The sequence below is a fragment of the Candidatus Tenderia electrophaga genome (assembly GCA_001447805.1).
Lineage (GTDB): Bacteria > Pseudomonadota > Gammaproteobacteria > Tenderiales > Tenderiaceae > Tenderia > Tenderia electrophaga.
In genome coordinates, this window is record CP013099.1 from 1,610,125 (window position 1) to 1,667,795 (window position 57,671).

The following is a 57,671-nucleotide window of genomic DNA, read 5'->3' on the forward strand; positions in this document are numbered from 1 at the left end:
CCGATTTCGTGTTGATGGACAATTCCCTCTCACGCCTGTTGTTCGGTGTCGATCTGGCGCGCCGCAGCCTGACCATTATTCGCCAGAATATCAGCCTGTCCCTGGGCTATAACCTGATCCTGGTGCCCCTGGCCATGGCCGCCATGGTCACCCCGGTCGTCGCCGCCATCGCCATGCCCTTGAGTTCGCTGGCGGTGATCGGCAATGCCCTGCGTATCCGCCGGCTGAGCCATTTTGAAACGAGAGGAGAATCCGCCTATGGAAACCATTTACGCCCTGGTACCCGCCATGATCCTGTTGGCCCTGGTGAGCGTGGTGGTCTTCTTCTGGGCCGCGCGCAGCGGTCAGTACGATGACATGGAGGGGCCGGCCCATCGTATCCTGGACGACGACGATGATCCGCGCCTGCCCCAGAACAGGCCTGAGGAAAAAAGACCCGAGTCCGATGAGAAGCGGCCCTGATGCTGTTTGGAGGGAGCTGAGGTAACGATGTCGAATGACCATCCCTATACCCACCAAGAGGTGCGATTGGCGCAGCTGCCGCATCAGCTGTTCCTGTTCAACAGCATCGGTAACCATGTCCTGCTCACCGTGATTACCATCAGCGTGGCCATGTCCAATCCGTTACTGATTCTATTGATTCCGGGCATCTCCGCGGTCATCATCGCCTATACCTACGTTCGCGGCAGGCTCTTGGTGAGGCATCCCTGTCTGCTGGTGCGGGCCCATTGGGGCATCGTCATGCGCCGCACCCGGGTCTTCCTGGTGGGCTACATAGCCTTGGCGACGGCGGCCACCGCGGCCTGGCTGCTCTATACCTACGCCGATGCCATGAAGGAGTTGATGTTCGCCCTGGTGGGCGGATTGGGCTTATTGCCCATGATGGTCCTCATTCTGGCCCTGACCATCATTGAATCAGAGACCCTGAGCCACGCCGGGCACGGCTTCGTACCGCCCTGGGCCTGGCGCCGGTTCGGTACCGAGGCAGAGGTGCGGGCATTGGAGGAACGCTTAAACGACACGGCGGATGCGGCGTCATAAGTGCCGGACATCGGTAGTGAAATCCGGGGGCTCTATATATCTTTGCTGCGCAAATGAACGCAAATAATGGCTCGCAACCCGTAGGGTGCGTTCACGCACCAGCGAGCTTCCGACCCCGAACGGCGTGCCTTGCGCCCCCGCCGTACACTTTTGATTCACCTTCATTTGCGGACAGTATTCATACCCCTTTACCCTAACCCTCTTTCCCAGGGACGAGCGGGGATATGGAGGTATTCAGGACACGGGGCTGACTTGATTCCACAGGCCTGATGATCCAATATCCATGGGTCGGGACGCCGAGGGCGGCGCCCTCCAGTGTGAGGAATTCGACAGTGCTAACTCGATCATCCCATCTTGATGACAAGGCCGAGCATCGCCCGGTGGCTGCGGCCCTGAGCGACCCGACGCGCCGTTTGTCCGCACAGGGCTTGGCGGATCGCCGCCCCCAGGGCGTGGCGCAGCGGGTGTTGCAACGCCACAGCGGTATCATCCAGCGCAAGAAGGAGTACTATGCCTACGGCGCCGCCAACACCACGCCCCATATTCATGTCTATAGCGGCGGCGACTGTCATCTAAAAATCTTGGATCGCGGCCGCGTCAGGCGCTATAACATCATCCAGGGCGGCAGGCGTCATGCCCAAGCCGAGGATGCCTTGGCGGCCGCTGCAGGTGTTCAGGCATTGGTCGATGCCATCAATGACCTACTTCAAGCCGTGTAACCCAGTGCCATGTAACCCAGTCTAGCGCTCTTCGTCGCGGGACTTGCCGGGCCTTTTGCGTATGGCCCACACAACCACGGCCACGATGATCACCAGCACAGCCAGTTCCACCAATGCCATTGTCCACATGGTTCAGACCTCGAGCCGGTCTTTGGCGAAATTTAACACCCGTTCGGCACCGCTGTGTTCAATGCGATGTTGAAAGGGTTCCAACTCCCGACGTGACCCGATAAGTAGCACTACGTATTTATGGGCCTTGATGGCCTGTTCCAATACTTCGATCTGCTCCTCGGGGATGCCCATGCGATGCAGCATGGAGGCGACGTGGGAGAAGGCGGCCGCTGCCGCCATGAGGGCGCCTACCAGGGCGCTGTAGGTCATGGTCCAGAGGAAGGTCTCGAACAGCAATGCTTGATCGGTGCCTTCCAGGGAGGCCACGGTGCTGATCAGGCTGGCCACCAATCCCCACAGGGCGCCGATGATGGCGCCCCATTGGGCCCATTTTTTCATGCGCACCTTGGGGGAGGGATAGTAAATGCCGAGAAAATCGTCGCCCTTGGACAGGCGCGGACCGAGGAGGGAGATGCGGTCCATGAGGAAATCGTGTTCGATCAGATATTCGATGGTGCGGATGGCCTGGTTTTCGTGCACAAACACGGCGGCCAGGATGTGTTCCTGAAAGGGACGCCATGGCGTTTTGTTGATCTGTTCTTCGCTCATCTGAGCCCCTTGCGTCGGTGTTCTCCCGATTTTATTGGGTGTTCGCTTGCGCAGTGGCGAGTACCGCCTGTGGCGGGCTGATGCAGTCACGATCGGGATCGAGGGCCGAGATCTGCTCCATGGGCATCTGATGTGGCATGTCGTCATGGGCCTCATGATCATGCCGCCCCAAGGGCGTGCCGCGCAGCAGCGTCACCAGGCCGATGCCGATCAGCAGTATGGCCCCCAGCTTGAGGACCCTGCCGCGCGTGGCCGGGGTGACGCTGCGCAGCAAGGCCGGCGCCGCCAGCATGGCCGGGACCGTGCCCAGGCCGAAGCTGAACATGATCAGGGCGCCCTGCCAACTGGCGGCGGCGCTGAGGCTCAGGCTCAGGCCGGCATAAACCAAGCCGCAGGGCAGCAGGCCGTTTAACACGCCCACGGTGTACCAAGGTCCGGTATTGTCGTGGCCTGCCGCGACCGGTAGCCAACGGCTCAGGCCGGTGATGTCGGCCAGCCGTGCGCTGAACCGGGCAAAGGGATCGGGCAGCCAACCGCCGATATGCAGGGCCAGGAGGATAATCACCAGGCCGGCGAAGATGCTGAGCATATGCTGGACACTGCCCAGCCCGCCCGCCGCAGTGCCGTGGGCGACCACACCGCCGATGAGGCCGGCCACCAGACCCAGGGCGGTGTAAGTGGTGAGCCGGCCCAGTTGGTAGCTGATCAGTCCCGGCCACCAGGTCTGGGGGCGGCTCATGCCCATGGCCGCGACCAGGCCGCCGCACATGCCGATGCAGTGCAGACTGCCGAGAAAGCCGATGGCGAATCCGGCGGCCAAGAGTTCGGTCATTGACCCCCCGTGATGTCGGACGCCTCGTCCAGCAGGCTCAACAAACGATCGAATTGGTCTGGCGGCACAAACTGCAGCAAGGGCTTGTCCTGCGGCGGCACCACCACATCCAATCCCAGTCTTGGATAGAGTAGATGCAGGTTGCCGTCGGCGTCACGGCGACGTTCGCCGGGCTGACCGAACTGCCTTTCGATCAGCGCCGGCGCGAGGGAGATGGGTGGGATATAGGTGAGCGACTTGACGATACTGGCGTCCACGGCGCCCCGGTGCTCAGGCGCGATCTGCATCTTGATATTGCCCGAGGGGAAGGCCATGGGCCGGTGTGCCTGCGCCTTGATGCGGTCGATGAGCTCGGGGGCGGCGTCCAGTTCGATCACGATCTTGGCGCGATCGGGTGAGGTGGGGAAGAAGGCCTCCAGGGTCTCCTGGGCACCGGCGGGACGTTCGACCTGCACGAACAGGGCGCGTTCGCTCTGGCTGTGCAGTGCCGCTTCTGCCTGCTTCAGGGTGGACTGCCCCAGCACGACGCCGAGAACATGGAGCCGGCCCTGGGCGTCCAAGTGAGCGTTCCACACGCGCATGGACGAAGAGGATTGATCGGCCTCACCCCCCGGCCAGAGGGTGAAGATCGCCAGGCCGATCAAGACCGCAGTCAGCAGCTTCAGTTTCGTGCTCATCGTATAGGTCTATAAATAAATACTCTCAGCGACCGGGTCAACGCGGCGGGCGAATGATCACACTTTCTCGTGTGAACACCCGGTCTGGATGGTTTATATCCTTTAATACAAAGGTGATGGGTGTATGCTCATGCGGCAGTTGCGCCGGCCTGGCACGGACATCGACATTGAAGGGCACCAGTTTATCCGCCTTCAGGGTCATGAGCTCATCGATACCGGAGACCTCGAGCCCTTCGACCCCTGCGGTGCTTATGCGCACCTGCATGGCCTGTTCGGTCTTGTTGAGTATCTTGAAGGTATAACGGTTTTGCACCGAACCATCGGACATGACCGTGTAGAGCGGTTGACGCTGATGCAGGATGTGCCAATCGATGGGCGCAATATTGGTCAAGCCATAGAGGATGCCGCCAAAGGCGAACAGCATAATGGCGGCATAGACCAGCACGCGCGGCCGCTTCAAGGGCGATTTGACCACCTCGCCGGCCATCTCGCGCAGCGAGGCATAACGGATCAGGCCCTTGTTGCGGCCCACCTTGTCCATGATGCTGTCGCAGGCATCGATACACAGGCCACAGGTGATGCAGCCCTCCTGCTGACCGTTGCGGATATCCACCCCGGTGGGGCAGACGGCGACACACATGCGGCAATCGATACAATCCCCCAACTCTTTGTTGTCGGCCTTGAGCTTGCCGCGCGGTTCGCCGCGCTCGACATCGTAGGTGGGCAGGAGGGTGTCCTTGTCGTACATCACGCCTTGGATGCGGGCATAGGGGCAGAGCCAAAAGCACACTTGTTCGCGCAGATAGCCGGCCAGAAAATAGGTGCCCAGGGTGAACATCAACAATACGATGTAGGCGATGATATGGGCGTTCAGGGTGAAGACATCGCGCCATAACTGGAATGCATCGGTGAAGTAGGCCGCGAAGGTCATGCCGGTGAGGACGGCGATCGCCAGCCAGAGACTGTGTTTGAGCAACTTCTTGCGCGCCTTGACAAGGCTCAGCGGCGCCTTTTCAAGCTTGCGCCGCTGTGCCGGGGGTCCTTCGATCTTTTCTTCAATCAGGGTAAAGACATCGGTCCAGATGGTCTGGAAGCAGAAATAGCCGCAGAATACCCGTCCCGCGATGGCTGTGACGCCAAACAGGATCATGGCCATCAGGATCAGCACCAGGGAGAGCATCCAGACGTCCTGAGGATGCACGGTGATGGCGAACAGGTGGAACTGACGATCGGGGATGTCGAACAGGATGGCCTGTTGACCGCCCCAACGCAGATAGGGGCCGATGAAGAAGATCAACCAAAGACTGGCGCTGAACCATTTGAGTTTGCGGAACCGACCGGGCATACGTTTGGCGTGTATGGTTTCGTCGCCGAGATTGACATGCCAATGTACGGTCTCGTCATAGATCTCTTGCACATTGTCTGCACTGATTTGAGGTTTTTGCGCGTCCATAGCCATTGCTGCGTCGTGGTTGAGGTTGGAAGACAAAAAACAAAGCCTGGTGGGTTACTTCCTTGGACACCCGAGGTCGGGGCTTTGCTGCACCGAGCGGGCGGGAAGTTCACGGCTTTAAAAATATATTAGTCATTGATAATATTCTATACGATGTGCGCGTCATGGGGCAGGTAAAATTTCGGGGGCGCAAGGCCCCCGTGTCGGCGAAAATGCCCCCTAATCTTTGTCGTCCGGTTTTTGATTCATCAAATTGCGCAGCCGAATGGCAAGAAAGACAAAGACGATGACGGCGCCAAGTACTGATAGGATGGAACCGATCACTACGCTATCCATAATGGCCTCCTAAATTGTTTGTCTGGGTGGCGAAAGAGAAAGCCCGCAAGGGCGGGCTCCCAAGTTTGATGACCGTTACTGTTGACCGCCACCGAAGGACCAGACGCGCACCGTAAGCAGTTTAATATCGTTGTCTGACAAGCGTTCATCGAAGGCGGGCATGACGGCACTGCGGCTGCCTTCCACATCTTCCTGATTGACACCCTTGCTGATGGTGCGAATCACCTCGTCACGGGAATCGCCGAAACGCCAGACACTGTCGGTCAGATTGGCCGAACCGAAATCGGGCACGCCTTTGGCATCTTCGCCGTGGCACAGACCGCAACCGCTTTCTTCATACAAAGACCAGCCGGCTTGGGTGGCCTGTCCCTGGGGCAGGGCGATGACAAAGTCGGCCAACTGCTCGATCTCGGCCTGACCGAGGTCCGCCTGGAAGGCCGGCATCATACCTTCGCGGCCGTTGGTGATGGTCTCTTTGATGGCGTCCACCGAACCGCCGTAGAGCCAGTTGTCGTCGCGCAGATTGGGGAAACGCCCTTCCACACCCTGACCGCCGGCACCGTGACAGGCGGAGCAATAGTCACCGAACAAGGCATTGGTATAGGAGTTGGCGAAGTTGAGCATCTCCTGGTCGGCCAGGATCTGCTCGGCGCTCATAGTTTCCAGCTGATCCATATAGGGCTCGCGGATCTCCTGGTACTTGGCCACCGCCTGTTTGTATTCCTTGATGGAGCTCCAGTTCAACAGCCCCTCATTCGGCCCATTGATCAACGGTATAGAGGGGTAAAGGATGAAATAGACGACACACCAGAGCAGACTCAGGTAAAAACAGATGGTCCACCACTTGGGCGGCGCGTTGGTCAGTTCACGAATGCCGTCCCACTCGTGCCCCGTGTCAGGCGCTTGGCCTGGATTATTATGATTGCTCATGGCTTACTTCTCCCAATGCTCAGAATCTTCTCTCAGGACAAAGTCACGATGCTGCTCCAGCTTAGTCTTGCTGCTCGGTTTGAATACCAGGTAGTAAAGTCCGATCATGCAGAAAAAGATCGCAACCGTGACGAACAGCCCCCACCAGTCGGTAGCGGTCATCGCCGCCCAGTCTGTGTGCAAGTAATCGCTAATCATTGTCGGTAATCCTTGCCTTCCTGAAAGTCCACCATCGTGCCCAAGACCTGGAGATAGGCGACCATGGCGTCCATCTCGGTCTTGCCCTTGACCGCCTGCTCTGCACCGGCAAAGTCCGCGTCTGTATAGGGCACCCCTACCGCCGCCATGGCGCGCAGCTTGGTTTCGGTCATGGAGGCGTCGATCTTGTTCTCGGCCAACCACGGATAACGCGGCATGACGGACTCGGGCACCAGCGAACGCGGATCCATCAGGTGCTGACGCTGCCACTCGTCGGAGTACTTACCGCCGACGCGGGCCAGGTCGGGACCGGTGCGCTTGGAACCCCACTGGAAGGGATGGTCATACTTCGATTCCACCGCCAGGGAGTAGTGGCCGTAACGCTCCTTTTCGTCGCGGAAGGGGCGAATCATCTGTGAGTGGCACAGGTAACAGCCTTCACGGATGTAGATATCGCGGCCTTCCAGCTCCAGGGCCGTGTAGGGACGGATGTTGTCCTCCTCTTCCGTCAAATCTTCCATGGTGTTTGGCAGATAATAGAGCGGGACGATCTCCACTACCCCGGCGACCAGTAGCGTGATGGCCAGTACGCCGGACAACAGCCAAACATTCTTTTCATTTTTCTCTTGAAATGATGACATCGTTTTCTCCTCCCTCAAGCTTTGGAGGTGGCCGTGGCGCCGGCACCTGCAGGTTGACGTAGTGTCATGACGATGTTGTAGAGCATCACGCAGGCACCGAGGAAGAAGATCAATCCGCCCACGGCACGCAGTACATAGTAGGGATGCATGGCGGCGACCGATTCCACGAAGGTATACATCAGGTTGCCGTAATCGTCGGTGGCGCGCCACATCAGGCCCTGCATGATGCCCGAGACCCACATGGCGCAGATGTAGATCACGGCACCGATGGTGGACATCCAGAAGTGCAGGCTGACCAGGGAAGTGGAATACAATTCACGGCCCCACAGACGCGTAACCATATGATAGATGGCGCCGATGGAGACCATGGCGACCCAACCCAGGGCACCGGAGTGTACGTGGCCAATGGTCCAGTCCGTGTAGTGAGACAGGGCGTTGACCGTCTTCAAGGACATGACCGGCCCCTCGAAGGTGGACATGGCGTAGAAGGCCAAAGACACGATCAGGAAACGCAGGACATAGTCTTCACGCAGTTTGTGCCAGGCCCCGGACAGGGTCATCATGCCGTTGATGGCGCCCCCCCATGAAGGAATGATCATGGCGATGGAGACCGCGGCACCCAGCGAGCCGGTCCAGTCGGGCAGGGCGGTGTAATGCAGATGGTGTGCACCCAGCCAGGCATAACCGAACATCAGCGCCCAGAAGTGCAGTACCGACAGCCGATAGGAGAAGATGGGCAGTTCGGCCTGTTTGGGCACGAAGTAATACATGATGCCGAGAAAGCCGGCGGTCAGAAAGTAACCGACGGCATTGTGCCCCCACCACCACTGCACCATGGCATCCTGCACGCCCGAATACATGGAGTAGGACTTCATCAAGCTCACCGGAATGGCCATGGAGTTGCCAACATGCAGATAGGTGATCATGATCATCATGCCGAGAAAAAACCAGTTAGCCACATAAATATGTGAATTCTTGCGTGTGGCCAGGGTCATGATGAAGTTGAACATGAAGGCCACCCACACCACGGCGATCAGGATATCGATGGGCCACTCCAGCTCGGCGTACTCCTTGCCCTGGGTCAGCCCCAGGGGCAACGTGATCACTGCCAGGACGATAATCAGATTCCAGCCCCAGAAGGTGAACCAGGCCATCTTGTCGCTCCATACCCGCACACCGCAGGTGCGTTGCACCACGTAATAGGCCGTGGCCATGAGGACGCTGCCGCCGAAGGCGAAGATGACGGCATTGGTGTGCAGCGGTCTGAGTCGACCGAAGGTGAGATAGGGATTGTCGAAATTGAGGTCGGGGAATGCCAGTTGGGATGCGATAAATGTTCCCACCAGTGTGCCGACGACCAGATAGATGACCGACATGATGGTGAACCATTTCACCACCTCGAAATTATATGTCGGCTGGTCGAGTGTAGTAGTGGACATAGTACCTCCATACGTAACTATTGTTATCTGTTACACCGCCCGTCGTCGGGTTATAACTGGATCACAGCCGCGTTTGTGATAGTTGTCGCTGTGTCTCGACGATCAGGGGTATGTCCGAAACCGTTGCGCGCGCCCTTTGCCTTGAATTTGTTCTGTATTTCATTTTTTCTATCGCCTGCGCATGCCGGCCATGCTTGGCCGGCATGCGGGTCACAGACGGGGTGTTCATTGCGACCCTTAATCCAAAGTGTCAGGCAGCAATCCTTATTTGGATTGCGCAACCATGTAGTCAACGGCGGCCTTGACCTCTTCATCGGTCAAAGACTTCTTGCCGCCTTTGGGCTTCATCTTGCCGATGCCGTTAATGGCGTTGTGATACAGAGTCTCTTCGCCCTTGGCGATACGGTCAGCCCAAGCAGCGCTATCACCGGTTTTTGGCGCACCCATCATGCCGGACCCGTGACACATCTTGCAGGTTTTGTTGTACACAGCTTCACCATCGGCGGCATTGGCCGGGAGTGCGATCAACAGCGCGGCGGCGGGGGCGGCAAGTTTCATGAGTCGCTTGAAGTTCATATCGATATCTCCTCTTGTTGTTCCAAGGTTGCTGGTAAAAGTGAGACAGGGGTGAGGTGTTCTTGCCTGATTGGCGGCCACGCGCCTGACTCAGCTTCATTAAAGTCGAACATTCTTAACTGTCAATGTCCTTACAAACGGTTGGATTATAAGACCACTCAAACGTTACGTGTATAGAGCATACACGTTTGTTAAAAAAAATCATACATGTTTTATGTGGGCAAATAGCAATTTGTTTTGTATGGACTCTTCGGGGCGCGGCGGCACAGGGTGAGCTGCGCCGACGCGCTGCGGCCGAGTGTGGGGAGGCAAGAAAAAAACCAGCTTAAAATCAATCGGCCAGACATTGGTTTCGGCGGCTGAGGAGCCCGAAAAACGCTGGCCTGAATGTTGCACCATCTTCGGCTGAGGGACGAAAATCGACCCATGGCGTGGTTTTCGTCAAAAAAACGTCAGTCAAATATGGAGGACACAGCGTGACTACACCCATTTCCAACAATAATCCAGGTGGTGTTGCCAATAAACAGGCGGGGCGCCCGGAAGAGCGCGAATCCCGGGGCCAGGCTCCGGCGGCGCAAACTCAGCAGGTGCACGGCCGCCAGGACGATGCGCTTACCGTCAGTCGCGCCGCGGAGATGCTGAGCCAGGGGTCGGCTCCGCGCGCTCAGGGCGTGATCCAGTCAGCCGAGCAGGCGGCGCACGTGGCGCAGCAGCTCAAGGCCCATATCCAGGCCGATCCCGGTGCGGCGCTTGCCGGTCAGGCGCAGGGATTGTCCAGCGAAATGTTGGAGCTATTGAAGGCGGGCTAAGCCCGTCGGGCGCCGCGAGTGGCGCCTGACACCCGGTAGGCATAGGGACGTGCCTGATCCCCCCATCGCAGCGGCTGGCCATGCCGGAGCCGAAGCTCTATTATATGGAGCGAATTTCATCTCCCCCGGCAGGTCATGCAGCAACGACACATCACACTCTTCATCCCCGGCCTGTTGGGCGCCGACGTGCTGCGCGAGCGGCGCTATTTTGAGGGCCTGGCGGTTGCGCAGCTGGAATTGATGTTGTCGCGCGCGCGGCGAAAGCGCCATCAGTCGCAAGGCTCGGACGCCGCTCTGTTTAACTTGTTCGGCTATCCCGCCACTCAGAGGCATCCGCCGGTGGCCGCTGTGACTCATGTCGTCGATCAGGGTTGTGCGCCGCCGCGTGACTGCCTGCGCGCCGATCCGGTGCACCTGCAGCCAGATCGGGACCGCATCGTCATGCTCGGTAATCGGCCGCTGGCGGTGACCCCGGCCGAGGCGCAGCAGCTGGCGGCGGAATTCAACCGCCTGTTCGCCGAAGACGGTCTGACACTGGAAACCCCGGTGGCCGAGCGCTGGTATCTCACCTGCGATCATGCCCCGGACATTCGCACCCGGCCGCTGCAGGACGTCATCGGCCAGGATATCCATCAACACCTGCCGGCCGGCGGTGCCGCCATGCACTGGCACAAGATTCTCAACGAGGTACAGATGTTGTTTTACGCCAGTCCGGTGAACCAGGCCCGGCGCCAGCGCGGCCTGCCCGAGATCAACAGCATCTGGCTGTGGGGCGAGGGTGAGCTGCCCCGGCTAGCCACGCAGACCTGGCAGCAGGTGTGGAGCAACGACACCCTCAGCGCGGCCTTGGCGCAGGTGAGCCAAACCGAGCGTAACACCCTGCCCGCCAGCGGCGAAGAGTGGCTGGAACAGGCCACGGCAATGGGCCGCCACCTGGTGGTGATCGAGGCGCTGGCCGAGGCGCTGCAGCAACAGGATTTGCAGCGTTGGCGCGACATGATCGAAGCGGTAAACGATGAGTGGTTGCGCGCCTTGATGGCGGCGCTAAGCAGCAAGCGCCTGGCCAGCATCCGCCTGCTCAGCGACAACGCCGAATTTGAACTGGACGCCAAGCGCCTCAAACACTGGTGGCGTCGTCGCCGTTCCCTGACCAAGCTGCAATTGGGCGCCTGATGACAGTCGAGATCCTGCGCCGCGCCGTGCCCGACAACTGGCATACGCTGTTTCCCGATCTGCATCCGGTCCTGGCGCGCGTCTACGCCGGCCGCCAAGTGGCATCCGAGCGGGAACTGGAAACCGGTCTGGACAGGTTACCACCGCCGCAGCTCATGAAGGGGATGGCACAGGCGGTGGCAGTATTGGCGCGTGCGGTGGAGGACGGGCGCCGCATTCTCGTGGTGGGCGATTTCGACGCCGACGGTGCCACCAGCACGGCGCTGGCCTTGCGCGCCCTGCGCCTGCTGGGGGCGGCCGATGTCCAGTTTCTGGTGCCCAACCGTTTCGAATACGGTTATGGCCTGACGCCGGAGATCGTCGCCGTTGCCGCTGCGCGCGCGCCCGACGTCATCGTCACCGTGGACAACGGCATCGCCAGCCTGGACGGTGTGCGCGCGGCGCGGGCGCACGGCATGCAGGTGGTGGTGACCGACCACCACCTGCCGGGCGCGACCCTGCCCGAGGCCGAGGCCATCGTCAATCCCAATCAACCCGGTTGCCAGTTCCCGAGTAAGTCTCTGGCTGGGGTTGGGGTGATCTTCTACGTCATGCTGGCCTTGCGCGCTGCCCTGCGCGACAACGGTTGGTTCCAACGCCGCAGTTTGGAGTCGCCCAATCTGGCGCAATTGCTGGACATCGTCGCCCTCGGCACCGTCGCCGATGTGGTGCCCCTGGATCACATCAACCGCATCCTGGTGGCTCAGGGATTGGCGCGCATCCGCAGCGGCCGCTGTTGTCCCGGTATTCAGGCCTTGCTTGAAGTCGCCGGGCGACGCGGCGACACCGTGGTCGCCGCCGACATGGGTTTTGCCGTCGGCCCGCGTCTCAATGCCGCCGGGCGCTTGCAGGATATGAGTCTTGGCATTCAGTGTCTGCTGACGGACGATCCACAGCAGGCGCGTGCACTGGCCGCTGAGTTGGACGGCCTCAATCGCCGGCGCCGCGCCATCGAAGATGAGATGCGTGACCAGGCCCTGCACCATCTACAAGCACTGCAGCTGGAAGAGACCGCCGCGCTGCCGGCGGGACTGTGCCTGTTCCACGAAGAATGGCACCAGGGCGTGATCGGCATCCTGGCTGCGCGCATCAAAGAGCGCTACCATCGCCCGGTGATCGCCTTCGCCGCCGCCGATGATGATCATATTAAGGGCTCGGCGCGCTCGGTGGCCGGTTTTCATATCCGCGACGGCCTGGAGGCGGTGGCCACTCGCTGCCCGGGTCTGGTACAAAAATTCGGCGGTCACGCCATGGCGGCGGGCCTGACCGTGAAGCGCACCGACTTCGAAGACTTTGTCTGCGCCTTCGATGCGGAGGTGCGCCGCCACTTGGCCGAGGACGATCTGCGCGGCCGGGTCTGGAGCGATGGCGCCTTGAATGGCGCGGATTTGAACCTGGGCCTGGCCGAATCCCTGCGCCAAGCCGGCCCCTGGGGGCAGGGCTTTCCCGAGCCGGTGTTCGATGGCGAATTCCGACTGCTCAAGCGCCGCATTGTCGGCGAGCGGCATTTGAAACTGACCCTGCAAACCGATGGCGCCGGTCAGGTGCTTGACGCCATCGCCTTCAATGTCGTGGACGACGCATGGCCTGCGGATGTTGCCATGGTGAAAATGGCCTATAAGTTGGATGTCAATCATTACCGCGACAGCCGCACTCTGCAGCTCATGGTGGAGCATATCGAGCCGCTCGCCGCGACAACGCCATCCTAGCCGCGCCGAGCAGGCCGCCTGAATAAGCGCGCGCTTATTTCCGCTGCAATACTAAAGTATCTGCAGCGAGCCTCGATATATCCAATGTGGGGCTGGACGCTAGAGGTGGGTCGTGCGGTGGATATTTGTCTCCGTCGCTTGAAGATTCAGAGCGTTGTACAGCAGTGGTAATCGAGTTGACACTAAGGCCAAGGAACAGACTTTGTTTGCCAAACTGCGCAACATTTTCGGGTTTAAGCGACATATTCTGCCGCCATTCGTGTTGTTGAGTGCCGGGATAGGTTTGGTATGGCTGTTGCCGCATCCGGTTCTGCTTTCTGTCTTCATTGCGGTCATGTCCTTTCTGTGGATGTGGCAGGGCAAGCGCGCCGCATGGCTGCCCGCATCCTCTAAGGTGTCCGCAGGCCAAGCCAACGCCGCCGTCGATCAGGAGATCAATCGCACCCTCGATGGCGTGCGTGCGGATATGCATGAGCAATTCGAACGCGCCAAAAACGAACTGGGCCAGGTGCGCGGTTTGCAGGGCACTGCCATCGAAGGTCTGGTGAACAGTTTTACCGGTTTGGAGCAGCAGTCTCAGCAACAGCTGGGGCTGGTGGTTGATTTGATCCAACGCATTTCAAGCCAGTTTTCCGATGAATCGGGGCAGCACCAAATGGCGCAAGAGGCGGCAGAGATTGTGACGATATTCGTCGACAATATCAGGGCCATGGGTAAGGGCAGTATGGACCTGGTCAATGCCATGAATGACATCAGCGAACAATTGACCGCGGCCGACAAGCTGTTATCCGAGATCGACGGCATCAGTGGCCAGACCAACCTGCTGGCATTGAATGCCGCCATCGAGGCCGCCCGTGCCGGTGAAGCGGGCCGCGGCTTTGCCGTGGTGGCTGATGAAGTCCGTCACCTGTCACAGCGTAGCAGCCAATTCAGCGAACAGATCCGTGAAAACTATAATGTCACCCGCCAGACCATGCGGCGCGCCGGCGAGATCGTCGGTGACATGGCCTCGCGCGATATCGATATGGCGCTGACCTACCAGGACCGGATCTCGGAAATGATGAATGAGGTCGCCGATACCAACAAAATGCTGTCGCAAGAATTGAACAATGTCTCCGGACTGGCGGAAAACATCAGTGAAAATGTCGGTGTGGCGGTGCGCTCGCTGCAGTTTGAGGACATGACGCGTCAGTTGATCGAGGGCTTGGAGGTGCGCGGCGACACGCTGCACTTGTTGACCGAAAAGCTGATCGACTTGAGCCGGGTGGAGGCGGGCCACACGCTGGAGCACACCAATTTGTTGCAGAGAATTCAGCAGCTCAAGGCGGATGTCGAGCGGGAATTGGAAATCCTGGCGCATCGCTCCATTCAGCAACAGGATATGGGTTCCGGCGAAGCCGAGTTGTTCTAAGACAGACCAAGGAAGGCACAGAGGCAATGGCAAACATACTGATAGTTGATGACGAGGCGCCCATCCGTACCCTGTTGGGTAAAATCGTCAACAAGGACGGGCATGAAGTCATGGAGGCGGAGGACGGCGTGCATGCCTGTGAGACCTATCGAGATGCCGAGATCGACCTGATTATCACCGACCTGGTGATGCCGCGCAAAAACGGTATCGAAATGATCATGGAACTGAAAAAGGACCGTCCCGGGATCAAGGTGATCGCCATTTCGGGCGGCTCGGGATTTTCGGGGCAGATCGACCTGTTGTCAGTGGCCCGCTTGCTGGGCGCCAAACACATCATCAAGAAACCGTTTACCGTGGATGAAATCCGCGCCGCGGTGAACGATATACTGGCTTAGGGCAGCCTGAATTTCCTCCCCTGCTCGTGGAGTCACGCATCAGGCGGGGTTGATAGTCGCCGCTCCGCCAGGGGACGGATCCCCATGCTGCTTCATTGAGTGCCCCGCTTCCTCCCCTCGGGGAAAGATAAGTTGTCATTCTTGCGTTGGTTGCTGGTGAGAGGGTGCGTGGGTGTAGCGAGTAGCCGCCCCGCCGGGGGTCAGATCCCCATGCTTCGCCCCATGCTGCTTCATTGAGTGCCCCGCTTCCTCCCCTCGGGCAAAGATAAGTTGTAATTCTTGCGTTGGTTGCTGGTGAGAGGGTGCGTGGGTGTAGCGAGTAGCCGCCCCGCCGGGGGTCAGATCCCCATGCTCCGCATGGGGCCCCGCTTCCTCCCCTCGGCAAAGATAAGTTGTCATTCTTGCGTTGGTTGCTGGTGAGAGGGTGCGTGGGTGTAGCGAGTAGCCGCCCCGCCGGGGGTCAGATCCCCATGCTCCGCATGGGGCCCCGCTTCCTCCCCTCGGGGCGGCTGTAGTAGAATCGCCGTTTTTCGGACGAATTCACTATGTTGGAAATCAATCCTATCGTACGTCAGGTCAAGGATATGCAAGAGCGCAGCGCTGCGCTGAGGGGGTATCTTTGACTTTGAAAGCAAGCAGGAGCGCCTGATCGAGGTCGAGCGCGAGCTAGAAGCCCCGGATGTCTGGAGCGACCAGGAGCGGGCTCAGTCGCTGGGTAAGGAGCGCGCCCAGCTGGAGCAGGTGGTCAAGACCATCACCGATCTCGACAGCAGTCTGGGGGATGCCGAGGCGCTGCTGGAAATCGCCGCTGAAGAAAATGACACCGATACGGTGGCTTCAGTCGAGGGCGATCTGGCCGAACTGGAAAAACGGCTCGAAACCTTGGAATTCCGACGCATGTTCTCCGGCGAAATGGATGCCAAGCATGCCTTCGTCGACATCCAGGCCGGTTCCGGCGGCACCGAGGCCCAGGACTGGGCCAATATGCTACTGCGCATGTATCTGCGCTGGGGCGAGCGCAGCGGCTTTAAGACCGAGTTGATCGAGGTCTCGGAAGGGGAGGTGGCGGGCATCAAGAGTGCCACCCTCCACGTCGAGGGTGAGTACGCCTTCGGTTGGCTGCGCACCGAGACCGGCGTGCACCGGCTGGTGCGCAAGTCGCCCTTCGATTCCGGCAACCGCCGTCACACCTCCTTCGCCTCAGTGTTCGTGTCGCCCGAGATCGACGAAGATATCGATATCGACATCAATCCGGCCGACCTGCGCATCGATGTTTATCGCGCCTCGGGTGCCGGCGGACAGCACGTCAACCGCACCGAGTCGGCGGTGCGTATCACCCATAACCCAACCGGCATCGTGGTACAGTGCCAGAACGACCGCTCCCAGCACAAAAACAAGGCCACCGCCATGAAACAGCTCAAGGCCAAGCTCTATGAGCTGGAGATGATGAAACGCGCCGGCGACCAACAGGCGGTGGAGGACAGCAAGGCCGACATCGGCTGGGGCAGCCAGATCCGTTCTTACGTATTGGACCAATCGCGCATCAAGGACCTGCGTACCGGGGTGGAGACCGGCAACACCCAGGCGGTGCTGGACGGTGACTTGGATCAGTTTATCGAGGCCAGCCTGAAAAGCGGCCTCTAGTAGTTATTCACAAAAAGAGTTGTAGCCATGACAGAAGAACAACAGACTCAAGACGAACACCGCCTCATCGCCGAACGGCGCGCCAAGCTCAAAGAGATACGCGAAAAGCGCATTGCCTTTCCCAGCGACTTCCGCCGCAATGTCATGGCCGGCGAGCTGCACGCCGAGTACGGCGAGAAGGACAATGAGGCCTTGGAGGCCAATGCGCTGCGCGTCAGCATCGCCGGGCGTCTGATGGCCAAGCGCGTCATGGGCAAGGCCAGCTTCGCCCAGCTATTGGACGAGTCGGGCCGCATGCAGATCTTCGTGCAGCGCGATGCGGTGGGGCAAGAGATCTATCAAGAGTTCAAGGGCTGGGACGTGGGCGACATCATTGGCGCTGAGGGTACCCTTTTCCGCACCAAGACCGGCGAGCTTTCGGTCAAGGCCGATTCCATTCGTCTGCTGACCAAGTCGCTGCGGCCGCTGCCGGACAAGTTTCACGGCCTGGAAGACCAGGAGACCCGTTATCGTCAGCGCTATCTGGATCTGATTATGAATCAGGCCGCGCGCGAGACCTTTCGGGTGCGCACCCGCATTATTCAGCATATCCGTCATTACCTCGACAGCAAGGGCTTTTTGGAGGTCGAGACGCCGATGATGCATGCCATCCCCGGCGGCGCCACGGCGCGGCCCTTTATCACCCATCACAACGCCCTGGATTTGCAGATGTTCCTGCGCGTGGCCCCCGAGCTGTATCTGAAACGGCTCATCGTCGGCGGTTTCGAGCGGGTGTATGAGATCAACCGCAACTTCCGCAACGAGGGTGTCTCCACGCGCCACAATCCCGAGTTCACCATGCTCGAGTTCTACGAAGCCTATGCCGATTACCACGACCTGATGGACCACACCGAGGAGATGCTGCGCGGTATGGCGCTGGAGATTCTGGGCGACACCAAGCTTTCCTATCAAGGTGAGGTCTACGATTTCGGCAAACCCTTTGCCCGTCTTACCGTGAAGCAATCCATTCTGTTCTACAACCCGGATATCAGCGAGGATGAGCTGGATGATCTGGACAGGGCCCGCGCCGTGGCCGAGCGCCTGGGCATTCCCCTCAAGGACAGCTACGGCCTGGGCAAGGTGCAGATCGAGATCTTCGAAAAGACGGTGGAGCATCGCCTCAAGGAACCGACCTTTATCACCGCCTATCCCACCGAGGTGTCACCCCTGGCGCGGCGCAATGACGCCGATCCCTACGTTACCGACCGCTTCGAATTTTTCGTCGGCGGCCGCGAGCTCGCCAACGGCTTTACCGAGCTCAACGATGCCGAAGACCAGGCCGAGCGCTTCCGCAAACAGGTGGAGGAGAAGGAGGCCGGCGATGACGAGGCCATGCATTTCGATGCCGATTATGTGCGCGCCTTGGAGCACGGCATGCCGCCAACGGCGGGTGAGGGCATTGGTATCGACCGTCTGGTGATGTTGTTCACCGACGCAGCGTCGATTCGTGATGTGCTGTTGTTTCCTTACATGCGGCCTGAAATGATATAAGCAGAGGCCGCTTAAAATGTGCGCATAGCGGCTTGCGCTTAGGCGCTGAACATTTTCTGAATCAGCGCCACCTCTTCCTGCGCCTCTTCCATGATGGCAATGCTCTGCTCCGGTGTGAGCCCGAGCTTTTTGAAGGCCGGGATTTGCATCCACTCGGTTTTGGTGTGAGGGTGGGCGGTGCCGACGTAACTGAGAATATTGGCGACAGTGACGATATCCACGTAGTCCACTTCTTCGCCGGAGTCGTAACGCAGGTCTTCGTGGTTAGAGACCACGTCAATCAGCTCTTGCGGAAAGTCCCATTCGTCCAGGATGGTGGTGCCGATCAGGTTGTGGATCTTGTCGACAATGCGTTGCAGCAGTGCCTCGTCTTGCAGCTCCGGGATGTTGACCGCTTCGGTGTAAACCGGGATGGCGCCGATGTCGTGGATCAGACCGGCCAGCATGGCCTGGTCGGGTTTGAGCCTGGTGAACTTGCGCGCCAGCACGTGACTGATGGCGGCTACCCGGGTGCTGTGCAGCCAGAGTTCCTTTAGGTGCTTTTCCACACTCGGATTGGCGCCTTTTTGATAAAGCTGTTCCATGACCATGCCGGTGATGATGTTGCGCACCACGGTCTGCCCCAGCCGGGTGATGGCGTTCTGTAGGTTTTCGATGGGCATGGCGCCGCGATACAGCGGGCTGTTGGCGATATGCAGCAGCCGGGCGGTGAGCACCGGGTCCGAGCCGATGGTGACGGCGATCTTGGCGGCGGAGGAACTCGGATCCTGGACGACGTCACGCACCTTCAGCGCCACTTCCGGCAGGGTGGGCAGGTTGATGCGATTATGGTTGATGTCATCAAGAAATTTCGCTAGCAGTTTGCTTTCCAGACTCACGCGTAAACCTCGATAATCGATTTGAAACTCATTGCGCTCCGCTCATCCCGAAATCACTTTTTGTATTTCGGCGATGTCGGCTTGGGCCTCCGCCATGGCCCGTACGCTCTGTTCGGGTGTCAACTCCAGTTTTTCGAAGGCCGGAATGCCGTTCCAGTCGATGCTGTTGGCCTTGTGTTTGGGCTGGCCCATATAGCTGTGCAGATTGGCGACCAGCACCACGTCGGTATAATCCGGTTCCGGGCCGGGGTTGCGATGATAGTCTTCGTGCTCGGCGGCCACCTGAACCAGTTGTGGCGGAAAATGCCATTCCTCCAGAATCAATTGGCCGATCTCCTGATGCATCCTGTCGATGACGCGATAGAGAATGGATTTGTTTTCCATGACTTCGGGGAATTTCGTCGCCCGCTTCAGGATGGGCAGGATGCCGATGTCGTGGATCAGTCCGGCCAGCATGGCCTCGTCGGGGTTGAGGCGGGTAAAGCGTCGCGCCAACACATGACTGATGGCCGCCACTCGGGCACCGTGGACCCAGAGGTTGAGCATGTCCTGTTTGATCGGGCCCATCTTCTCGGCCTGGTAGAGCTGGCGCATCACCAGGCTGGCCACCACGTTACGCACACAGACGCCGCCCAGCCGCACCACCGCCGTGCGCACGTTGTCGACGGAATTCAGACCGCGGAAGAAGACACTGTTGGCAACCTGCAGCAGCCGCGCCGAGAGGGCGGCGTCCGTGCCCACCAGCTTGGCGATCTTGTCGGCCGAGACCATCGGGTCGTCGACCAGTTTACGCACCTTGATGGCGACTTCCGGTAGCGTGGGCAACTCAAGCTGACCCGTGCTGACATCCTCCATCAAGGCGGCGATGAATTTGTCTTCGGCATTCACGCGTGACGTTCCCTGTTGTTATAAAGAGACTGCACTAAGTATCGGCGCGCCTCTCGGGAACTCAAGTGTTAGAAGGAGTAGGGTAACTCCTTGAGCTGGAGGGCAGATGCGTCGCTCTGCGAAAGATAGAGCGGGCCGTTTTCCGCCGCCTCGATTTCGGCCACCATGAGCAAATCCGAGCCGCCGCCGGGATGGGGTTGGGCGATGAGCACGTTGCCGGCCTTGCGGGCCTCGCCGTCATGACGGTAGACCACATCACCGGGAGCGGGTGCTTCGCTGTCGCTGTGGGCCAGATACATGCGCCGTTTGAGCTTGCCCAAGTACTCCATGCGCGCGACGATCTCCTGGCCGGGAAAACAGCCCTTTTTGAAGCTCAGGCCGCCGACGGTCTTGAGATTGGTCATTTGCGGTACAAAGGCCTCGACATTGGCCTGGCGCAGGACGGGGATCCCGGCCTGGATATCGAGCATTTCCCAGGCCCGGGGCGAGACCTCGGCCATGAAGGTGGAGAGGCGGTTATAGGCCTGTTTCATGTCCTCCGGCGGTCCGAACAACTGATAACGGGGAAAGGGGCCGGGGATGCGGATAATGGTGATGTTGCCGTGGCTGGACACGCCGTTGATCTGTTCCGGCAACTCGCCGACGACCGCCATCAGTTTTTGGTCGATATTCGGGCCGGAAACGCCTACCTGAGTGATGCTGTCGCTGACGTCCTCCAGTTTTACCTTGGACATGAGCACGAACATAGCGAGCCGTTTGTGAGTAGCCTCGATGAGTTCCCTGGGCATGGCTAGGTAGTAGGCGCCATCGGCTTTAAAGACACGGAATAAGGCCAGCATGCGTCCCTTGGGATTGCAATAGGCGCTGAGTTGGCTTTGCTCCTCGGTCACGCCCTGCTTCAGGTCATTGGTGAACTGGTTGTGCAGAAACTCGGCGGCGTCATCGCCTTCGGCCTTAACAAGACCATAGTCCGACAGCTCGGTGACGGCATCGCGATTCAATACGGCTTCGAATTCATTCATAGTGGTTTCTTCTTTGTAAGATTAAGATTGAGTCTAAATGGAGGGGATGATAACGCAGTATTGGCGAAGAAGTAATACTAGACTAATATCATCACTCCGATACACTAAGGGCTTGTATGAAGAATAATAAACCCGACACCCGACCGGTTTATCTCGATCTGCGGCATATCCGCCAGCCTGTCACGGCGATCGCCTCCATCGGCCACCGTATTTCCGGTGTGTTGCTGTTTCTGTCCATCCCCTTTTTTATCTGGTTGTTGGAACGCTCTCTGCACAGCCCGCAGGGCTATCAGCAGGTGATGGCGCTCTTCGATAACGGCTTGGTCAAACTGTTGACCGTGCTGGTCGCCTGGTCCGCGGCGCATCATTTTTTCGCCGGTGTGCGCTTTCTATTGCTGGACGTGGAAATCGGTGTGGCGTTGCCGGCGGCGCGGCGTAGCGCCATGACGGTGAATATTTTAGGCGTCGTGGCGGTCGTGATCGCGGTGGTGATGGTGCTATGAGCTGGCAGATGACGGGCTTGAAGGCTTGGTTGTTGCAGCGCGTCAGCGCGGTCTATATGGCCGTATTTCTAGCCTATTTTCTCGTGTCACTGGTGGTGGCCCCGCCGCGTGACTATGGCGAGTGGCAGGCCTGGATGCATGCGGGCCCCATGGCGCTGGCCAGCGCCGTGTTTTTTATTGCATTGCTGGCCCATGCCTGGGTCGGTATCCGTGATGTCATGCTGGATTACATTAAGCCTTTCGCCCTGCGCGTGACGCTGCTGATCGTGTTGGCGCTCGGCCTGCTGGTTATGGCATTGTGGGCCATCAGGATTTTACTAACCGCAGGAGGCGCAGCCGCGTGAGCAGTTCCATACCCGTCCGCAGATTCGATACGCTTGTGATCGGCGCCGGCGGCGGCGGCCTGAGGGCGGCGCTGCAATTGGCCCAGGCCGAGGCCCATGTGGCGGTGGTCTCCAAGGTCTTTCCCACCCGTTCCCATACCGTGGCCGCGCAGGGCGGCATGAACGCCGCTCTGGCCAATGTCTTGCCGGACAACTGGCATTGGCACATGTTCGATACCATCAAGGGCAGTGATTACTTGGCCGACCAAGACGCGGTGGAATACATGTGCCGCGCGGCGCCGCGCCTGGTAGTGGAGTTGGAGCACGCCGGGGTGCCGTTCTCGCGCCTGGATGACGGCAAGATCTATCAGCGACCCTTCGGTGGGCAGAGCCAGAACTTCGGCGGCGAGCAGGCCGCCCGCACCTGCGCCGCGGCCGACCGCACCGGCCACGCCATTCTTCACTCTTTATATCAACAGAATATTCGCGCCAAGACCCATTTCTTCGATGAATACCTGGCCCTGGATTTGGTCCGCGACGATGACGGCTATATCCTCGGTGCGGTGGTGATGGAGATCGAGACCGGCGAACCCATGATCATCGAGGCCAAGGCCACCCTGCTGGCCACCGGCGGCGCGGGGCAGATCTTCCGCACCAACACCAACGCCCACATCAATACCGGCGACGGCATGGGCATGGCCTTGCGCGCCGGCATCCCGCTGCAGGACATGGAGTTCTTCCAGTTTCACCCCACCGGCGTGGCCGGCAAGGGCATGCTGATCACCGAGGGCGCGCGCGGCGAGGGGGGGTATCTCTTGAACAAGGACGGCGAACGCTTTATGGAGCGCTATGCCCCTAACGCCAAAGACCTGGCCAGTCGCGACGTGGTCAGTCGCGCCATCTACACCGAGGTCAAGGAGGGGCGCGGCTGCGGCCCGAAGGGCGATCACGTCATGCTCAAGCTCGATCATTTGGGTGTGGACGTGGTGCAAAAGCGCCTGCCCGGTATCCGCGCCACGGTGCAGACCTTTCTCCACCTCGATCCGGCTCACGAGCCCATCCCGGTCTATCCGACCGCGCACTACACCATGGGCGGCATCCCCACCAATCGTCATGGCCAGGTGGTGGCGCCACTGGGCAATACGGCGGAGGAAACGGTCCCCGGCCTGTATGCCGCCGGTGAATGTGCCTGCGTTTCGGTGCACGGCGCCAACCGTCTGGGCGGCAACTCCCTGTTGGACATCGTGGTCTTCGGCCGCGCCGCCGGCAATCATATCATCGACCACCTACAGGAAAACCGTTATCACCGCCCGCTGAGCGGCGACAGCGTTGATCAGGCCATGGCGCGGCTGGCGCGCTGGGATCAAACCGGCGAAGGCGAGTCGGTGAAGCAACTCAAGGACGAGCTGAAGAAGACCATGGAAGAGTATTGCGGCGTGTTCCGCAGCGACGAGATCCTGAACCAGGGCGTGGACAAGGTGGTCCAATTGGAGGCGCGTCTCAAGGATGCGCGCCTGCAGGACCATAGCAAGGTCTTCAACACCGCCCGTGTCGAGGCCTTGGAGCTGGAGAACCTCATGGACATCGCCTTGGCGACCGTGGTGTCGGCCTGCGCGCGCAAGGAGAGTCGCGGCGCCCATTCGCGCATCGACTATCCCGAGCGCGACGACGAGCATTGGCTCAAGCATTCCTTGTTTTTTAAGGAGGGTCGCAAAATCGATTACAAACCGGTGCGCATGAAACCCTTGTCGGTGGATTCTTTTCCGCCCAAAGCGCGTGTCTATTAGAGGTGCCGTGATGCGTTTTTCCATCTATCGCTACAACCCCGAGACCGACGACAAACCTTACATGCAGGTCTTCGAAGTGGAAACCCACCCCGGTATGATGCTGCGCGACGCCCTGATCGAGATCAAGGCGCAGGACGAAAGCTTTACCTTTCGTCATTCCTGCGGCGAGGGGGTGTGCGGTTCCGACGGGCTCAACATCAACGGCAGCAACGGTCTAGCCTGTATCACGCCGCTGGCCCAGTTGAAGGAGCCGGTGGCGGTGCGCCCGCTCCCCGGGCTTCCGGTGATCCGTGATCTGGTGGTGGATATGAGCCAGTTCTATCATCAGTACCGCTCGGTCAAACCCTATCTCACCGTGCATGATCCCGAACCGGAAGTCGAATACCGCCAGTCGCCCGAGGAACGGGAGAAGCTGGACGGCCTGTACGAATGTATTTTGTGCGCCTGCTGCTCCACCGCCTGTCCCTCGTTCTGGTGGAATCCGGACAAATTCCGCGGACCGGCCGCCTTGTTGCAGGCCTATCGCTTCATCGCCGACAGCCGCGACCAGGCCACCGCCCAACGGCTGGAGGAACTGGAAGGCCCGTATCGTCTGTTCCGCTGCCACAGCATTATGAACTGCACCAACGTCTGCCCCAAGGGACTCAACCCCACCCAGGCCATCGGCGAGATCAAAAACATCATGCTCAAAAACAACAGCTGATGAGCGCCGAACCCGATTTAAACCAGGCAACCAAGTCCCGACTGCAATGGCGTTGCCGCCGCGGCATGTTGGAGCTTGATCTGCTGTTGCAGCCTTTCGTGGAAAGGCGCTACGACCATCTCAGCGCAGAAGAAAAACAACAGTTTCACGCGCTGCTCGACTTCCAGGACCAGGAATTGCTGGAATGTCTCATGCTACAAAAACCCCCGGAGGACGAGACACTCAATGACATCATCAGAAAAGTTCGCAATACCGTTTAGAATCAATCTTAAGACTTCGTTTATCCTCAATGGCGCGCTGTTGCTGATGTATCTCGGCGCGTTTTATTGGCTTTGGGCCTTTGACCTGAACCTGCTTGTTAAACTGGTCCTGTTGGCCGCCCTCATGGTCGGATTTATCAACCATACCCGCCACTATTTGCTCAAAAAAGGCAGGCGCGCTGTTGCCAATCTGGTATGGCAGGATCAGGAGCGTTGGCAACTGGAAACCGTGCGCGGTGAAACCCTGGATGTGAAACTGTTGGGTAGCAGCTTCGTCAATCCCTGGTTGATCGTGCTCAACTTCAAGCCCGAGACGGGCGGACGCCTGTGGCCCGTGGTGATCATGCCGGACAGCGTTGACAGCACCACCTTCAGGCGCTTAAGTGTAAAACTGCGTTTGTACGGCGGCGAAGCGGCGGGCCAGACCGTTTAGGTCTGGCGCAATTCCGGTATCCCGCTATATCTTTAGGAGTGATGAATCAAGCTGAAGGGAGGACATCATGACTGAACTCAGTACACAACACTGCCAAGCCTGCCGCGCCGGGGCGCCGCACGCCACGGCACAGCAGCGCGAGGAATTCATGGCCCAGCTGCCAGACTGGGAGATCGTCAGCGTCGCGGGCGTTGATCGCCTGCGCCGGGAATTCGGCTTCGAGAACTTCGTCCAGGCCTTGGCCTTTACCAACAAGGTGGGCGAGATCGCGGAACAGGAGGGCCATCACCCCGCGCTTTTGACGCAGTGGGGCACGGTCACGGTGGAATGGTGGAGCCACAAAATCAAGGGCTTGCACGTCAATGACTTCGTCATGGCGGCCAAGACCGATGACCTGTACAGATGACGGGGTTATATATCGATATAAACGATCGCCCAGACTATATTAATCAATTTCACAAATATACTACCCCCGCCTAAGCTGATCTCCAGACGATTGATTAATCGCCTTTAGATATCCCCATAACACTACGGATAGGAGTTCAGCATGAGCAAGACCCGTTTGACCACCTCCAGCGGCGCCCCCGTGGCCGAGGACAACAACAGCATCAGCGTCGGCGAGCGAGGCCCGCTGACCTTCGACAATCATTACCTGTTCGAAAAGCTGGCCCACTTCAACCGCGAGCGTATCCCGGAGCGCGTGGTGCATGCCCGCGGGACCGGCGCGTACGGCAGCTTCACCCTCAGCAAGCGTCTTAGCGAACACACCATCGCCAGCTTCCTGCAGCAGGAAGGTCAGCAGACCGAAGTCTTTGTGCGCTTCTCCACAGTCGGCGGCGGTCAGGACTCCAGCGATTACGCCCGCGACCCGCGTGGTTTCGCCATCAAGTTCTATACGGAGCAGGGCAACTTCGATCTGGTGGGCAACAATACGCCGGTGTTCTTTTTAAACGATCCGATCAAGTTTCCCGATTTCATTCATTCGCAGAAGAAGGATCCGCGCACCAACCTGCCCAACCCGGCCAACATGTTCGAGTTCTGGGCCAACCATCCGCAGTCCCTGCACCAGATGACGATTTTAATGTCGGACCGGGGCATTCCCTGTTCCTATCGTCATATGCATGGCTTCAGTTCCCATACCCTGAGCTTTTGGAACGATAAGGGCAAGCGTGTCTGGGTCAAGTGGCACATCAAAAGCAACCAGGGCATCAAAACCGTCAGCAACGAAGAGGCCGCCACGATGCCCGCGTTCGGCGCGCAGCAGGATTTGGTCGAGGCCATTGACCGCGGCGAGTTCCCCAGCTGGACGGTGAAGCTGCAGATTATGAGCGAAGAAGAGGCCAGGCACTATCACATCAACCCCTTCGATCTGACCAAGATCTGGCCGCACAGTGATTTCCCGCTGATAGAGGTTGGCCAGCTGGAGCTGAACCGCAACGTCGGCAACTACTTCGCCGAGACCGAGCAGGCCGCCTTCGCCCCCAGCCATCTGGTGCCCGGCATCGGCGCATCACCCGACCGTATGTTGCAGGCGCGGCTGATGGCCTATCAGGACGCCCATCGTTATCGCGTCGGTGCCAACGCCAACCAGATTCCGGTGAACGCGGCCCGGTGCCCGGTGCACCATTACCAGCGTGACGGCGCCATGGCGGGCATGTGCCCGGCGCACGGCGGTGGTGATAATCAAGGTGGCGGGGTGAATTTTTATCCCAATGACCGTGGCGATCAAGGCGCTCCGATGCCGGATTCTCAGCTGACCGCACCGCCCATGCCGGTGGAGGGCGATGCCTGGATCAAAAGCTACGATACCGCAGAAGACGACTACTATACCCAGCCCGGCAATCTGTTTCGCCTCATGCATGATGATCAGAAACAGCAGCTCACCAGCAACATTGCCGATGGATTGGTGCATGCCACGACGGCGGTACAGGAACGTATGTTGGCCCAATTCGCCAAGGCAGATCCCGACTACGCCGCGCGCGTGAAACAGGCCATGACTCGGATCGCTTGATTTATCTGGCCGTGTAAAAAGGCCGGGCCCGTGCGCAAGGGTCCGGCTCTTTTAATGTTTTGCCGCAAGCGGGCGATTACTTATTGCCGGGACGGAAATGACGAATACCCGAGTTGCGAAATACGCCGTGCGCTGTGAATACATTTCTGTACGCTCGATGGCCGCTTTCATGCGTCCAACGGTTCCGCAACATGGGTGTTCATCATTAGAAACTTGTCAGTATGTTGCGGTTGCATAAGACCCGCCCGTGACATGGCGGCCTTAAACGTGTACAATGGCCGGCCTTAGCACTATATAAGTTTCACAGACTCTCATCTCATCGTGGTATTGATCGCCACGTCTTTCTGACTGGACGCGGTTCAGTCACTCTTGCGGCCGGTAAGCAATGGTAGCCGGCGGTCTGAACAGAAAAATCCAATTTGATGATTGCGCTAATAAATTCTTTTCAACGCACAGGAGTACGTATGGCTAAAGAAGAACTGATCGAATTTGAAGGCACGGTTGTGGATGTGATGCGCAACCAGAAATACATGGTCGAGCTGGAAAACGGCATGCAGGTTCAGGCCTATACGTCCGGCAAGATGCGCCGTTACCGTATCCGCGTCGTCAACGGTGACAAGGTCACACTTGAGCTGTCCCCCTATGATCTGAGCAAGGGCCGGATCAGTTTCCGACACAAGCATTAATCCTGTCCAGGCGCGGTTTAACGTTCGAGCCGCAGCATCGGATCAGAGGTGGAATGGGCACGCAATGTGTCCACGCACTGCCCCCAACACATTGATCAATAGAACTGCCTGACATTGCTGTAGAGCGGTTGTTGAGCAACGGGCACAGCGTCCCCACCGCAGCGTTTCTGGAATCCTCATAATCGAACATCATGCGATCGAAGGCGGGGTTGAGATGATGTCCTGCCGTGTCGGTCCAAGCCATCGCTGAGGGTGAATCCCTGTGTTTGGTCGCTGAAGGTGTGGGTATAGACGCCGGCACAGATTTGGGCATAGCAGCGATAGCGCAGATCCAAGATCCATCACCGCGATAACCAGGCCGCCAGGCGTGAATACCGACAGCTAGGCTATTTCTATCCGCCCCACGCGCGTACTGCCGAGGCCGCTTATCGCGCCATCCTGGCCTATCAGCATGGCGTGGATGACAGGAGATGTCGCCCAATGGCGGGCGTTTTATCACCACCTTTGCTGATGGGCGGGTGGCCATGTGCGCGGCGGATGCGCGCCACTGAGTGGAATAGGGACGGCTGCGAAGGGCGCTCAGCTAATCCCGTTACCCCGTTCAAGGGTATCCACCACCCAGAACGCAACGGTTAAAACCAATAATCAACGCATAGGATAGGCAGCGCGCGCGTTCATTCACCGCGGCGGATAAGGTCGTCGCGTCCTTTGCGCTAGAACATCCATCCAGCCCTATTCCGGGCGCTCCCTATCGGCTTCATGTCTCCTTGTCCCCGAAGACCTCGTCACGCCAATTCGGCCCCAGAGAGTGCTCCAGATAGTCGCGAATGAATTTGCGTACCATCTGGGACGGGGTGACGTCTTCTCGGGCGCAGAGTTGCTCGAAGACCGACTTCTTTTTCGGGTCGATTAGCAGGGTGAGGCGCGCGGTTCTGTTCTCCATGAGTCTCTCTTCGTTCAACAAGCATGTTAATCATATTAACATTGATGATTAACTGGGCAACCATCTAATATATGCCGGTTGTAACAAATATCATCCTGGAGTTCCACCGGCATGCCCCACCGTAGTCACCTGTTTTCCCTGCGCATCGCCCATGCCCTGCGCGAGAGTTGCCTCAAGGTGCCTTATACGCCGCGGCGTCTGGCCAAGGATGTGGGGGCTGGCATCACGGTCGGGATTATCGCCATTCCCCTGGCCATGGCCCTGGCCATCGCCAGCGGGGTGGCGCCCCAGCACGGTCTCTATACCGCCATGATCGCCGGTTTTGTCATCGCGCTCACCGGCGGGTCGCGCTACAGCGTCTCCGGTCCGACGGCGGCCTTCGTGGTGATCCTGTTTCCGGTGGCGCAGCAGTTCGGTCTGGGCGGTCTGCTGGTGGCCACCCTGATGGCGGGGCTGATGCTGGTGGGATTTGCCGTAGGGCGCTTGGGCCGTTTGATCGAATACGTGCCCGAGCCGGTGACGCTGGGCTTTACCGGCGGCATCGCCATCGTCATCGCCACCCTGCAGGTGAGGGACTTATTCGGTCTGTCGCTGGCCGAGTATCCGGACAACTGGTTGGGCAAGATCGCCGCGCTGGGGATGGCCCTGCCCAGCGTCGATTGGGCCACCACCTTGGTCGGCACGGCCACCTTGGCGGTCTTGCTGTACTGGCCGCGGCTGCGCCTGCCCCTGCCGGGCCATTTGGCCGCGCTGCTGGTGGGCGTGCTGGTCGCGCTGTTGCTGGCCCAGGCGGGGCATCCGGTGGAGACCATCGGCACGCGCTTCAGTTTCAGTCTGGCGGACGGCACGACGGGTCAAGGGATTCCGGCCATCCTACCCGAATGGGTCTGGCCTTGGCAGCAGCCGGGCCCGGATGGCCAGCCCATTGACTGGTCTTTGGCCACCTGGCAGGCGCTGCTGTCCGCCGCCTTTTCCATCGCCGTGCTGGGGGCCATCGAATCGCTGCTCTGCGCCGTGGTCCTGGACGGCATGACGGGGACGCGTCACAGCGCCAATAGCGAGTTGCTGGGCCAGGGCATCGGTAATCTGGTGGTGCCCTTTTTCGGCGGTATCACCGCCACCGCCGCCATTGCCCGTTCGGCCGCCAATGTGCGCGCCGGGGCTGAGTCACCGGTGGCGGCGCTGGTCCATGCCCTGGTGGTGATGGCGGCCCTATTGGCCTTGGCGGGGGTGCTCTCCTATCTGCCCATGGCCAGCCTGGCGGCGCTGTTGCTGATGGTGGCCTGGAACATGAGCGAGGCTCCCAAGGCGGCAGCGATCGTACGCAAGGCGCCGCTGGGCGATGTGCTGGTGCTGGGGGTGTGCCTGTCGCTGACGGTACTGTTCGACATGGTCATCGCCATCACCGCCGGCATCGTGCTGGCGGCGCTGCTGTTCATGCGCGAGATCTCGCACATGACCAAGGTCACGGATACCACCGCCAGCACACGTCTCGGCCTGATCCGCGCTCAGTGGCTGCCGCTGCAGGACTTGGCGGTCTTTAAAGTCAACGGTCCGCTGTTTTTCGCTGCGGCGGAACGCATCTTCGCCGAGTTACTGGCACAGCTGGCGGACAAACGGGTGGTGGTGCTCAACCTGGAGGCGGTCACTGTGCTGGATGCGGGCGGCTTGTCGGCGCTGAGCAAGTTCATCGATGCTTGCGGCAAACGGGGGATCAAGCTGATCATCGCCAATCTCCAGTTCCAGCCGCTGCGGACCCTGGCCAAGGCCAAGATGGGGCCGGTTCGGGAGCGCCTGTTGTTCGCACCCACCCTGGACGAGGCGATCTGGTTCGTCCAGTCCGAGGCGGCCCTGCGCCAGGGCACGGCGCGTGCGTCAACGGAGTGATTTGATTTCCGGTACTAAGATGGTGTTGTGCAGGTTACTGTCGTCCGGCGCGGGGTGGTCGCGGGTATAGTGCAGGCCGCGACTCTCCTTTCTATTGATGGCAGAGCGTACGATCAGCTCGGCCACCAATACCAAATTACGCAGTTCCAGTGAGTCGTTGTTGACCGTGTGGCTGGCGTAGTATTCGTCGATCTCTTTTTGCAGGATGCGGATACGTGCCAAGGCGCGCTGCAGACGTTTGTCGGTGCGCACGATGCCGACGTAGTCCCACATCACGCGCCGCAGTTCGTCCCAGTCGTGGGCGATGACGATCTCTTCCGGGGACTGGGTAACCCGACTGGCGTCCCACAGCGGCAGGGCCGGAGGTTGGTACGGTTGCTGCAGCCGTGCGGCGATGTCTTCGGCGGCCGCCTTGGCGAAGACCAGACACTCCAGCAGTGAGTTGCTGGCCATGCGGTTGGCGCCGTGCAGGCCGGTGAAGGCGGTTTCGCCGATACCGTAGAGACCAGCAAGGTCGGTCTGGCCGCACATGTCGGTCACGACGCCGCCGCAGGTATAATGGGCGGCGGGGACCACCGGGATAGGTTCGCGGGTGATGTCGATGCCGAATTCCAGACAACGTGTGTAGACTGTCGGAAAATGGTTGCGGATGAAATCGGCCGGCTGGTGACTGATGTCCAAATAGACGCAGTCCAGGCCGAGACGTTTCATCTCGTGGTCGATGGCGCGGGCGACGATGTCGCGCGGTGCCAGTTCGGCCTGCGCATGAAACTTGGGCATGAAGCGCGTGCCGTCCGGTAATTTCAGCAGCGCGCCTTCGCCACGCAGCGCTTCGGTAATCAGGAATGACTTGGCCTTGGGGTGATACAGGCAGGTCGGGTGAAACTGCACAAACTCCATGTTGGCGACGCGGCAGCCGGCGCGCCAGGCCATGGCGATGCCGTCGCCGGTGGAAACGTCCGGGTTGCTGGTGTAGAGATACACCTTGCCGGCACCGCCGGTGGCCAGTACGGTGAAACGGCTGGACAGGGTGAGTACCTGTTGCTTTACTTTATCCAGGACGTAGCAGCCCAGGCAAGTATGATCGGGCTGGCCCAACTTGGCGGATGTAATCAGATCGATGGCGATGTGGTTTTCCAAAACGTCGACGTTGGGATGACGTTTGAGTTGCGCCACCAGGGTATTCTGAATCGCCTTGCCGGTGGCGTCGGCGGCATGGAGTACACGGCGGTGGCTGTGGCCGCCTTCGCGGGTTAAATGAAAATCGGTGCTACCGTCGGGCCGGGTTTCGCGGGTAAAATCAACGCCGCATTGCACCAGCCAATCGATGGCTTCACGACCGTGTTCGACGGTGTAGCGCACCACCTGGGGATCGCATAGGCCGGCACCGGCGCGGCGCGTGTCCTCGATGTGAGATTCGATGGAGTCTTTGGCGTCGAGCACTGCCGAGATGCCGCCCTGGGCGTAATAGGTCGCCCCCTCACGCAGTCGGTCCTTAGTGATGACGGCGATACTGGCGTTTTCGGCCAGGTGGAGGGCCAGGCTGAGACCGGCTGCTCCCCCGCCGATGATGACGGCGTCGTATTGTGACTGATTCATATTCGGGTTAATGTGATAAGGGAAATAGTTTCAATTACTTATCATATAATACCGGTTTTTTGAAGTTGTACTGAACCCTGGAGAGACGAGACGGTCTATTCGTTGACTAAATGAAGACTAACAATAACAACATGGATGGTCCGCATGGGTGATCACAAAGCGGACCAGGCGCTGGTCGAGCGTGTGCAGGGAGGGGATAAGGCCGCCTTCGATTTGCTGGTTCTCAAGTATCAGCATAAGGTGGTGAATTTAATTTCACGCTATGTGCATGATTCGGCGGAGGTTTACGATGTGGCGCAGGAAGCCTTTATCAAGGCCTACCGGGCCTTGCCGAACTTTAGAGGTGATAGTGCTTTCTATACATGGTTATATAGAATAGCCATCAATACGGCCAAGAATCATCTGGTGGCCCAGGGTCGGCGTCCACCGAAGACCGATATCGATGTGGAAGACGCGGAACAATACGGCAGCAACGATGATCTAAGGGAGTACGAAACGCCCGAGGGTATGATGCAGAAGAGCGAAATCGAGCGGGTGGTGGTGGACACCATTGAGAACCTGCCAGAAGATCTGCGTACCGCCATCACCTTGCGTGAACTCGAAGGTTTGAGTTACGAAGAGATCGCCCAAGCCATGGGATGTCCAGTCGGGACGGTTCGCTCAAGGATTTTTCGGGCGCGTGAGGCGATCCAGAAACAATTGAAACCACTGTTGTAGTATACATACATTAAGCGGACGGGTTATATGGCGAAGGACAATATGAACGAAGAAATTTCGGCATTAATGGATGGCGAAGTCGACCACCAAAGGATGCAGCAACTGATACGCGAACTGCGTAACCAATCCGATGGTCGCGATTGTTGGGCCCAATATCATCTCATCGGTGATGCCCTGCGCAACAACCTCCCGCCCCATATCGATCGAAGTTTTGTCAACAATATTAGTCAAGCCATCGCCAGCGAAGATTTGCCCGCTCCCGTCGCTCCCCGGCCTGCGCCGCAAACTAAACCCAAACGCCCCGCCGTCGCCGGTCCCTGGGGTGGTTTCGCCCTGGCCGCGTCCGTTGCCGCGGTGGCCTATTTAGGCGTCGGGCTGATTACCCAGGAAGATCAAGGCGCCGCTCCCCGCGTGGCTGTCACCGCCCCGGCGGCGCCGGTGGCCCCTCTGGCTCAGACCCTGCCCGCCGACGATATCAGGACCGTGCAAGGGCAGCAGTGGAACGTGGCCCAGCCGGCTGTTGAATCGAGGCTGAACAATTACCTTTACAGTCATCGGAATGTGGCCGGTTCGACGGCGATGAGCCCCGTGGTGTTGCCGAATGCCCGCCTTGTCGTTACTCAGCCGCCTCGTGGTGAGTAACGAACAGTATGTTGTTTAATCGCAGTGCCAAGCCACCCCGCCCGCGCAGTGCGACTCCAAACTTAACCCCGGGCCCGCGTCGCAGCGCCGCCGTAGCGCTGATGTCAGCCATCTTGTTTGGCATCGGGCTTGTGTTTGGCGCTCAGACCGTCTCAGCCGGCCAGCAATCCCCCCAACAGTGGCTGGAAAAGATGTCTGCGGCCATGCAGGAGCTGAGCTACCAGGGCGTGTTTGTGTATCGTCGCGACGCCGAGCTGGCGGCCATGAAAGTGACCCACATCGTCGACCAGCACGGTGCGCGGGAACTATTGGAAACCTTGACGGGCGAGCCGCGTCGGGAAGTGCGGAGCGCCCCCCTGGCCGGTGACGACAAGGCCGCCATACCGCAGCTGGGTAAAATCGATCGCTATTACACGCTTGAGTTGATGGGAGAGGATCGCACTGCCGGCCTAGACACCAAGGTGGTGTCGGTGGTGCCCAAGGATGAGTACCGTTACGGTTACCGATTGTGGCTGGATCAAACGACCGGTTTGCTGTTGAAATCGGATTTGTTGGCCCGGGACGGTTCTATTTTGGAGCAGGTGATGTTCACCTCGCTGGAAGTGATTGAGCCGGAGGCGCTGGAAAACGTATCGCCCCCGCACGAAAGAGAACACTCCGGTCACACCTCGAACAAGCCGCAGAGCGAGTTGCCGTGGACTGTGGAAAAGCTGCCCAGCGGTTTCGAGTTGCTGGAATCACAGCCGGTCGTCAATCACGGCGATGTGTTGCACCTGGTGTACAGTGACGGTCTCGCGTCTGTTTCAGTATTCGTCGAGAGCGCCAAGTCGGAAGGTGAGGCGTTTGTAGGTGTGTCGCGCATGGGCGCCGTCAACGCCTATGGCGCGGTGCAGAACGGTTACCAGCTCACCGTGGTCGGCGAAGTGCCTGAAATTACGGTCAAGACCATGGGGCGCTCACTTAAACACAAAGGATCGGCGCAATGATCGAGGAAAGCGGCCAAGTCATTTCCCGCGAGGGTGATTATGCCTGGGTGGAAACGGAACGCAAGAGTACGTGTTCCAGTTGCGCGGCCAACAAGGGTTGCGGCACCGGCGTGATTTCAAAATTCTACAGCGGTCGTTTCAGCCGCGTGAAGGCCTTGAACACGGTGAACGCATCTGTCGGCGATCGGGTGGTGCTGGGGTTGGCGGAAGACGCCTTGGTGCGCGGCTCGCTGGCCGTTTACGGTTTGCCCCTGTTAAGCTTGATGGTGATGGCCCTGCTCGGCAGTGCCGTCGCCGATGAAGTGGGCCTGCAGCAGGCCGACGGCCTGACCGCCGTATTCGGACTCGCTGGTTTGTTATTCGGCTTTTATCTGGTCCGGTCGTTCAGTCACAGGATTGCCGCCGATACTCGTTATCAGCCGGTGATTTTGCGGCACTGTAATGAATTTCCCACCGAGACGCTTGTCAATATTCCACGCTAAGCAACAAATCAAGCATTAAGGCTTCAATACAAGGAGAGAGGCATTGAACGTAAGAACGAAATCGGTCGCCGTGATCTACGCATTGGTATTGATCCTGGTTGGCGTCATGCCCGGTATCAGCAACGCCGCCCAGCTGCCTGATTTTACCTCGGTGGTGGAAGACAGCAGCGCCGCCGTGGTCAACATCAGCACCACGCAAAAGGTCAAACATGAGCGCCGCGGCTTTCCTCATGGCATGCCCAATTTTCCCGAGGGTACGCCATTTGATGAATTCTTCCGCCGCTTTTTCGATGAAGAGCAGCGTGGTCCGGGCGGTCAAATACCGCGCGAGTATGACGCACACTCGCTCGGCTCCGGTTTTATCATTTCCAAGGACGGCTATATTCTCACCAATTATCATGTCATTCGTGACGCTGATGAGATCATTGTGCGGCTCAGCGATCGCCGTGAGCTGGAAGCGGAAGTGATCGGCAGCGACCCGCGCAGCGACGTGGCCGTGCTCAAGGTCGAGGCCGAAGACCTGCCCGTGGTGAAGATCGGCGACTCCGGCAAACTTAAAGTGGGCGAATGGGTATTGGCCATTGGTTCACCCTTCGATTTCGATCACACCGTGACCGCCGGGATCGTCAGCGCCGTGGGTCGCAGTCTGCCGAATGAAAATTACGTCCCCTTCATCCAGACCGACGTGGCCATCAACCCGGGTAATTCCGGCGGGCCGCTGTTCAACATGGACGGTGAGGTGGTGGGTGTGAACGCCCAGATCTACAGCCGTACCGGCGGTTTCATGGGCTTGTCGTTCACCATCCCCATCGACTTGGCAATGGACGTGGTCAAGCAACTGAAGGATGTGGGGCATGTCACCCGCGGTTGGTTGGGTGTGCTGATCCAGGATGTCACCCGCGAGCTGGCCGAGTCCTTTGACATGGACAAGCCGGTAGGGGCTTTGGTCTCGCAGGTGTTGCCCGACAGCCCGGCGCAGGCGGCCGGATTTGAAGTCGGCGATATCATCACCGAATTCAACGGTAGGAAGGTGCAGACCTCGGCCGCGCTGCCGCCCATGGTCGGTGTCACCCCGGTGGACGAAGAAGTGCCGGTCAAGGTGATACGCAACGGCAAGGTCAAGACCTTGAAGGTGACCATCGGCGAATTGCCCAGCGACGAAGAGATTCAGGCCTCCACCACCGAGCCGGGCAGCGCCAACGATACACGTCTGAATGTGGATGTCGCCGACCTGAACGACGAGCAGCGTGAGGAATTGGGTTTGAAGGGCAAAGGCGTATTGGTGACCGAGGTAAAATCCGGTCCTGCCCATGACGCCGGCATTCGCCAGGGTGATGTGATCGTCATGATCAATAACCAGAACATCAAGGATGCCGAACACTTCCGCGAAGTGGCCGAAGACCTGCCCAGCGCCAAGCCGGTGGCGGTACTGGTGCAGCGCCGCGACGGGCCGGTATTCCTCGCGTTAAAATTGCCCAGCGAATAATTTCGCCGGGCAGGGTTGATGGACAAGGGGCTGAACACTCAGCCCCTTGTTTTTTTGTTCAAGGCCGGTGCTTTTTTGACCGCCTTGCTGCGCGACGGGTCAATGTACGCTTTCCCACGGCCGGAGTGCTCGATATAGTGTCGACGATGTGTGTGCGCTCATCGATCGCGCCCGCCAGACATGCCACTCCCTTGAGCCGCCTCGCGACGGGCGGTGGTGAGAAATGCGGGCTGGGTTTATGCGGGGACCGAAATTCGCTAGAATTGCGCTCCAAAATCAATGCCATCGTGGTCATTGACCTGATGAAGTCAAAAACTTAATGAAGCACATCCGAAACTTTTCCATCATTGCGCACATCGACCACGGCAAATCTACCCTGGCTGACCGCATTATCCAGATCTGCGGCGGCTTGACCGAACGCGAAATGGCCGAACAGGTGCTCGATTCCATGGATCTGGAGCGGGAGCGGGGCATTACCATCAAGGCCCAGAGCGTCACGCTTAACTACAGCGCAGCGGATGGCCAGACCTACCAGCTGAATTTTATCGATACCCCGGGACACGTGGATTTTTCCTATGAGGTGTCGCGCTCACTGGCGGCCTGTGAAGGGGCTTTGTTGGTGGTGGACGCCTCCCAGGGGGTGGAGGCCCAGAGCGTGGCCAATTGCTATACCGCCTTCGATCAGGGGCTGGAAGTGATGCCGGTGCTGAACAAGATCGATCTGCCGGCGGCCGATCCCGAGCGCGTCATCAAGGAGATTGAGAACGTCATCGGTATCGAGGCGGTGGACGCCCCGCGTGTCAGCGCCAAGACCGGTCTGGGGGTGGATCATCTGCTGGAAGCGCTGGTCAAGCGCATTCCGCCGCCCGAGGGCGATCCCGAGGCGCCCCTGCAGGCGCTGATTGTCGACTCCTGGTTCGACAGCTATGTGGGGGTGGTCTCCCTGGTGCGGATCATGAACGGCACGCTGCGCCAAAAGGATAAAGTAGTGGTGATGTCCACCGGGGTTCAGCATCAGGTGGATCATGTGGGTGTGTTCTCACCCAAGCGGCTGGACACCGAGGTGCTGAGGGCCGGCGAGGTGGGGTATATGATCGCCGGCATCAAGGACATCTACGGCGCGCCGGTGGGGGATACCATCACCTCGGCCAAAAATTCCGCCAGCCAAGCCCTGCCCGGCTTCAAAGAGGTGCAACCGCGCGTCTTCGCCGGCCTGTTCCCCATCAGTTCCGATGACTACGAAGACATGCGCGAGGCCCTGTCCAAACTCAAGCTCAATGACTCGGCCCTGTTTTACGAGCCCGAGACCTCGTCGGCGCTGGGCTTCGGCTTCCGCTGCGGTTTTCTCGGCATGTTGCACATGGAGATCGTGCAGGAGCGCCTGGAGCGGGAATACGACCTGGACCTGATCACCACCGCGCCGACGGTGGTCTATGAAGTGGAAACCACCAAGGGTGAGGTGGTCAACGTCGACAACCCGGCCAAGCTGCCCGAATTGAGCAACATCGCCGAGATCCGCGAGCCCATTATCGAGGCCAATATCCTGCTGCCCCAGGAGTACCTGGGCAATGTCATCGGCCTGTGTGTCGAGAAGCGGGGGGTGCAGAAAAATATGCAATATACCGGCAGCCAGGTGGCGTTGACCTACGAACTGCCGTTAAACGAAGTGGTATTGGATTTTTTCGACCGTTTGAAATCGGTATCGCGCGGTTTCGCCTCGCTGGATTACGAGCTGAAGCGCTATCAGCCCAGTAATCTGGTCAAACTGGATATTCTGATCGGCGGTGAGGTGGTCGACGCACTGGCCATGATTGTGCATCGCGACAAGGCCGATGGGCAGGGCCGCGCCCTGGTCGAACGCATGAAAGAACTGATTCCGAGACAGATGTTCGATGTCGCCCTGCAGGCCGCCATCGGTAATAAGATCATCGCCCGCAGTACCGTCAAGGCCCTGCGCAAGAATGTCACCGCCAAGTGTTACGGCGGTGACGTAAGCCGCAAGCGCAAACTGCTGGAAAAACAAAAAGAGGGTAAGAAGCGCATGAAGTCGATAGGCAAGGTGGATATCCCCCAGGAGGCCTTTCTGGCGGTGCTGGACGTAGGTAAAAAGTAGATGAATTTTGATTTTGCAACCGTAATGGTGGTGGCGGTGGTGATCACGGGCGCGCTCTGGGCCTTGGACGTTTGGCTTTGGCGACCGAAGCGCCGGCAGGCCGCCGAACGCCTGAAACAGCAGGGCGTGGAAGAGAAGGTGATCACCAACACCATCAAAGAACCGGTGTTGGTGGAATATGCCCGTTCCTTTTTTCCGGTGATCCTGGCGGTGCTGGTGCTGCGCTCGTTCCTGGTGGAGCCGTTTCGCATTCCCTCCGGTTCCATGATGCCCACCCTGCTGTCCGGCGATTTTATTCTGGTGAACAAATTCGCTTACGGTATCCGCTTGCCCGTGGTCAACACCAAGATCATCGAACTGGATCAGCCGGAGCGCGGTGACGTGGTGGTGTTTCGTTATCCCGAGGATCCCTCGGTGGACTATATAAAGCGCGTAGTCGGGTTGCCCGGCGACACCATCAGCTATTTCGGCAAGCAGATTTATGTCAACGGCGAGTTGGCCAAACAGACCAGCCTTGGACCGTATATCGCCACCGGTGAGGGCGGCTATATGACCGGCGCCGACCTGCGCCTGGAACAGCTCGACGCAGTGGAACACAAGATCCTGGTGGTCAAGGGGCGTCCCTCGAAAGAGGGCGAGTACGTCGTTCCCGAGGGGCATTATTTTGTCATGGGCGATAACCGTGATAATAGTAACGACAGCCGGGTATGGGGCTTTGTGCCGGATGAGAATCTGGTTGGCAGGGCCTTCATGATCTGGATGAACTGGGACGGCGTTCAGGACCGGGTATCCTGGGAACGCATCGGCACCATAATCGACTAATCGTAGCTCGGGGTAAAAATATGCTCAACACGCCACAATCACAACGCGGCATGACCGCGATCGGGATGGCGATGATACTGGCGCTGTGCGGTTTCGTGCTGATCATCGTCGTCAAGTTGTTTCCGGTCTATCTGGAAAGCTTCAAGGTCAATTCCGCCTTGCAGGGCCTGACCAGTGACAGTCGCGTCGAGGGCGCCAGCGACGCCAAGGTCAAGGAGTTGATTCTGAAGAAGCTCCAAGTCGATGACGTGGATCACCTTACGAATAAAGATATCCAGATCGTCAAGCAAGGCGCCAAGCGCCAGGTCTCCATCGATTACGAACGGCGCGTCTCCATGATGGGCAACGTGGATGCCGTCGTGGCCTTCGACAACAGCGTCGAGATAGGGAACTGATTGTTGGATTCCCTGGACCGGCTTGGTAAGGCGCTCGACTATCGATTCAAAGATCCAGCGCTGCTCGAACTGGCGCTGACGCACCGCAGCGTCAGCAATCAAAACAACGAACGACTAGAGTTTCTCGGTGATGCGGTGTTGGGCTGCATCATCGCCGCGGAGTTGTTTGCGCGTTTTCCCCAGGCCAGCGAAGGCGAACTGACTCGCCTGCGCGCCAGTCTGGTCAAAGGTGACACCCTGGCCAAGATCGGTCGTGAACTGGCGCTGGGTGATCATCTTCGTCTCGGTTCAGGCGAACTGAAAAGCGGCGGTTTCCGCCGCAGTTCCATCCTCGCCTGCGGCGTGGAGGCCATCATCGGTGCAGTATGGAACGACGGTGGATATACGGCTGCCCGTCAATTGGTGGTGCGCTTGTATGAATCTCGCCTCGAGGAGGTCTCGCCGGAAGCGGCGCACAAGGATCCCAAGACCCGTCTGCAAGAACTATTACAGGCACGCAAACTGCCGTTGCCGGTGTATGAATTGTTGTCGGTGGAAGGTGAGGCCCACGACCAGATCTTCTGCGTCAGCTGTCAGGTGGATGGTTTGTCCGACCCTGGCCAGGGGCGGGGCGCCAGCCGGCGCAAGGCCGAACAGGATGCGGCGCGGCGCGTCTACGAACTCATCACCCGCCAATAAGCGAATATATCTCTATGGAAAATGACAGCATGAATGTCCATTGCGGGTATGCCGCCATCGTCGGCCGTCCCAATGTGGGTAAATCGACCCTGATGAATCGTATTCTGGGGCAGAAGATCAGTATTACCTCGCGCAAGCCGCAAACCACCCGCCACCGCATTCTGGGCATCAAGAGCGCAGCCGGGAGTCAGGCCATTTACGTCGACACCCCCGGCCTGCACAAGGCCGGCAACAAGGCCCTCAACCGCTATCTCAACCAGGCTGCCGGCGCGGCGTTGAAGGATGTGGATGTGGTGCTGTTCGTGGTGGCGGGGACCAAGTGGACCGAGGAGGACGACAACGTTCTCGCACGGCTCAAGCAGGCCGCCACCCCGGTGATTCTGGTGGTCAACCAGGTCGACCGCCTGCAAAAAGAAGCGCTCTTGCCCCATCTGCATAGACTCTCTGAATTGATGGCATTTCGCAGCATCGTGCCGGTGTCGGCCAAGACCGGCGAAAACGTCGAGCAGCTGGAGCAGGAGGTGGAAAAGCTATTGCCGCAATCCCCCCCGTTCTTTCCCGACGACCAGATCACCGACCGCAGTATGCGCTTTATCGCCGCTGAGATCGTACGCGAAAAGCTGACCCGTCAGCTGGGCCAGGAGCTGCCCTACGAATTGACCGTGGAGATCGAGGCCTACGAGGCGGAAGAGGATCTTACCACCATCCACGCCTTGATCTGGGTGGCGCGGCCGGGACAAAAGGCCATCGTCATCGGCAAGGGCGGCAAGGCGCTGAAAAAGGTCGGCGAGCAGGCGCGCCGGGACCTGGAGACCCTGCTGGCGCAAAAGGTCTTGCTCAAACTGTGGGTCAAGATCAAAGCGGGCTGGTCGGCCGACGAACGGGCCCTGCGTAGCCTGGGTTATACTGACGACTGATTTTCAGATCGCCGCTTGCCATGGCGCAGTTCAATCAAAAAGTGGTGCTGGAACCGGCCTATGTGCTGCACCAGCGTCCCTATCGCGATACCAGTTTGCTGCTGGAGGTGTTCTCGTCTAACCACGGCCGCCTCGGCCTGGTGGCGCGCGGCGTCAGGGCCAAGGGCGGTCAGCGCCGTGCCTTATTGCAGCCCTTTACGCCCTTGAGTTTGTCTTGGTCGGGGCGAGGAGAGCTGGCTACATTGACCGATGCGGAGGCCGATCCTGCAGCCCACCGCCTCGTCGGCCAGGTATTGTTGAGCGGCTTTTATCTGAACGAACTGTTGCTGCATTTGCTGCATCGCCACGACCCCCATCCTGAATTGTTCGCCCATTATCGCTATACTTTGCAGCAATTGAGTCGCGTCAGTGGTGCCGATCATGAGCGGCGTTTGCAGGTCAGCCTGAGACTGTTCGAAAAGCAGCTGCTGCAAGAGATCGGTTATGGTCTGGTGCTGGACTATGAAGTGGAGCAGGGTGAAGCCATCGATCCGGAACGCCTATATCGTTTTGTGCTGGGCCAAGGACCGGTGGCGGCGCGGGCCGGCGCCGAGCCGGGGGCGCTGTTGTTCCCCGGCAGCTCCCTGTTGGCCCTGGCGGCGCACCGTCTCGACCAGCCCCGGGTCCTCAAGGACGCCAAGCGCCTCACGCGCCTGGTGTTGGACCATTACCTGGCGGGACGCAAGCTGCACAGCCGCCAATTATTGCTGGATCTGCAGCGCGGCGCCGAGGCCGCTGCCTTGAACAAATCCTGAACTATCAAACATGGAGTCAATGATGTTATTGGGTGTCAATATCGATCACGTCGCCACCTTGCGCCAGGCGCGCGGCACGCGCTATCCCGATCCGGTGCAGGCCGCCATCGAGGCGGAACAGGCCGGCGCCGACGCCATTACCCTGCATCTGCGCGAGGACCGGCGCCACATTCAGGAGCGCGACGTGGAAATGCTGAAGGGTATCTTGCTCACGCGTATGAACCTGGAGATGGCCGTGACCGAGGACATGCTGGCCATCGCCGAGCGCATCCGCCCGGCGGAGTGCTGCCTGGTGCCCGAGCGGCGCGAGGAACTCACCACCGAAGGTGGCCTGGAGGTGGCCGGGCAGCAGGATCGCATGCGCGAGGCCTGTGCCCGCCTGGCCGCGGTCGGCACGCGGGTGTCTCTGTTTATCGATGCCGATCCGGCCCAAATCGAGGCCGCGGCGACGGTGGGCGCGCCGGTGATCGAGATCCACACCGGCCATTTCGCAGACGCCGACACAGCGCAGGCGCGCCAGGCCGAGTTCGAACGCATCCTTGCCGCAGTCAAGCAGGGTGACGCCCTGGGCTTGCATGTCAACGCCGGTCACGGGCTCAACTACCAGAATGTGGCCCAGATCGCCGCCATTCCCCAATTGCGTGAGTTGAATATCGGTCATGCGATTATCGCCCGGGCCTTGTTCACCGGCCTGCAGGGGGCGGTGGCAGAGATGAAACGCCTGATGCTGGAGGCACGACGCGGGTGATTTTCGGCATCGGTACCGATATCGTCGCCGTCAGCCGTATCCAAGCCGGCCTGGCGCGTTACGGTGAAAGGTATGCGCGCCGTATCCTGGCGCCGGCGGAACTGGCACTGTTTCAGGCCAGCGTCCTGCCGGGCCATTTTCTGGCCAAGCGCTTTGCCGCCAAGGAGGCCGCGGTCAAGGCCATGGGCACCGGCTTTCGCGACGGCATCACACTGGGCCAGATCGCCGTCAATAACGACCTGCACGGCCGACCCGAACTGATCTTCAGCGGCCGTGCCGAGCAGGTATGCCGTGAGCTTGGCATCGGCGCCGCGCACCTGAGTCTGGCGGATGAAAGGGAATATGCCATCGCCTTTGTCACCTTATTGCGCGATGGCGCTTGAGATGACGGCAATAAATACTAATTAATCGTAATTGCCTCTTGAAAAAAACGAATTACATTAGTACTATACTGCGCAGCTGCTGCGGGGTGGAGCAGTCTGGCAGCTCGTCGGGCTCATAACCCGAAGGTCGTAGGTTCAAATCCTACCCCCGCTACCAATTTTAGTGTTGCAGGAAGCCCCGTATTCGGGGCTTTTTGTTAGCTGCGACACGAACGATTCGGTGTCCATAACGCCCGGATAATAATAGTGTCGTAAGAAGAAGTGGGCCATAGGCCCATTTTTTGTTTCAACAAGGTGAAAAGATGGTCCGACAAGCGTCGGTTAAGGTACTGCAACTGCTCGAGCCATTGGTCGAAGGGCTGGGGTATGAATTTGTCGGTGCGGAATATCTGCCCCAGGGCAAGCACTCGCTGCTGCGCGTCTATATCGACCTGCCGGAGGACGGCATCGGTGTCGAAGACTGCGAGCGCGTCAGCCGCCAGGTCAGCAGTATGCTGGATGTGGAAGATCCCATTCCCGGGCATTACACCCTCGAGGTATCTTCCCCCGGCATGGACCGGCCCTTGTTTACGGTCGGGCAGTTCCAGCGTTTTGTCGGTCGTGAGGTCAAACTGCTGCTGTCACGGCCGGTGCATAAGCGCCGCAAGATGACGGTGGAATTGCAGGGTGTGACGGACGATGTGGTGACCGTGATGCTCGAAGGCGAAGCGATCCAGATCGATTTCGATAATATTGAAAAGGCACATCTGGTGCCGGTATTTGACTGAAGCGTTGTCCCCCGGGACGAGCTGTTACAGGCAGTGCTGCAATAGAGGCTAAACGATGAACAAAGAGATATTGTTAGTTGTAGATGCAGTGTCCAACGAAAAGGGTGTCTCCAAAGACATCATTTTCGGTGCGATCGAAGCCGCGTTGGCGATGGCGACCAAAAAGCGCCACGGCGGCGAGATCGAGGTGCGCGTCGCCATCGATCGTGAGACCGGCGACTACAACGCCTTTCGCCGTTGGCAGGTGATCGACGACGAGGAAGAATTCGAAAACCCCGATGCCCAGATCATGCTGGATGAGGCGCAGGCCAAGCAGCCTGGCATTGCCGCGGGCGAGTATATCGAAGAGCCGCTGGAGGCCGTCGAGTTCGGCCGCATCTCGGCCCAGACCGCCAAGCAGGTCATCGTGCAGAAGGTGCGCGAGGCGGAACGTGCCCAGGTGGTGGACGCCTACATCGACCGCGTCGGTGAGCTGGTGATGGGCGTGGTCAAGCGCGTCGATCGCGGCAATGTGATCCTGGATCTGGGCGGTAATGCCGAGGCCATTATCCTGCGCGAAGATATGATCCCGCGCGAGTCACTGCGCCCCGGCGACCGGGTGCGCGGCTATCTGCGCGAGGTCAGCTCCGAGCCGCGCGGCCCGCAACTGTTTGTCAGCCGCACCGCGCCGGAGTTGTTGATCGAGTTGTTCAAGCTCGAGGTGCCCGAGGCCGGTGAAGGCTTGATCGAAATCCGCGCCGCCGCCCGCGATCCGGGCGTGCGTGCCAAGATTGCTGTCAAGAGCAACGACCAGCGCATCGATCCGGTCGGCGCCTGCGTCGGTATGCGCGGTTCGCGGGTGCAGGCGGTGTCCAACGAACTGGGCGGCGAGCGCGTCGATATCATACTCTACGACGACAACCCGGCGCAGTTCGTGATCAATGCCATGTCGCCGGCCGAGGTGGTGTCCATTGTGGTCGATGAGGAAAGCCACACAATGGATATCGCGGTGAGTGAGGAAAATCTGTCTCAGGCCATCGGCCGGGGTGGTCAGAACATCCGTTTGGCCAGTCAGTTGAGCGGCTGGGAATTGAACGTCATGACCGAGTCGGACGCCGAGCAGAAGAGTGAACAAGAGTCCGCCGCCGTACTCCAACTATTGATGGAACAACTGGATGTGGACGAAGAGGTGGCATCCATCCTGGTGCAGGAAGGCTTCAGCTCGATTGAAGAGGTGGCCTATGTACCGGTTCAGGAGATGCTCGAAATTGAAGAGTTTGATGAAGATATCGTCGAGGAATTGCGCAATCGCGCCCGTGATGTGTTGCTGACGCGCGCCATCGCCGGCGAAGAGCACGGCAGTGCCGCGCCGCAGCAGGATCTGCTGGAACTGGCGGGCATGGATGAGTCTCTCGCCCAGGCCTTGGCCGCCAGAGGCATCGTCTCGCGCGAGGATCTGGCCGAGCAGGCCTTAGATGATATTAGTGATATTGAAGGTTTGGACGCAGAACGGGCCAGTCAATTGATCATGGAAGCTCGTGCCCCTTGGTTTGCTGAAGAGCAACAAGGGTAATCAACAGCTGGCTGGAGGGTGACGATAATATGTCAGAAGTAACGGTTAAACAATTGGCGGAAGCAGTAGGTATTCCCATGGATCGCCTGCTCGTGCAATTGGGCGAGGCAGGGGTCGAGGTGCCGCCCGGCGCCGATGCCACCATTAGCGACAAAGACAAGATGCAGTTGCTCAAGCACCTGCGTAAGGGCGACGAACAGGCCGAAGCGGCCAATTCCAGTCCCAAAAAGATCACCCTGAAGCGCAAGACTGTCAGCGAACTCAAGCAAACCGGCGGCGGCAAGGCCAAGACCGTCAGCGTCGAGGTGCGCAAGCGTCGCACCTACGTCAAGCGCAGTGTCGCCCTGGCGGATGAAAAGGCCGAACTGGAAACCAAGATGGCCGAAAGCGACGCGCGTCGTGCCGAGGAACAGGCCAAGTTGGCCGCCGAGGAAGAGGCGCGCCGTAAGGCGGTGGAAGACAAGCGCCGTCAGGAAGAAGAGGCCGAAGCCGCGCGCAAGGCCGCCGAGGAAGAGGCCGCCCGCAAGGCCGCCGAGGAACAGGCTCAGGCGCCCGTGACGCCCGCCGTGCCCGAAGAGGCCGTGCCGCCGTCCGAGGCCAAACCGACCACTAAGCGCGAGTCCGTCAAGGGCAAGAAGCGTGGCAAAGGCGGCGCAGAGGAGGAATTCGGCGGTCGCGGCAAACGCAACAAGGGTGGCCGTGAAGAACTGCACGTGTCAGCGGGCAAGTCGGGTCGTCGCAAGAAAAAACCCGCTAGGGCCGGCAAGGTCGTGGTGGGCGAAAGCCAGCACGGCTTCCAGAAACCCACCGCGCCCATCGTGCGTGAGGTGACCATCCCCGAGACCATTACCGTGGCCGACCTGGCCCAGCGCATGTCGGTGAAGGCGGCCGAAGTCATCAAGGCGATGATGGGCATGGGCTCCATGGTCACCATCAATCAGGTCATCGATCAGGAGACCGCCGCTGTCGTGGTCGAGGAAATGGGCCACACGCCCAAGCTGATGCGCGAGGATGATCTGGAGGCCGAAGTGTTGGCCAGCACCAGTGAGGAACAGGCCGGCGAACAGGTGCCGCGCGCACCGGTGGTGACCATCATGGGACATGTCGACCACGGCAAGACCTCGCTGCTGGATCATATCCGCCGCGCCAAGGTGGCCGCCGGCGAAGCCGGCGGCATCACCCAGCACATCGGTGCCTATCACGTCGAGACCGACCGCGGCATGGTCACCTTTCTGGATACCCCGGGCCATGCGGCGTTTACCGCCATGCGTGCCCGCGGCGCACAGGTGACCGACATCGTCATCCTGGTGGTGGCCGCCGACGACGGCGCCATGCCGCAGACCATCGAGGCCATCCAGCATTCCAAAGCGGCCGGTGTGCCGCTGATCGTGGCGGTCAACAAGATCGACAAGCCCGAGGCCGAACCGGATCGGGTCAAACAAGAGCTGACCGGCCACGAGGTGATTCCGGAAGACTGGGGCGGCGACACCATGTTCGTCAACGTCTCGGCGAAAACCGGTGAAGGCATCGACGCCCTGTTGGATGCGGTACTGCTGCAATCCGAGGTGATGGAGCTGAAGGCGGTGGAAGACGGAGCCGCGACGGGTATCGTGGTCGAGTCCTCGCTGGACAAGGGCCGCGGCGCGGTGGCCACCATTCTGGTGCAGAACGGTACCTTGCGTAAGGGCGACATCCTGCTGGTGGGCAAGGAATACGGCCGCGTGCGCGCCATGTTCGACGAAACTGGCAAGCCGGTGGAGTCCGCCGGCCCCTCTATCCCGGTGCAGGTCTTAGGGCTGTCGGGCACCCCGGACGCCGGTGATATTGCCGCAGTGGTGGCGGAAGAGCGCAAGGCGCGCGAGATCGCTTTGTTTCGACAGGGCAAGTTTCGCGACGTCAAGTTGGCCAAGCAACAGGCGGCCAAGCTGGAGAATGTGTTCTCGCAAATGGCCGAGGGCGAGGTGGGTATGCTCAACCTGTTGGTCAAGGCCGACGTGCAGGGCAGTGTGGAGGCCTTGCGTGATTCCCTGACCAAGCTGTCCACTGACGAGGTCAAGGTCAAGATCATCGCCAGCGGTGCCGGCGGCATCACCGAGTCCGACATCAATCTGGCGCTGGCCTCGCAGGCCATCGTCATCGGCTTTAACGTGCGTGCCGACGGTGCCGCCAAACGCGTCGCCCAGGAAAACGATGTGGATCTGCGCTACTACAGCGTGATCTACGACATCATCGACGACGTCAAGCAGGCCATGTCGGGTATGTTGTCGCCGGAGATCCGCGAAGAGATCATCGGCCTGGCCGAGGTCAAGGACGTGTTCCGCTCGCCCAAGCTGGGCGCCATCGCCGGCTGTCTGGTGGTGGACGGTACGGTCAAGCGCAGCGCACCGATCCGTGTGCTGCGTGACAACGTGGTGATCTATGAAGGCGAGCTGGAATCGCTGCGGCGCTACAAGGATGACGTCAACGAAGTCAAGGCCGGCACCGAGTGCGGTATCGGCGTGAAGGACTACAACGACGTCAAGCCGGGCGACCAGATCGAGGTCTACGAGCGCGTCGAAGTGGCCAAGACCATCGACTAGCCATGCCCAGAGAGTTCAGTCGCACCAAACGGGTAGAGGCGCAGATCCAGCGCGAATTGGCGCAGTTGATACAATTCGAACTCAAGGACCCGCGCATCGGCCTGGTGACGGTGTCCGGCGTCGAGGTATCGAAAGATCTGGCCTATGCCAAGGTGTATGTTACGGCCCTGGGCGACGAGCAGCACAGCGTCGACGAGATGCTGGCGGCGCTTAATCACGCCGCCGGTTTCCTGCGCCGTGAACTGGGCAAACATCTGACTACCCGTGTCACGCCGCAGCTGAACTTTATCTACGATGAATCGGTGGAGCGCGGCGCCAATCTGAGCGCCCTGATCGACGCCGCCCTGGCGCCGAAAGACAAGTAATTTTCCAGAATTGGGTATTTGAGGGGATGTAAAAATTGGCTAAGCGTCGTGCCAGAGGGAGAGACGTTAGCGGTATCCTGTTGCTGGACAAACCCACCGGGATCACCTCCAACGCGGCGCTGCAGCGGGTCAAGCGTCTGTTCTGCGCCAATAAGGCCGGTCACACGGGCAGTCTGGATCCCATCGCCACCGGCCTGTTGCCCATCTGCCTGGGCGAGGCCACCAAGGTCTCGGCCTATCTGCTCGATGCCGACAAGGGCTACCGTGTCACGGTCAAGCTGGGTGAGAAAACCACGACCGCCGATATCGAGGGCGAGGTGATCGAGTGCCGCCCGGTGCCCGCCTTGACGCGGGCGGCGGTGCAAACTCTGCTGGCCGGATTTGTGGGTGACATCGAGCAGGTACCGCCCATGTATTCCGCCCTCAAAAAGGATGGCCGGCCGCTCTACGAGCTGGCGCGTCAGGGTATCGAGGTGGAGCGTCGCCCACGCCGGGTGACCCTGTACTCCATTCAGCTGCTCGAGCTGCGGGCGGATGAACTGGACCTGGAGGTGATGTGTTCCAAAGGCACCTATATTCGTACCCTGGCCGAGGATATCGGCGCACAGCTGGGTTGCGGCGGCCACGTCCAGGCATTGCGTCGCACCCTGACCGGCGGCTTTGAGCTCTGCCGTAGCGCCACCCTCGATGAGCTGGAGCGGGTGCGCGACGCGGCGCCGGCCGCGGCCCTGGACGCCTATTTGCTGCCCATGGACAGCGCGCTGCAGGCCTGGCCCGCGGTGCGTCTGACTCGCGACATGGCCTATTACCTGCGCCACGGTCAGGCGGTGCTGGTGCCGCGGGCGCCTACCGCCGGACTGGTCAGGTTGTACGACAGTGACCAGGAATTTCTCGGCATCGGCCATATCCTGGATGACGGCCGGGTGGCGCCGAAACGCTTACTGGCCACGGCAGATTGATCCATATGCCTGTTGCCAAGGGCCGTTGGGGTGATTCCGTGCTTGTTTCAGGTGCTTTGCAGCGGTAAAATACGCCGCTTTAAAGCTGCATAGTCAATTGTGATTTTTTTTTGGGAGATATACATGTCATTAAATGCTGAAGCCAAGCAGAAGGTCGTTAATGACTTTCAGCGTTCCGAAGGAGACACCGGTTCCCCGGAGGTTCAAGTCGCGCTGCTAAGCGCCCGTATTAACCAGTTGTCCGGTCATTTTAAAGAACATTCTCATGATCACCATTCACGTCAGGGTTTGTTGAAAATGGTCAGCCAGCGCCGCAAGCTGTTGGACTACCTGAAGAAGAAAGACCTCAATCGCTATCGCGATCTGATTTCACGTCTCGGTCTGCGTCGCTAAGGGCGCTGCCAATCAAGCCAATGACGACGCAACAAGACATTGGCGGCAATCAGATGTTCCCGTTTGGAAGATGCCGAATCTTCGTTGAAACTAAAGCCACCCAGAAATCTTAAGGATACTTGATGACACCCATTAAAAAGGTCTTTCAATACGGTGACCATAGCGTTACCTTGGAAACCGGTGAAATTGCCCGCCAGGCCTCCGGCGCCGTAATGTGCAGCATGGGCGATACCGCGGTCCTGGTGACCTGTGTCGCGCAGAAGGAAGCGATCGAAGGTCGCGACTTCTTTCCGCTGACGGTCAACTATCAGGAGCGCACCTACTCGGCCGGCAAGATTCCGGGTGGTTTTTTCAAACGCGAAGGACGCCCCACCGAGAAAGAGACCCTGACCTCGCGCCTCATCGACCGTCCTATCCGTCCCCTGTTTCCCAAGGCCTTTACCAACGAAGTTCAGATCATCGCCACTGTGGTCTCGCTGGACAGCGAGATCGATCCCGATATTCCCGCCATGATCGGTGCCTCGGCGGCACTGATGCTCTCCGGTGTACCGTTTCAGGGGCCAATCGGCGCCGCCCGCGTTGCCTACAAGGACGGCCAGTATGTGCTGAATCCCAGTATCTCCCAGCTGGAAGACTCGCAGCTTGATCTGGTCGTGGCCGGCACCGAAAACGCGGTGCTGATGGTTGAATCTGAGGCCAAAGAATTATCCGAGCAGGTCATGCTGGATGCGGTCATGTTCGGTCACCAGCAACTGCAGGCGGTGATCAACGCCATCCGCGAATTCAGCGCCGAGGCCGATGTAAGGTCTTGGGATTGGCAAGCGCCGGGCAAGGACGAAGCCCTGGCCGCCGCCGTCAGTCAGGCCGCCGAGACCCAGATCGTCGAGGCCTATCAGATCAAGGAAAAACAGAGCCGTTATGCCCGCCTAAGCGAGATCCGCACGCAGGTGGTGGAACAGCTGTGTGCCGGTGAAGCGCCGCAATGGAGCGCCGCCGACGTCGGCGATGCCGTCGGCAGTCTGGAAAAACGCATAGTGCGTGAGCGTATCCTCGACGGTGAGCCGCGTATCGACGGGCGTGACAAGGACACCGTGCGTCCCATCAGCATCCGCGTCGGCGTGTTGCCGCGCGTGCATGGCTCGGCCCTGTTTACCCGCGGCGAGACCCAGGCGCTGGTAGCCACCACGCTCGGTACTGGCAAAGACGCGCAATTGATCGACGCCATTGAAGGTGAGCGCAAAGAGCCCTTCATGTTGCACTACAACTTCCCGCCCTACTGTGTCGGCGAGACCGGTTTTGTCGGCAGCCCCAAGCGCCGCGAGATCGGTCACGGCCGTCTGGCCAAACGCGGCGTGCAGGCAGTGATGCCCAACATGGACGACTATCCCTATGTCATCCGCGTGGTCTCCGAGATCACCGAGTCCAACGGGTCCAGCTCCATGGCCTCGGTCTGCGGCAGCAGCCTGGCGATGATGGACGCGGGTATCCCGCTCAAGTCCCCGGTGGCCGGTATCGCCATGGGGCTGATCAAGGACGAGCAGCGTTTCGCCGTGCTGTCCGACATCCTGGGTGACGAAGATCACCTGGGCGACATGGATTTCAAAGTGGCCGGCACCACCGAGGGTGTCACCGCCCTGCAGATGGACATCAAGATCGACGGCATCACCCGCGAGATCATGGAGGCCGCTCTGGCTCAGGCCCAGGACGGTCGTATCCACATTCTGGGTGAGATGGCCAAGGCCATTTCGGCGCCGCGTGAAGAGTTGTCTGAATATGCGCCGCGTATCATCACCTTCAAGATTAATCCGGACCGCATCCGCGACGTTATCGGCAAGGGCGGCGCCACCATCCGCGCCCTCACCGAAGAGACCGGCACCACCATCGACCTGGACGACAGCGGCACGGTCAAGGTCGCCTCCGTCGACAAGGCCGCCGGTGAAGAGGCCAAACGTCGCATCGAAGAGCTGGTCGCCGACGTGGAAGTGGGTAAGGTCTACGATGGCAAGGTGGCCAAGCTGATGGACTTCGGCGCCTTCGTCACCATCCTGCCCGGCAAGGACGGCCTGGTGCACATCTCGCAGATCTCCAACGAGCGCGTCGAGAATGTGGCCGACAAGCTGTCGGAAGGGGATACGGTCAAGGTCAAGGTACTTGAGGTCGACAAGCAGGGTCGTATCCGTCTGAGCATGAAAGCGGTGGCTGAAGGCTAACGCTCCAGCGCCACCCGTTCAGATAATAAAAAGGGGCCGTCGGCCCCTTTTTTATTGCATGTTGTTTTGTTTTAGTTGCAATCGTATGGCTGCTCTTCGATGTGAAAACGTGCGGCGATGTTTACCACAACCGCACGGCTCTTGTTGTCGTCATGAGTGTTGCGCAGACAAAAGTGGCCCGTCGCACCGGTGCGCCCGTTAGGATTGAAATTGATGGCCTTGTTGTCGTTTCCTTTATAGGCCACATCGAGACTTTCCTCGGTAGCTGGTTGCAGCCGGACAATGCGTTCGCCGTCATCGATTTGATTGTTGCTAACGGAATCCACGAACAATATCCAACCATTGCTCCAGTCCGTCGAGGCATCCGTGTCACAAGCGCTGTCGCTGGCGCGTTTGCACAACACCACGGTCTGTCCGCTGCGCACCGCCTCGCTCTTGCCCAGGTTCAGGACCGTGATGATGTCATTGGCCGCGCTGGCGACACGGTTGTTGGCAATGATGCTCATAAACGAAGGCGCCGCCAGGCCGAGCAGGATGGCGAACACGGACAGTACTACGAGCAGCTCCACCAGGGTGAAGCCACGCGCTCTGGAGAATGTGGGTCGCAGGCCTCGGCGTTGCATTCCGTTGCGCTTTGCTTAGGGACTAATCTGTGCCGAGCACATGCTTGATGCGCTGCAGGGCTTCGCGCAACATCGCGGTACTGGTGGCGAAGGACAGACGCATGTAACCCGGCGCACCGAAGGCGGACCCTGGCACCAGGGCCACGCCGGCCTCGTTTAACAGGAACTCGGCCAGGGCCACGTCGTCTTTGGCCTCGGTATGGCTGTTGATCACGCCCTGCATGGAGGGAAAGGCATAGAAGGTGCCCTGGGATTCGATGCACTGCACGCCGTGGATGCCGTTGAGTTCGGCGACGACAAAGTCGTGCCGCTCTTTAAACGCCTTGAGCATTTCTTGGATACAGGACTGATCGCCCTCCAACGCCGCCTGCGCCGCCACCTGGGCGATGGAGGTGGGGTTGGAAGTGCTCTGGGACTGAATCTTTTTCATGGCCTGGATCAAGGGCTTGGGCCCGCCGGCATAGCCGATGCGCCAGCCGGTCATGGAATAGGCCTTGGAGACACCGTTGAGCACGATGCTGCGGTCATACAGATCGGGACAGACGTTCAGGATGTTACTGAAGGGTTCCGCGGCCCAGAGGATATGCTCATACATGTCGTCGGTGGCGATGACCACCTGCGGATAGCGCCGCAGCACGTCGCCCAGCGCCGCCAGTTCCGCTTGGGTGTAAGCGATGCCAGTGGGGTTGGAGGGGCTATTGATGACGAACAGACGGGTGTCGTCGGTGATGGCCGCTTCCAGCTGCTCCGGGCTGATCTTGAAACTCTGCTCGATGCCCGCCTCGATGATTACCGGCGTGGCGCCGGCCAGGATCACCATGTCCGGGTAGGAGACCCAGTAGGGTGCCGGGATGATGACCTCGTCGCCGGGGTTGAGCATGGCCTGGGCCAGGTTGAAGAAGCTTTGTTTACCGCCGCAGGAGACCAGGATCTGATCAGGGGTGTAGTCGAAACCGTTGTCGCGTTTGAATTTGGCAATGACGGCCTGCTTCAATTCCGGCGTACCGTCGACGGCGGTATATTTGGTGAAGCCGTCCCGGATGGCCTGGACGGCGGCGGCCTTGATATGCTCCGGCGTGTCGAAATCCGGCTCGCCGGCGCCCAGGCCGATGATGTCCTTGCCGGCGGCGCGCAGTTCCTTGGCCTTGGTGGTGACCGCCAGCGTGGGTGACGGTTTGATGCGTTGAACGCGGTCGGAAAGTCGGAAGTTGATGCTCATCAGGCCCTCAAAAATGCTGCAGGTTTTTTTAGATGTTAATATTACTCGATTCGACGCCAATTCAGAATCCCCATGACCAAGCCGTTTCAAATAAATTCGCCCTACCAGCCGGCGGGTGATCAGCCGACCGCCATCGGCGGCATGGTGGAGGGCTTGCGCGACGGCCTGATGCACCAAGTGTTGCTCGGCGTGACTGGTTCGGGCAAGACCTTCAGCATTGCCAATGTCATCCAAGAGGTGCAACGCCCGGCGCTGATCCTGGCGCCCAACAAGACCCTGGCGGCCCAGCTCTACGGCGAGATGAAGGAGTTCTTCCCCAATAATGCGGTGGAATACTTCGTCTCCTATTACGACTATTACCAGCCCGAGGCCTATGTGCCGTCCTCGGACACCTTCATCGAGAAGGACGCCTCCATCAACGACCACATCGAGCAGATGCGCCTGTCGGCCACCAAGGCGATTCTGGAGCGCAAGGACACCATTATCGTCGCCTCGGTGTCGGCCATCTACGGCCTGGGCGACCCGCGCGCCTACATGAGCATGATCCTGCACCTGGTGCGCGGCGAAACGGTGGATCAGCGCGCCATCCTGCGGCGCTTGGCCGAGCTGCAATATACCCGCAATGACGTAGAGCTGGCGCGCGCCACCTACCGGGTGCGCGGCGAGGTGATCGACATCTACCCGGCCGAGTCGGAGCGCGAGGCGGTGCGCGTGGAACTGTTCGACGACGAGATCGAGTCGCTGGCCTATTTCGACCCGCTTACCGGCGAGGTGCTGCGCCGCGTGCCGCGCCTGACCGTCTATCCCAAGAGCCATTACGTCACCGGCCGCCAGACCCTGCTCGACGCCATTGAGCTCATTAAGGTGGAACTGAAGGAGCGCCTGCAGCAGCTGCGCGACAATGACAAACTGGTGGAGGCGCAGCGCCTGGAACAGCGCACCCTGTTCGACATCGAGATGATCCAGGAGCTGGGCTACTGTTCCGGCATCGAGAATTATTCGCGTTATTTATCGGGACGCCGAGCCGGCGAGCCGCCGCCCACCCTGTTCGACTATCTGCCCGACGACGCCCTGCTGGTGGTGGACGAGAGTCACGTTACCATCCCCCAGATCGGCGCGATGTACAAGGGCGACCGCGCGCGCAAATCGACGCTGGTGGAGTACGGTTTCCGCCTGCCTTCGGCGCTGGACAATCGGCCCATGAAATTCGAGGAGTTCGAGCGCCTGGCGCCGCAGTCGATCTACGTCTCGGCCACACCCGGCCCCTACGAACGGGAACATGCCGACAAGGTGGTGGAGCAGGTGGTGCGCCCCACCGGTCTGGTGGATCCGGACGTCGAGATCCGTTCGGTGACCACCCAAGTGGACGATCTCCTGTCCGAATGCAAGCTGCGCGCCGCAGCCGGCGAGCGGGTGCTGGTCACCACCCTGACCAAGCGCATGGCCGAGGATCTGACCGAGTATCTGGCCGAACACCAGGTGCGGGTGCGTTATCTGCATTCCGACATCGACACGGTGGAGCGCGTGGAGATCATCCGCGATCTGCGCCTGGGCGAATTTGATGTGCTGGTGGGCATTAACCTGCTGCGTGAAGGATTGGACATTCCCGAGGTATCGTTAGTCGCCATTCTCGATGCGGACAAGGAGGGCTTTCTGCGCTCCGACCGATCATTGATCCAGACCATTGGCCGCGCTGCACGCAATCTCAATGGCAAGGCCATCCTTTATGCCGACAAGGTCACTGGCTCCATGCAGCGGGCCCTGGATGAGACCGAACGCCGGCGCGAGAAACAAATCGCCCATAACAAGGCCCATGGCATTACGCCGCAAAGTATCAAACGCAAGGTCGCCGATGTCATGGAGGGCGCCTACGGCAGCATGCACGGTAACGCCCGGCAATACGCCAAGGTGGCGGACGAGGTGGCCGATTACGCCGCCATGTCGGCCGCCGAGCTAGGCAAAAAGCTTAAGCAGCTGGAACAGCAAATGTACGACCACGCCCAGAACCTCGAATTCGAAGACGCCGCCCGTGTGCGTGATCAGATCAGGCGTATCCAGGAGGCGGGCATGGGGCTGGCGCAGCACGGGGCTTTGTAATCCTCGCTGTTTGTGCGTCAGGCCGTCGCCGTCAGCGAGCGGCGAGAATAGGGTGAGCAGCTAAGACCGCATTGCCCGTAGAACGTTTCTAAACGTTTGCATTCCCTCTGGGAATACAAGCGGAAAGACGAAAAAGAGGTTCAACCCCGATTCGCCTCGATAAAAACCTAGTGCTATAGTCGGGAATATGTCGGGCTTAAGCGCTTTGCGGATGAGGTATGTGCGCCGTTTTGTGCGCCATGACGGCTTGCCGGCATATTCGAACACGCGGTTGAGAGACGGCGTTGCAGGCACTATTCATTAACGCGGCAGATTAAATTGCCTCATCATTAAATGTCGTGCCCCTATTGGCACGGCTTGGCCGTGATAGTTGGGTATTGTGACCCGGATGGGTTACTTGAAATTTGCAAAGGGGATGCATTGGACACGGAAACCGCGATGCCATTATCCGCCACGGATGGCGGGTGGCTCCGGCAACTCATTGATGCGACACCTATCGGTCTGGTGGTGGTGAGCCGCGATGGGCACATCATGGTGACAAATACGGAACTTGAGCATCAGTTCGGTTATTCCCGCGCTGAATTGCTCGGCAAGCAGGTTGAAATGCTGCTGCCGGAGCGTTATCAAAATAGCCATCACGGCTTGCGTGGCGACTATTCCCGCACGCCGCAGAAACGGCCGATGGGAATCGGGCGTGAGTTGTTCGGACGCCGCAAGGATGGCATGGAGTTTCCCATTGAAATCGGTCTCAACCCCATTGAGACCGAAACCGGTCCGGCGGTGATCGCCTCCATTTGCGACATCAGCGTGCGCACACGACTGCATACCAATTTCAGGCAAATGGTTGAAGCCTCCCCCGTGGGTACGCTCATGATCGATGGCGATGGCCGTATCGGCTTTGTCAACGCCAAGCTGTGCCAGTTGTTCGGTTATGAAGAAAACCAACTAATCGGTGAAAAGCTGGAGGTGCTGCTGCCGCCGCATTTTCGCAACGGCCATGTAGAGTTGCGTAATGCGTTTTTCGAAAACCCCGACGCCCGCGCCATGGGGCCGGGGAGGGACCTTAGTGGTTTGCGTAAGGACGGTTCGGAATTTGCAGTGGAGGTCGGGCTTAGCCCGGTGTATACCGAAGACGGTATCGCAGTGGTTGCCGCCGTCACGGACATCTCCGCACGCAAGGCGATGGAGCTGCACTTGCGCAAACTGAATGAGGATTTGGACGAGTTTAGCTACGTCGCCTCGCACGACTTGCGCGCGCCGTTACAGGGCATTGCCAGTTTGGTGGAATGGATCAGCGAAGACATCGGCGACGGTGGCGCCCCGGAGGTCTTGAATAAGCTTGAGCGTGTCAGGCAGCGCATCAATCGCATGGAATGTCTTATCGAAGATCTGCTGGCCTACGCGCGCGCCGGGCAGCGCAGCAGTGAATCGCGCGATATAGACGTTCTGGTGCTGCTAAAAAATATCGTCGAATTGGTCGAGATCCCCGCCCGCTTTACAGTCACACTGGATTCTGAGGTGGGGCATATCAATACTGCCTCAATCCCCT

At 59.5% G+C, this 57,671-nt stretch carries 58 protein-coding genes, 1 tRNA gene and 1 pseudogene (2 of these 60 only partly in view); 44 read left to right on the top strand and 16 right to left on the bottom strand.

Annotation, left to right across the window (positions count from 1 at the left end):
* From Tel_07385 to Tel_07400, 4 genes and pseudogenes are all read left to right on the top strand, one after another.
* Positions 1-245 (top strand): annotated as a pseudogene (locus Tel_07385) (ATPase P) (it extends 2,221 nt beyond the left edge of the window).
* 13 nt (positions 246-258) lie between these two features.
* Entirely contained in the window at positions 259-462 is a 204-nt protein-coding gene (locus Tel_07390; GenBank protein ALP52992.1) for a cytochrome C oxidase Cbb3, read from the top strand.
* A gap of 27 nt (positions 463-489) precedes the next feature.
* Entirely contained in the window at positions 490-1,041 is a 552-nt protein-coding gene (locus Tel_07395; protein ALP52993.1) for a hypothetical protein, read from the top strand.
* 380 nt (positions 1,042-1,421) lie between these two features.
* On the top strand, positions 1,422-1,760 hold the full coding sequence (locus Tel_07400; protein ALP52994.1) for a hypothetical protein: 339 nt from the start codon (positions 1,422-1,424) through the stop codon (positions 1,758-1,760).
* 132 nt (positions 1,761-1,892) lie between these two features.
* On the opposite strand, the gene Tel_07405 is transcribed toward Tel_07400, so the two are convergent.
* The 9 genes from Tel_07405 to Tel_07445 form a co-directional block, all read right to left on the bottom strand.
* Positions 1,893-2,480 carry a hypothetical protein gene (locus Tel_07405; protein ALP52995.1) on the bottom strand — a complete coding sequence of 196 codons (588 nt, stop codon included), beginning with the start codon at positions 2,478-2,480 and terminating at the stop codon, positions 1,893-1,895.
* Positions 2,481-2,511: 31 nt separating this feature from the next.
* On the bottom strand, positions 2,512-3,312 hold the full coding sequence (locus Tel_07410) for a hypothetical protein (GenBank protein ID ALP52996.1): 801 nt from the start codon (positions 3,310-3,312) through the stop codon (positions 2,512-2,514).
* A complete protein-coding gene (locus Tel_07415; protein ID ALP52997.1) occupies positions 3,309-3,989 on the bottom strand; it encodes a hypothetical protein in 681 nt (226 codons plus the stop codon). Before Tel_07415 ends, Tel_07410 begins: the two co-directional genes overlap by 4 nt.
* A 37-nt stretch (positions 3,990-4,026) precedes the next feature.
* Positions 4,027-5,442 carry a 4Fe-4S ferredoxin gene (locus tag Tel_07420; GenBank protein ID ALP52998.1) on the bottom strand — a complete coding sequence of 472 codons (1,416 nt, stop codon included), beginning with the start codon at positions 5,440-5,442 and terminating at the stop codon, positions 4,027-4,029.
* Between the two features lie 411 nt (positions 5,443-5,853).
* Positions 5,854-6,708: a cytochrome C oxidase subunit III gene (locus Tel_07425; protein ID ALP52999.1), complete on the bottom strand. Its 855-nt coding sequence runs from the start codon at positions 6,706-6,708 to the stop codon at positions 5,854-5,856.
* Between the two features lie 3 nt (positions 6,709-6,711).
* Positions 6,712-6,906 carry a hypothetical protein gene (locus tag Tel_07430; protein ALP53000.1) on the bottom strand — a complete coding sequence of 65 codons (195 nt, stop codon included), beginning with the start codon at positions 6,904-6,906 and terminating at the stop codon, positions 6,712-6,714.
* The gene (locus Tel_07435; GenBank protein ID ALP53001.1) at positions 6,903-7,547 is read right to left on the bottom strand and encodes a cytochrome oxidase subunit II; all 645 of its coding nucleotides are present in this window, start codon (positions 7,545-7,547) and stop codon (positions 6,903-6,905) included. The genes Tel_07430 and Tel_07435 overlap by 4 nt, the downstream gene beginning before the upstream one ends.
* A gap of 14 nt (positions 7,548-7,561) precedes the next feature.
* Positions 7,562-8,986, bottom strand: a complete 1,425-nt coding sequence (locus Tel_07440; protein ID ALP53002.1) for a cytochrome oxidase — start codon at positions 8,984-8,986, stop codon at positions 7,562-7,564.
* A gap of 264 nt (positions 8,987-9,250) precedes the next feature.
* On the bottom strand, positions 9,251-9,562 hold the full coding sequence (locus Tel_07445; GenBank protein ALP53003.1) for a hypothetical protein: 312 nt from the start codon (positions 9,560-9,562) through the stop codon (positions 9,251-9,253).
* Between the two features lie 476 nt (positions 9,563-10,038).
* Here Tel_07445 and Tel_07450 point away from each other — a divergent pair, with 476 nt between their 5' ends.
* The 7 genes from Tel_07450 (at position 10,039) to Tel_07480 (ending at position 18,272) form a co-directional block, all read left to right on the top strand.
* Positions 10,039-10,371, top strand: coding sequence for a hypothetical protein (locus Tel_07450; GenBank protein ALP53004.1), 333 nt, complete (start codon positions 10,039-10,041; stop codon positions 10,369-10,371).
* 135 nt (positions 10,372-10,506) lie between these two features.
* Entirely contained in the window at positions 10,507-11,544 is a 1,038-nt protein-coding gene (locus tag Tel_07455; GenBank protein ID ALP53005.1) for a hypothetical protein, read from the top strand.
* Positions 11,544-13,292 (top strand): single-stranded-DNA-specific exonuclease RecJ, encoded by a 1,749-nt coding sequence (locus tag Tel_07460; GenBank protein ID ALP53006.1) that lies wholly within the window; start codon positions 11,544-11,546, stop codon positions 13,290-13,292. The genes Tel_07455 and Tel_07460 overlap by 1 nt, the downstream gene beginning before the upstream one ends.
* Before the next feature lie 202 nt (positions 13,293-13,494).
* Positions 13,495-14,703: a hypothetical protein gene (locus tag Tel_07465; GenBank protein ID ALP53007.1), complete on the top strand. Its 1,209-nt coding sequence runs from the start codon at positions 13,495-13,497 to the stop codon at positions 14,701-14,703.
* A 26-nt stretch (positions 14,704-14,729) separates the two neighbouring features.
* A complete protein-coding gene (locus tag Tel_07470) occupies positions 14,730-15,098 on the top strand; it encodes a hypothetical protein (protein ALP53008.1) in 369 nt (122 codons plus the stop codon).
* Between the two features lie 711 nt (positions 15,099-15,809).
* Complete coding sequence (locus Tel_07475; GenBank protein ID ALP53009.1) at positions 15,810-16,742, top strand: peptide chain release factor 2; 933 nt, start codon at positions 15,810-15,812, stop codon at positions 16,740-16,742.
* A gap of 27 nt (positions 16,743-16,769) precedes the next feature.
* Complete coding sequence (locus Tel_07480; protein ID ALP53010.1) at positions 16,770-18,272, top strand: lysine--tRNA ligase; 1,503 nt, start codon at positions 16,770-16,772, stop codon at positions 18,270-18,272.
* A 38-nt stretch (positions 18,273-18,310) separates the two neighbouring features.
* Here the strand turns inward: Tel_07480 and Tel_07485 are convergent, their stop codons facing one another.
* The 3 genes from Tel_07485 to Tel_07495 form a co-directional block, all read right to left on the bottom strand.
* Entirely contained in the window at positions 18,311-19,150 is an 840-nt protein-coding gene (locus tag Tel_07485; GenBank protein ID ALP53011.1) for a hypothetical protein, read from the bottom strand.
* Positions 19,151-19,192: 42 nt separating this feature from the next.
* Positions 19,193-20,038, bottom strand: coding sequence for a hypothetical protein (locus Tel_07490; protein ALP53012.1), 846 nt, complete (start codon positions 20,036-20,038; stop codon positions 19,193-19,195).
* 68 nt (positions 20,039-20,106) lie between these two features.
* On the bottom strand, positions 20,107-21,060 hold the full coding sequence (locus Tel_07495; protein ALP53013.1) for a hypothetical protein: 954 nt from the start codon (positions 21,058-21,060) through the stop codon (positions 20,107-20,109).
* Between the two features lie 116 nt (positions 21,061-21,176).
* Here Tel_07495 and Tel_07500 point away from each other — a divergent pair, with 116 nt between their 5' ends.
* From Tel_07500 to Tel_07540, 9 genes are all read left to right on the top strand, one after another.
* A complete protein-coding gene (locus tag Tel_07500) occupies positions 21,177-21,563 on the top strand; it encodes a hypothetical protein (protein ALP53014.1) in 387 nt (128 codons plus the stop codon).
* Entirely contained in the window at positions 21,560-21,907 is a 348-nt protein-coding gene (locus tag Tel_07505) for a succinate dehydrogenase (GenBank protein ALP53015.1), read from the top strand. Before Tel_07500 ends, Tel_07505 begins: the two co-directional genes overlap by 4 nt.
* Positions 21,904-23,673 carry a succinate dehydrogenase gene (gene sdhA, locus Tel_07510; protein ALP53016.1) on the top strand — a complete coding sequence of 590 codons (1,770 nt, stop codon included), beginning with the start codon at positions 21,904-21,906 and terminating at the stop codon, positions 23,671-23,673. The genes Tel_07505 and sdhA overlap by 4 nt, the downstream gene beginning before the upstream one ends.
* Positions 23,674-23,683: 10 nt before the next feature.
* The gene (gene sdhB, locus Tel_07515) at positions 23,684-24,376 is read left to right on the top strand and encodes a succinate dehydrogenase (GenBank protein ALP53017.1); all 693 of its coding nucleotides are present in this window, start codon (positions 23,684-23,686) and stop codon (positions 24,374-24,376) included.
* Positions 24,376-24,636, top strand: a complete 261-nt coding sequence (locus Tel_07520) for a hypothetical protein (GenBank protein ID ALP53018.1) — start codon at positions 24,376-24,378, stop codon at positions 24,634-24,636. Before sdhB ends, Tel_07520 begins: the two co-directional genes overlap by 1 nt.
* 46 nt (positions 24,637-24,682) lie before the next feature.
* Positions 24,683-25,069: a hypothetical protein gene (locus Tel_07525; GenBank protein ALP53019.1), complete on the top strand. Its 387-nt coding sequence runs from the start codon at positions 24,683-24,685 to the stop codon at positions 25,067-25,069.
* Between the two features lie 67 nt (positions 25,070-25,136).
* The gene (locus Tel_07530) at positions 25,137-25,475 is read left to right on the top strand and encodes a pterin-4-alpha-carbinolamine dehydratase (protein ID ALP53020.1); all 339 of its coding nucleotides are present in this window, start codon (positions 25,137-25,139) and stop codon (positions 25,473-25,475) included.
* A 141-nt stretch (positions 25,476-25,616) separates the two neighbouring features.
* Positions 25,617-27,080 carry a catalase gene (locus Tel_07535; GenBank protein ALP53021.1) on the top strand — a complete coding sequence of 488 codons (1,464 nt, stop codon included), beginning with the start codon at positions 25,617-25,619 and terminating at the stop codon, positions 27,078-27,080.
* A gap of 464 nt (positions 27,081-27,544) precedes the next feature.
* The gene (locus tag Tel_07540) at positions 27,545-27,766 is read left to right on the top strand and encodes a translation initiation factor IF-1 (GenBank protein ALP53022.1); all 222 of its coding nucleotides are present in this window, start codon (positions 27,545-27,547) and stop codon (positions 27,764-27,766) included.
* Between the two features lie 757 nt (positions 27,767-28,523).
* On the opposite strand, the gene Tel_07545 is transcribed toward Tel_07540, so the two are convergent.
* Positions 28,524-28,709, bottom strand: a complete 186-nt coding sequence (locus tag Tel_07545) for a CopG family transcriptional regulator (GenBank protein ID ALP54771.1) — start codon at positions 28,707-28,709, stop codon at positions 28,524-28,526.
* A 111-nt stretch (positions 28,710-28,820) separates the two neighbouring features.
* Between Tel_07545 and Tel_07550 the strand changes: the two genes are divergently transcribed.
* Positions 28,821-30,596, top strand: a complete 1,776-nt coding sequence (locus Tel_07550; GenBank protein ID ALP53023.1) for a transporter — start codon at positions 28,821-28,823, stop codon at positions 30,594-30,596.
* On the opposite strand, the gene Tel_07555 is transcribed toward Tel_07550, so the two are convergent.
* Positions 30,585-32,195, bottom strand: a complete 1,611-nt coding sequence (locus tag Tel_07555; GenBank protein ALP53024.1) for an L-aspartate oxidase — start codon at positions 32,193-32,195, stop codon at positions 30,585-30,587. The genes Tel_07550 and Tel_07555 overlap by 12 nt on opposite strands.
* Positions 32,196-32,339: 144 nt before the next feature.
* Here Tel_07555 and Tel_07560 point away from each other — a divergent pair, with 144 nt between their 5' ends.
* From Tel_07560 to Tel_07660, 21 genes are all read left to right on the top strand, one after another.
* Positions 32,340-32,912 carry an RNA polymerase sigma factor RpoE gene (locus Tel_07560; GenBank protein ID ALP54772.1) on the top strand — a complete coding sequence of 191 codons (573 nt, stop codon included), beginning with the start codon at positions 32,340-32,342 and terminating at the stop codon, positions 32,910-32,912.
* 27 nt (positions 32,913-32,939) lie between these two features.
* Positions 32,940-33,554 (top strand): hypothetical protein, encoded by a 615-nt coding sequence (locus tag Tel_07565; protein ID ALP53025.1) that lies wholly within the window; start codon positions 32,940-32,942, stop codon positions 33,552-33,554.
* A gap of 101 nt (positions 33,555-33,655) precedes the next feature.
* Positions 33,656-34,540 (top strand): hypothetical protein, encoded by an 885-nt coding sequence (locus Tel_07570; protein ID ALP53026.1) that lies wholly within the window; start codon positions 33,656-33,658, stop codon positions 34,538-34,540.
* The gene (locus Tel_07575; GenBank protein ID ALP53027.1) at positions 34,537-35,022 is read left to right on the top strand and encodes a hypothetical protein; all 486 of its coding nucleotides are present in this window, start codon (positions 34,537-34,539) and stop codon (positions 35,020-35,022) included. The genes Tel_07570 and Tel_07575 overlap by 4 nt, the downstream gene beginning before the upstream one ends.
* 43 nt (positions 35,023-35,065) lie before the next feature.
* Positions 35,066-36,508 (top strand): serine peptidase, encoded by a 1,443-nt coding sequence (locus tag Tel_07580; protein ALP53028.1) that lies wholly within the window; start codon positions 35,066-35,068, stop codon positions 36,506-36,508.
* A gap of 319 nt (positions 36,509-36,827) precedes the next feature.
* Positions 36,828-38,621 carry an elongation factor 4 gene (locus tag Tel_07585; GenBank protein ID ALP53029.1) on the top strand — a complete coding sequence of 598 codons (1,794 nt, stop codon included), beginning with the start codon at positions 36,828-36,830 and terminating at the stop codon, positions 38,619-38,621.
* A complete protein-coding gene (locus Tel_07590) occupies positions 38,622-39,443 on the top strand; it encodes a S26 family signal peptidase (protein ID ALP53030.1) in 822 nt (273 codons plus the stop codon).
* 20 nt (positions 39,444-39,463) lie between these two features.
* Positions 39,464-39,838, top strand: coding sequence for a hypothetical protein (locus tag Tel_07595; GenBank protein ID ALP53031.1), 375 nt, complete (start codon positions 39,464-39,466; stop codon positions 39,836-39,838).
* Positions 39,839-39,850: 12 nt separating this feature from the next.
* The gene (gene rnc, locus Tel_07600) at positions 39,851-40,516 is read left to right on the top strand and encodes a ribonuclease III (GenBank protein ALP54773.1); all 666 of its coding nucleotides are present in this window, start codon (positions 39,851-39,853) and stop codon (positions 40,514-40,516) included.
* A 14-nt stretch (positions 40,517-40,530) separates the two neighbouring features.
* Positions 40,531-41,433 carry a GTPase Era gene (locus Tel_07605; protein ID ALP53032.1) on the top strand — a complete coding sequence of 301 codons (903 nt, stop codon included), beginning with the start codon at positions 40,531-40,533 and terminating at the stop codon, positions 41,431-41,433.
* 20 nt (positions 41,434-41,453) lie between these two features.
* On the top strand, positions 41,454-42,227 hold the full coding sequence (locus Tel_07610) for a hypothetical protein (GenBank protein ALP53033.1): 774 nt from the start codon (positions 41,454-41,456) through the stop codon (positions 42,225-42,227).
* Between the two features lie 10 nt (positions 42,228-42,237).
* Positions 42,238-42,975 carry a pyridoxine 5'-phosphate synthase gene (locus Tel_07615; protein ALP53034.1) on the top strand — a complete coding sequence of 246 codons (738 nt, stop codon included), beginning with the start codon at positions 42,238-42,240 and terminating at the stop codon, positions 42,973-42,975.
* A complete protein-coding gene (locus tag Tel_07620) occupies positions 42,972-43,358 on the top strand; it encodes a hypothetical protein (protein ID ALP53035.1) in 387 nt (128 codons plus the stop codon). Before Tel_07615 ends, Tel_07620 begins: the two co-directional genes overlap by 4 nt.
* A gap of 80 nt (positions 43,359-43,438) precedes the next feature.
* Positions 43,439-43,515: transfer RNA gene (locus tag Tel_07625), tRNA-Met, on the top strand.
* A 145-nt stretch (positions 43,516-43,660) separates the two neighbouring features.
* The gene (locus Tel_07630; protein ID ALP54774.1) at positions 43,661-44,125 is read left to right on the top strand and encodes a ribosome maturation protein RimP; all 465 of its coding nucleotides are present in this window, start codon (positions 43,661-43,663) and stop codon (positions 44,123-44,125) included.
* A 55-nt stretch (positions 44,126-44,180) separates the two neighbouring features.
* Positions 44,181-45,677, top strand: a complete 1,497-nt coding sequence (nusA, locus tag Tel_07635; protein ALP53036.1) for a transcription elongation factor NusA — start codon at positions 44,181-44,183, stop codon at positions 45,675-45,677.
* A gap of 29 nt (positions 45,678-45,706) precedes the next feature.
* Complete coding sequence (locus Tel_07640) at positions 45,707-48,256, top strand: translation initiation factor IF-2 (protein ID ALP53037.1); 2,550 nt, start codon at positions 45,707-45,709, stop codon at positions 48,254-48,256.
* Positions 48,257-48,258: 2 nt separating this feature from the next.
* The gene (locus Tel_07645) at positions 48,259-48,621 is read left to right on the top strand and encodes a ribosome-binding factor A (GenBank protein ALP53038.1); all 363 of its coding nucleotides are present in this window, start codon (positions 48,259-48,261) and stop codon (positions 48,619-48,621) included.
* A gap of 35 nt (positions 48,622-48,656) precedes the next feature.
* Positions 48,657-49,580 (top strand): hypothetical protein, encoded by a 924-nt coding sequence (locus Tel_07650; GenBank protein ALP53039.1) that lies wholly within the window; start codon positions 48,657-48,659, stop codon positions 49,578-49,580.
* A gap of 123 nt (positions 49,581-49,703) precedes the next feature.
* Positions 49,704-49,973, top strand: a complete 270-nt coding sequence (locus tag Tel_07655; GenBank protein ID ALP53040.1) for a 30S ribosomal protein S15 — start codon at positions 49,704-49,706, stop codon at positions 49,971-49,973.
* Positions 49,974-50,095: 122 nt separating this feature from the next.
* Positions 50,096-52,183: a polyribonucleotide nucleotidyltransferase gene (locus Tel_07660; protein ALP53041.1), complete on the top strand. Its 2,088-nt coding sequence runs from the start codon at positions 50,096-50,098 to the stop codon at positions 52,181-52,183.
* 71 nt (positions 52,184-52,254) lie between these two features.
* On the opposite strand, the gene Tel_07665 is transcribed toward Tel_07660, so the two are convergent.
* Positions 52,255-52,806, bottom strand: coding sequence for a hypothetical protein (locus tag Tel_07665; GenBank protein ALP53042.1), 552 nt, complete (start codon positions 52,804-52,806; stop codon positions 52,255-52,257).
* A 22-nt stretch (positions 52,807-52,828) separates the two neighbouring features.
* Positions 52,829-54,019, bottom strand: a complete 1,191-nt coding sequence (locus tag Tel_07670) for an aspartate aminotransferase (GenBank protein ALP54775.1) — start codon at positions 54,017-54,019, stop codon at positions 52,829-52,831.
* Between the two features lie 78 nt (positions 54,020-54,097).
* Here Tel_07670 and Tel_07675 point away from each other — a divergent pair, with 78 nt between their 5' ends.
* Both Tel_07675 and Tel_07680 read left to right on the top strand, forming a co-directional pair.
* The gene (locus Tel_07675) at positions 54,098-56,122 is read left to right on the top strand and encodes an excinuclease ABC subunit B (GenBank protein ALP53043.1); all 2,025 of its coding nucleotides are present in this window, start codon (positions 54,098-54,100) and stop codon (positions 56,120-56,122) included.
* A gap of 438 nt (positions 56,123-56,560) precedes the next feature.
* On the top strand, positions 56,561-57,671 hold the 5' portion of the coding sequence (locus Tel_07680; GenBank protein ID ALP53044.1) for a hypothetical protein. Its footprint extends 326 nt past the window's final position; only the first 1,111 of its 1,437 coding nucleotides appear in the window; its start codon is at positions 56,561-56,563; its stop codon lies beyond the right edge, outside the window.

Coding starts and splice junctions, on each gene's coding strand:
- Tel_07430 (ALP53000.1), bottom strand. CDS start 6,906: ATGATTAGCGATTACTTGCACACAGACTGGGCGGCGATGACCGCTACC.
- Tel_07505 (ALP53015.1), top strand. CDS start 21,560: ATGAGCTGGCAGATGACGGGCTTGAAGGCTTGGTTGTTGCAGCGCGTC.
- Tel_07610 (ALP53033.1), top strand. CDS start 41,454: ATGGCGCAGTTCAATCAAAAAGTGGTGCTGGAACCGGCCTATGTGCTG.
- Tel_07495 (ALP53013.1), bottom strand. CDS start 21,060: ATGAATGAATTCGAAGCCGTATTGAATCGCGATGCCGTCACCGAGCTG.
- Tel_07460 (ALP53006.1), top strand. CDS start 11,544: ATGACAGTCGAGATCCTGCGCCGCGCCGTGCCCGACAACTGGCATACG.
- Tel_07455 (ALP53005.1), top strand. CDS start 10,507: ATGCAGCAACGACACATCACACTCTTCATCCCCGGCCTGTTGGGCGCC.
- Tel_07500 (ALP53014.1), top strand. CDS start 21,177: ATGAAGAATAATAAACCCGACACCCGACCGGTTTATCTCGATCTGCGG.
- Tel_07665 (ALP53042.1), bottom strand. CDS start 52,806: ATGCAACGCCGAGGCCTGCGACCCACATTCTCCAGAGCGCGTGGCTTC.
- Tel_07410 (ALP52996.1), bottom strand. CDS start 3,312: ATGACCGAACTCTTGGCCGCCGGATTCGCCATCGGCTTTCTCGGCAGT.
- Tel_07470 (ALP53008.1), top strand. CDS start 14,730: ATGGCAAACATACTGATAGTTGATGACGAGGCGCCCATCCGTACCCTG.
- Tel_07420 (ALP52998.1), bottom strand. CDS start 5,442: ATGGACGCGCAAAAACCTCAAATCAGTGCAGACAATGTGCAAGAGATC.
- Tel_07545 (ALP54771.1), bottom strand. CDS start 28,709: ATGGAGAACAGAACCGCGCGCCTCACCCTGCTAATCGACCCGAAAAAG.
- Tel_07435 (ALP53001.1), bottom strand. CDS start 7,547: ATGTCATCATTTCAAGAGAAAAATGAAAAGAATGTTTGGCTGTTGTCC.
- Tel_07630 (ALP54774.1), top strand. CDS start 43,661: ATGGTCCGACAAGCGTCGGTTAAGGTACTGCAACTGCTCGAGCCATTG.
- Tel_07570 (ALP53026.1), top strand. CDS start 33,656: ATGTCAGCCATCTTGTTTGGCATCGGGCTTGTGTTTGGCGCTCAGACC.
- Tel_07395 (ALP52993.1), top strand. CDS start 490: ATGTCGAATGACCATCCCTATACCCACCAAGAGGTGCGATTGGCGCAG.
- Tel_07575 (ALP53027.1), top strand. CDS start 34,537: ATGATCGAGGAAAGCGGCCAAGTCATTTCCCGCGAGGGTGATTATGCC.
- Tel_07540 (ALP53022.1), top strand. CDS start 27,545: ATGGCTAAAGAAGAACTGATCGAATTTGAAGGCACGGTTGTGGATGTG.
- Tel_07405 (ALP52995.1), bottom strand. CDS start 2,480: ATGAGCGAAGAACAGATCAACAAAACGCCATGGCGTCCCTTTCAGGAA.
- Tel_07655 (ALP53040.1), top strand. CDS start 49,704: ATGTCATTAAATGCTGAAGCCAAGCAGAAGGTCGTTAATGACTTTCAG.
- Tel_07535 (ALP53021.1), top strand. CDS start 25,617: ATGAGCAAGACCCGTTTGACCACCTCCAGCGGCGCCCCCGTGGCCGAG.
- Tel_07560 (ALP54772.1), top strand. CDS start 32,340: ATGGGTGATCACAAAGCGGACCAGGCGCTGGTCGAGCGTGTGCAGGGA.
- Tel_07590 (ALP53030.1), top strand. CDS start 38,622: ATGAATTTTGATTTTGCAACCGTAATGGTGGTGGCGGTGGTGATCACG.
- Tel_07445 (ALP53003.1), bottom strand. CDS start 9,562: ATGAACTTCAAGCGACTCATGAAACTTGCCGCCCCCGCCGCCGCGCTG.
- sdhB (ALP53017.1), top strand. CDS start 23,684: ATGCGTTTTTCCATCTATCGCTACAACCCCGAGACCGACGACAAACCT.
- Tel_07675 (ALP53043.1), top strand. CDS start 54,098: ATGACCAAGCCGTTTCAAATAAATTCGCCCTACCAGCCGGCGGGTGAT.
- Tel_07605 (ALP53032.1), top strand. CDS start 40,531: ATGGAAAATGACAGCATGAATGTCCATTGCGGGTATGCCGCCATCGTC.
- Tel_07480 (ALP53010.1), top strand. CDS start 16,770: ATGACAGAAGAACAACAGACTCAAGACGAACACCGCCTCATCGCCGAA.
- Tel_07520 (ALP53018.1), top strand. CDS start 24,376: ATGAGCGCCGAACCCGATTTAAACCAGGCAACCAAGTCCCGACTGCAA.
- Tel_07525 (ALP53019.1), top strand. CDS start 24,683: ATGTATCTCGGCGCGTTTTATTGGCTTTGGGCCTTTGACCTGAACCTG.
- Tel_07645 (ALP53038.1), top strand. CDS start 48,259: ATGCCCAGAGAGTTCAGTCGCACCAAACGGGTAGAGGCGCAGATCCAG.
- Tel_07595 (ALP53031.1), top strand. CDS start 39,464: ATGCTCAACACGCCACAATCACAACGCGGCATGACCGCGATCGGGATG.
- Tel_07615 (ALP53034.1), top strand. CDS start 42,238: ATGGAGTCAATGATGTTATTGGGTGTCAATATCGATCACGTCGCCACC.
- Tel_07530 (ALP53020.1), top strand. CDS start 25,137: ATGACTGAACTCAGTACACAACACTGCCAAGCCTGCCGCGCCGGGGCG.
- nusA (ALP53036.1), top strand. CDS start 44,181: ATGAACAAAGAGATATTGTTAGTTGTAGATGCAGTGTCCAACGAAAAG.
- Tel_07585 (ALP53029.1), top strand. CDS start 36,828: ATGAAGCACATCCGAAACTTTTCCATCATTGCGCACATCGACCACGGC.
- Tel_07660 (ALP53041.1), top strand. CDS start 50,096: ATGACACCCATTAAAAAGGTCTTTCAATACGGTGACCATAGCGTTACC.
- Tel_07640 (ALP53037.1), top strand. CDS start 45,707: ATGTCAGAAGTAACGGTTAAACAATTGGCGGAAGCAGTAGGTATTCCC.
- Tel_07390 (ALP52992.1), top strand. CDS start 259: ATGGAAACCATTTACGCCCTGGTACCCGCCATGATCCTGTTGGCCCTG.
- Tel_07415 (ALP52997.1), bottom strand. CDS start 3,989: ATGAGCACGAAACTGAAGCTGCTGACTGCGGTCTTGATCGGCCTGGCG.
- Tel_07550 (ALP53023.1), top strand. CDS start 28,821: ATGCCCCACCGTAGTCACCTGTTTTCCCTGCGCATCGCCCATGCCCTG.
- Tel_07425 (ALP52999.1), bottom strand. CDS start 6,708: ATGAGCAATCATAATAATCCAGGCCAAGCGCCTGACACGGGGCACGAG.
- Tel_07555 (ALP53024.1), bottom strand. CDS start 32,195: ATGAATCAGTCACAATACGACGCCGTCATCATCGGCGGGGGAGCAGCC.
- Tel_07440 (ALP53002.1), bottom strand. CDS start 8,986: ATGTCCACTACTACACTCGACCAGCCGACATATAATTTCGAGGTGGTG.
- Tel_07565 (ALP53025.1), top strand. CDS start 32,940: ATGGCGAAGGACAATATGAACGAAGAAATTTCGGCATTAATGGATGGC.